Origin of the sequence: Streptomyces sp. NPDC019396 (assembly GCF_040632375.1) — a bacterium.
Classification (GTDB): Bacteria; Actinomycetota; Actinomycetes; order Streptomycetales; family Streptomycetaceae; genus Streptomyces.
Window position 1 is genome coordinate 1 of record NZ_JBEYBS010000005.1, and the last position, 57,671, is coordinate 57,671.

The 57,671-nt window shown below is 70.9% G+C and carries 50 protein-coding genes and 2 pseudogenes (1 of these 52 running past the window's edge); 39 read left to right on the plus strand and 13 right to left on the minus strand.

The window, feature by feature from the left end; translation table 11 throughout:
* The 3 genes and pseudogenes from ABZ532_RS07005 to truA form a co-directional block, all read left to right on the plus strand.
* Positions 1–134, plus strand: a pseudogene (locus ABZ532_RS07005) (DNA-directed RNA polymerase subunit alpha); the annotation flags it as partial.
* A gap of 121 nt (positions 135–255) precedes the next feature.
* Entirely contained in the window at positions 256–750 is a 495-nt protein-coding gene (gene rplQ / locus ABZ532_RS07010; protein ID WP_361280132.1) for a 50S ribosomal protein L17, read from the plus strand.
* A gap of 124 nt (positions 751–874) precedes the next feature.
* The gene (truA, locus tag ABZ532_RS07015; protein WP_361280134.1) at positions 875–1,750 is read left to right on the plus strand and encodes a tRNA pseudouridine(38-40) synthase TruA; all 876 of its coding nucleotides are present in this window, start codon (positions 875–877) and stop codon (positions 1,748–1,750) included.
* 69 nt (positions 1,751–1,819) lie between these two features.
* Here truA and ABZ532_RS07020 read toward each other — a convergent pair whose 3' ends face one another.
* Complete coding sequence (locus ABZ532_RS07020) at positions 1,820–2,743, minus strand: UTP--glucose-1-phosphate uridylyltransferase (protein ID WP_361280459.1); 924 nt, start codon at positions 2,741–2,743, stop codon at positions 1,820–1,822.
* A 233-nt stretch (positions 2,744–2,976) separates the two neighbouring features.
* A complete protein-coding gene (locus ABZ532_RS07025; protein WP_361280135.1) occupies positions 2,977–3,885 on the minus strand; it encodes a hypothetical protein in 909 nt (302 codons plus the stop codon).
* Between the two features lie 56 nt (positions 3,886–3,941).
* Here ABZ532_RS07025 and ABZ532_RS07030 point away from each other — a divergent pair, with 56 nt between their 5' ends.
* The 5 genes from ABZ532_RS07030 (at position 3,942) to ABZ532_RS07050 (ending at position 10,084) form a co-directional block, all read left to right on the plus strand.
* The gene (locus ABZ532_RS07030) at positions 3,942–5,561 is read left to right on the plus strand and encodes an ATP-binding cassette domain-containing protein (RefSeq protein WP_361280137.1); all 1,620 of its coding nucleotides are present in this window, start codon (positions 3,942–3,944) and stop codon (positions 5,559–5,561) included.
* A gap of 321 nt (positions 5,562–5,882) precedes the next feature.
* Positions 5,883–6,326: a 50S ribosomal protein L13 gene (gene rplM, locus ABZ532_RS07035; RefSeq protein WP_361280138.1), complete on the plus strand. Its 444-nt coding sequence runs from the start codon at positions 5,883–5,885 to the stop codon at positions 6,324–6,326.
* A 41-nt stretch (positions 6,327–6,367) separates the two neighbouring features.
* On the plus strand, positions 6,368–6,886 hold the full coding sequence (rpsI, locus tag ABZ532_RS07040) for a 30S ribosomal protein S9 (RefSeq protein ID WP_361280139.1): 519 nt from the start codon (positions 6,368–6,370) through the stop codon (positions 6,884–6,886).
* A gap of 199 nt (positions 6,887–7,085) precedes the next feature.
* On the plus strand, positions 7,086–8,444 hold the full coding sequence (gene glmM / locus ABZ532_RS07045; RefSeq protein WP_361280140.1) for a phosphoglucosamine mutase: 1,359 nt from the start codon (positions 7,086–7,088) through the stop codon (positions 8,442–8,444).
* Positions 8,445–8,671: 227 nt separating this feature from the next.
* A complete protein-coding gene (locus ABZ532_RS07050; RefSeq protein WP_361280141.1) occupies positions 8,672–10,084 on the plus strand; it encodes an alpha/beta hydrolase in 1,413 nt (470 codons plus the stop codon).
* On the opposite strand, the gene ABZ532_RS07055 is transcribed toward ABZ532_RS07050, so the two are convergent.
* Together ABZ532_RS07055 and coaA are read right to left on the minus strand one after the other, a co-directional pair.
* Positions 10,073–11,020, minus strand: coding sequence for a DUF389 domain-containing protein (locus tag ABZ532_RS07055; protein ID WP_361280142.1), 948 nt, complete (start codon positions 11,018–11,020; stop codon positions 10,073–10,075). The two genes, ABZ532_RS07050 and ABZ532_RS07055, sit on opposite strands and share 12 nt — an antisense overlap.
* A gap of 11 nt (positions 11,021–11,031) precedes the next feature.
* The gene (gene coaA, locus ABZ532_RS07060; RefSeq protein WP_361280460.1) at positions 11,032–12,024 is read right to left on the minus strand and encodes a type I pantothenate kinase; all 993 of its coding nucleotides are present in this window, start codon (positions 12,022–12,024) and stop codon (positions 11,032–11,034) included.
* Between the two features lie 67 nt (positions 12,025–12,091).
* On the opposite strand from coaA, the gene glmS reads away from it, so the two are divergent.
* From glmS to ABZ532_RS07095, 7 genes are all read left to right on the plus strand, one after another.
* On the plus strand, positions 12,092–13,939 hold the full coding sequence (gene glmS, locus ABZ532_RS07065) for a glutamine--fructose-6-phosphate transaminase (isomerizing) (RefSeq protein ID WP_361280143.1): 1,848 nt from the start codon (positions 12,092–12,094) through the stop codon (positions 13,937–13,939).
* Positions 13,936–14,304 (plus strand): holo-ACP synthase, encoded by a 369-nt coding sequence (locus tag ABZ532_RS07070; RefSeq protein WP_361280144.1) that lies wholly within the window; start codon positions 13,936–13,938, stop codon positions 14,302–14,304. The genes glmS and ABZ532_RS07070 overlap by 4 nt, the downstream gene beginning before the upstream one ends.
* 83 nt (positions 14,305–14,387) lie before the next feature.
* On the plus strand, positions 14,388–15,821 hold the full coding sequence (locus ABZ532_RS07075) for an NAD(P)H-hydrate dehydratase (protein WP_361280145.1): 1,434 nt from the start codon (positions 14,388–14,390) through the stop codon (positions 15,819–15,821).
* Positions 15,822–15,981: 160 nt separating this feature from the next.
* Positions 15,982–17,148 (plus strand): alanine racemase, encoded by a 1,167-nt coding sequence (gene alr / locus ABZ532_RS07080; RefSeq protein WP_361280146.1) that lies wholly within the window; start codon positions 15,982–15,984, stop codon positions 17,146–17,148.
* A 35-nt stretch (positions 17,149–17,183) separates the two neighbouring features.
* Entirely contained in the window at positions 17,184–18,410 is a 1,227-nt protein-coding gene (locus tag ABZ532_RS07085) for an alpha/beta hydrolase (RefSeq protein WP_361280147.1), read from the plus strand.
* Positions 18,385–18,897, plus strand: coding sequence for a tRNA (adenosine(37)-N6)-threonylcarbamoyltransferase complex ATPase subunit type 1 TsaE (tsaE, locus tag ABZ532_RS07090; protein WP_361280149.1), 513 nt, complete (start codon positions 18,385–18,387; stop codon positions 18,895–18,897). Before ABZ532_RS07085 ends, tsaE begins: the two co-directional genes overlap by 26 nt.
* 179 nt (positions 18,898–19,076) lie before the next feature.
* Positions 19,077–19,277, plus strand: a complete 201-nt coding sequence (locus ABZ532_RS07095; RefSeq protein WP_361280151.1) for a hypothetical protein — start codon at positions 19,077–19,079, stop codon at positions 19,275–19,277.
* A 96-nt stretch (positions 19,278–19,373) separates the two neighbouring features.
* On the opposite strand, the gene ABZ532_RS07100 is transcribed toward ABZ532_RS07095, so the two are convergent.
* On the minus strand, positions 19,374–19,937 hold the full coding sequence (locus ABZ532_RS07100; protein ID WP_361280152.1) for a L,D-transpeptidase: 564 nt from the start codon (positions 19,935–19,937) through the stop codon (positions 19,374–19,376).
* Positions 19,938–20,060: 123 nt separating this feature from the next.
* On the opposite strand from ABZ532_RS07100, the gene tsaB reads away from it, so the two are divergent.
* The 8 genes from tsaB to ABZ532_RS07140 all read left to right on the plus strand — a co-directional run bounded on the left by tsaB (position 20,061) and on the right by ABZ532_RS07140 (position 26,260).
* On the plus strand, positions 20,061–20,714 hold the full coding sequence (gene tsaB / locus ABZ532_RS07105; RefSeq protein ID WP_361280153.1) for a tRNA (adenosine(37)-N6)-threonylcarbamoyltransferase complex dimerization subunit type 1 TsaB: 654 nt from the start codon (positions 20,061–20,063) through the stop codon (positions 20,712–20,714).
* A 62-nt stretch (positions 20,715–20,776) separates the two neighbouring features.
* A complete protein-coding gene (gene rimI / locus ABZ532_RS07110; RefSeq protein ID WP_361280461.1) occupies positions 20,777–21,301 on the plus strand; it encodes a ribosomal protein S18-alanine N-acetyltransferase in 525 nt (174 codons plus the stop codon).
* Entirely contained in the window at positions 21,294–22,397 is a 1,104-nt protein-coding gene (gene tsaD, locus ABZ532_RS07115; protein ID WP_361280154.1) for a tRNA (adenosine(37)-N6)-threonylcarbamoyltransferase complex transferase subunit TsaD, read from the plus strand. Before rimI ends, tsaD begins: the two co-directional genes overlap by 8 nt.
* Positions 22,394–22,660 carry a hypothetical protein gene (locus tag ABZ532_RS07120; RefSeq protein ID WP_361280155.1) on the plus strand — a complete coding sequence of 89 codons (267 nt, stop codon included), beginning with the start codon at positions 22,394–22,396 and terminating at the stop codon, positions 22,658–22,660. Before tsaD ends, ABZ532_RS07120 begins: the two co-directional genes overlap by 4 nt.
* Positions 22,661–22,736: 76 nt before the next feature.
* Positions 22,737–23,618, plus strand: a complete 882-nt coding sequence (locus ABZ532_RS07125) for a polysaccharide deacetylase family protein (RefSeq protein WP_361280156.1) — start codon at positions 22,737–22,739, stop codon at positions 23,616–23,618.
* 210 nt (positions 23,619–23,828) lie between these two features.
* Positions 23,829–24,185 carry a YciI family protein gene (locus ABZ532_RS07130; protein WP_361280157.1) on the plus strand — a complete coding sequence of 119 codons (357 nt, stop codon included), beginning with the start codon at positions 23,829–23,831 and terminating at the stop codon, positions 24,183–24,185.
* Between the two features lie 37 nt (positions 24,186–24,222).
* Entirely contained in the window at positions 24,223–25,548 is a 1,326-nt protein-coding gene (locus ABZ532_RS07135; RefSeq protein WP_361280159.1) for a DUF6596 domain-containing protein, read from the plus strand.
* A 46-nt stretch (positions 25,549–25,594) separates the two neighbouring features.
* On the plus strand, positions 25,595–26,260 hold the full coding sequence (locus ABZ532_RS07140) for a hypothetical protein (RefSeq protein WP_361280160.1): 666 nt from the start codon (positions 25,595–25,597) through the stop codon (positions 26,258–26,260).
* Between the two features lie 5 nt (positions 26,261–26,265).
* Here the strand turns inward: ABZ532_RS07140 and ABZ532_RS07145 are convergent, their stop codons facing one another.
* Positions 26,266–27,465: a class I SAM-dependent methyltransferase gene (locus tag ABZ532_RS07145; protein WP_361280161.1), complete on the minus strand. Its 1,200-nt coding sequence runs from the start codon at positions 27,463–27,465 to the stop codon at positions 26,266–26,268.
* 118 nt (positions 27,466–27,583) lie between these two features.
* Between ABZ532_RS07145 and ABZ532_RS07150 the strand changes: the two genes are divergently transcribed.
* From ABZ532_RS07150 to groL, 3 genes are all read left to right on the plus strand, one after another.
* Positions 27,584–28,492, plus strand: a complete 909-nt coding sequence (locus tag ABZ532_RS07150; RefSeq protein WP_361280162.1) for a polysaccharide deacetylase family protein — start codon at positions 27,584–27,586, stop codon at positions 28,490–28,492.
* Between the two features lie 291 nt (positions 28,493–28,783).
* Positions 28,784–29,092: a co-chaperone GroES gene (gene groES, locus ABZ532_RS07155; RefSeq protein WP_015035628.1), complete on the plus strand. Its 309-nt coding sequence runs from the start codon at positions 28,784–28,786 to the stop codon at positions 29,090–29,092.
* 101 nt (positions 29,093–29,193) lie between these two features.
* Entirely contained in the window at positions 29,194–30,822 is a 1,629-nt protein-coding gene (groL, locus tag ABZ532_RS07160; RefSeq protein WP_361280163.1) for a chaperonin GroEL, read from the plus strand.
* Positions 30,823–30,921: 99 nt separating this feature from the next.
* Here the strand turns inward: groL and ABZ532_RS07165 are convergent, their stop codons facing one another.
* Entirely contained in the window at positions 30,922–31,614 is a 693-nt protein-coding gene (locus ABZ532_RS07165; RefSeq protein ID WP_361280164.1) for an ester cyclase, read from the minus strand.
* 86 nt (positions 31,615–31,700) lie between these two features.
* Complete coding sequence (locus ABZ532_RS07170; protein ID WP_361280165.1) at positions 31,701–32,483, minus strand: SDR family oxidoreductase; 783 nt, start codon at positions 32,481–32,483, stop codon at positions 31,701–31,703.
* Positions 32,484–32,688: 205 nt separating this feature from the next.
* Here ABZ532_RS07170 and ABZ532_RS07175 point away from each other — a divergent pair, with 205 nt between their 5' ends.
* Entirely contained in the window at positions 32,689–33,579 is an 891-nt protein-coding gene (locus ABZ532_RS07175; protein WP_361280166.1) for a LysR family transcriptional regulator, read from the plus strand.
* A 107-nt stretch (positions 33,580–33,686) separates the two neighbouring features.
* Here the strand turns inward: ABZ532_RS07175 and ABZ532_RS07180 are convergent, their stop codons facing one another.
* The gene (locus ABZ532_RS07180; RefSeq protein WP_361280167.1) at positions 33,687–34,016 is read right to left on the minus strand and encodes a WhiB family transcriptional regulator; all 330 of its coding nucleotides are present in this window, start codon (positions 34,014–34,016) and stop codon (positions 33,687–33,689) included.
* 382 nt (positions 34,017–34,398) lie between these two features.
* Here ABZ532_RS07180 and ABZ532_RS07185 point away from each other — a divergent pair, with 382 nt between their 5' ends.
* The 4 genes from ABZ532_RS07185 to ABZ532_RS07200 all read left to right on the plus strand — a co-directional run bounded on the left by ABZ532_RS07185 (position 34,399) and on the right by ABZ532_RS07200 (position 38,820).
* Positions 34,399–35,010, plus strand: coding sequence for a response regulator transcription factor (locus tag ABZ532_RS07185; protein ID WP_003948568.1), 612 nt, complete (start codon positions 34,399–34,401; stop codon positions 35,008–35,010).
* 358 nt (positions 35,011–35,368) lie between these two features.
* Complete coding sequence (locus ABZ532_RS07190) at positions 35,369–35,956, plus strand: sigma-70 family RNA polymerase sigma factor (RefSeq protein ID WP_361280168.1); 588 nt, start codon at positions 35,369–35,371, stop codon at positions 35,954–35,956.
* Between the two features lie 128 nt (positions 35,957–36,084).
* A complete protein-coding gene (gene guaB / locus ABZ532_RS07195; protein WP_361280169.1) occupies positions 36,085–37,587 on the plus strand; it encodes an IMP dehydrogenase in 1,503 nt (500 codons plus the stop codon).
* 108 nt (positions 37,588–37,695) lie between these two features.
* On the plus strand, positions 37,696–38,820 hold the full coding sequence (locus tag ABZ532_RS07200; RefSeq protein WP_361280170.1) for a GuaB3 family IMP dehydrogenase-related protein: 1,125 nt from the start codon (positions 37,696–37,698) through the stop codon (positions 38,818–38,820).
* A 116-nt stretch (positions 38,821–38,936) separates the two neighbouring features.
* Here ABZ532_RS07200 and ABZ532_RS07205 read toward each other — a convergent pair whose 3' ends face one another.
* Both ABZ532_RS07205 and ABZ532_RS07210 read right to left on the minus strand, forming a co-directional pair.
* Positions 38,937–39,407, minus strand: coding sequence for a hypothetical protein (locus ABZ532_RS07205; protein WP_361280171.1), 471 nt, complete (start codon positions 39,405–39,407; stop codon positions 38,937–38,939).
* Positions 39,408–39,502: 95 nt separating this feature from the next.
* Positions 39,503–40,744, minus strand: coding sequence for a nucleotide sugar dehydrogenase (locus ABZ532_RS07210; protein WP_361280172.1), 1,242 nt, complete (start codon positions 40,742–40,744; stop codon positions 39,503–39,505).
* A gap of 255 nt (positions 40,745–40,999) precedes the next feature.
* On the opposite strand from ABZ532_RS07210, the gene ABZ532_RS07215 reads away from it, so the two are divergent.
* Positions 41,000–42,706, plus strand: coding sequence for a glycerol-3-phosphate dehydrogenase/oxidase (locus ABZ532_RS07215; protein ID WP_361280173.1), 1,707 nt, complete (start codon positions 41,000–41,002; stop codon positions 42,704–42,706).
* A gap of 78 nt (positions 42,707–42,784) precedes the next feature.
* Here ABZ532_RS07215 and ABZ532_RS07220 read toward each other — a convergent pair.
* Positions 42,785–43,419: pseudogene (locus ABZ532_RS07220) on the minus strand (metallophosphoesterase); the annotation flags it as partial.
* Between ABZ532_RS07220 and ABZ532_RS07225 the strand changes: the two are divergent.
* The 7 genes from ABZ532_RS07225 (at position 43,346) to ABZ532_RS07255 (ending at position 57,063) form a co-directional block, all read left to right on the plus strand.
* Entirely contained in the window at positions 43,346–43,837 is a 492-nt protein-coding gene (locus ABZ532_RS07225; RefSeq protein ID WP_361280174.1) for a CGNR zinc finger domain-containing protein, read from the plus strand. The pseudogene ABZ532_RS07220 and the gene ABZ532_RS07225 sit on opposite strands and share 74 nt — an antisense overlap.
* A gap of 127 nt (positions 43,838–43,964) precedes the next feature.
* Positions 43,965–46,325, plus strand: a complete 2,361-nt coding sequence (locus tag ABZ532_RS07230; protein ID WP_361280175.1) for a protein kinase — start codon at positions 43,965–43,967, stop codon at positions 46,323–46,325.
* Positions 46,326–46,450: 125 nt separating this feature from the next.
* Positions 46,451–49,159 carry a serine/threonine protein kinase gene (locus ABZ532_RS07235; RefSeq protein WP_361280177.1) on the plus strand — a complete coding sequence of 903 codons (2,709 nt, stop codon included), beginning with the start codon at positions 46,451–46,453 and terminating at the stop codon, positions 49,157–49,159.
* 220 nt (positions 49,160–49,379) lie between these two features.
* The gene (locus ABZ532_RS07240; RefSeq protein ID WP_361280179.1) at positions 49,380–51,026 is read left to right on the plus strand and encodes a serine/threonine-protein kinase; all 1,647 of its coding nucleotides are present in this window, start codon (positions 49,380–49,382) and stop codon (positions 51,024–51,026) included.
* A gap of 338 nt (positions 51,027–51,364) precedes the next feature.
* The gene (locus ABZ532_RS07245) at positions 51,365–52,993 is read left to right on the plus strand and encodes a succinic semialdehyde dehydrogenase (protein WP_361280180.1); all 1,629 of its coding nucleotides are present in this window, start codon (positions 51,365–51,367) and stop codon (positions 52,991–52,993) included.
* An 80-nt stretch (positions 52,994–53,073) separates the two neighbouring features.
* On the plus strand, positions 53,074–54,924 hold the full coding sequence (locus tag ABZ532_RS07250; protein ID WP_361280182.1) for a GMC family oxidoreductase: 1,851 nt from the start codon (positions 53,074–53,076) through the stop codon (positions 54,922–54,924).
* Positions 54,925–55,308: 384 nt separating this feature from the next.
* The gene (locus tag ABZ532_RS07255; protein ID WP_361280183.1) at positions 55,309–57,063 is read left to right on the plus strand and encodes a peptidase; all 1,755 of its coding nucleotides are present in this window, start codon (positions 55,309–55,311) and stop codon (positions 57,061–57,063) included.
* Positions 57,064–57,364: 301 nt separating this feature from the next.
* On the opposite strand, the gene ABZ532_RS07260 is transcribed toward ABZ532_RS07255, so the two are convergent.
* On the minus strand, positions 57,365–57,671 hold the 3' portion of the coding sequence (locus ABZ532_RS07260; RefSeq protein WP_361280185.1) for a chorismate mutase. Its footprint extends 2 nt past the window's final position; 307 of the gene's 309 nt are visible here — the last part of the coding sequence; its start codon straddles the right edge of the window (only 1 of its three bases is visible, at position 57,671); its stop codon occupies positions 57,365–57,367.

Below are 57,671 nucleotides of genomic sequence, written 5' to 3' on the forward strand. Positions count from 1 at the left end.
TCAAGGCGAAGCTGGCCGGCATGGGCCTGGCCCTCAAGGACAGCCCGCCCGGATTCGACCCGACCGCCGCCGCGGACGCCTTCGGCGCCGACGACGACGCGGACGCGGGCTTCGTCGAGACCGAGCAGTACTGAGCCGCCGGGTCGGTCGTACCGACCCGGCTCTGAAGCACTGATAGCTGCCCGCAGGCGTCCGCCTGCGGGGTCCTGACACCGGTACCTGATACGGCCGGTGCAGATCTCAAGGAGAAACACGATGCCGAAGCCCACCAAGGGTGCCCGTCTGGGCGGCAGCGCCGCGCACGAGAAGCTGCTGCTCGCGAACCTCGCGAAGGCGCTGTTCGAGCACGGCCGCATCACCACGACCGAGGCGAAGGCACGCCGTCTGCGTCCGGTCGCCGAGCGTCTGGTCACGAAGGCGAAGAAGGGCGACATCCACAACCGTCGCCTGGTGCTCCAGACGATCACGGACAAGGGCGTCGTCCACACGCTCTTCACCGAGATCGCCCCGCGCTACGCCGAGCGTCCGGGTGGCTACACCCGGATCACGAAGATCGGCAACCGTCGTGGCGACAACGCCCCGATGGCCGTGATCGAGCTCGTCGAGGGCGAGATCGCCAAGAAGGCGACCGTCGCCGAGGCCGAGGCCGCCGCCAAGCGCGCGGTCAAGGAGGCCGAGGAGACCAAGGCCGAGGAGACCAAGGCCGAGGACGCCGCTGAGGCTCCGGCCGAGGAGTCCAAGGACGCCTGAGCGTTCTGACTGAGGCCGTAGAACGGGCCCGCTCCCCTCGTGGGGGCGGGCCCGTTCCACCCCCTGGACTTCTTCGCCCTGCTATCGCGGGGGGCCCAGGGGGACCTCCCAGAGGATGTGACACGTGAGTGACGACGTGAAGCCCGGGTTCGTACGGGTACGACTCGACCTGTCCTACGACGGCAGGGACTTCTCGGGCTGGGCCCGGCAGACCCGCGGCCAGCGGACCGTCCAGGGCGAGATCGAGGACGCGATCCGTACGGTGACCCGGTCGTCGCAGACATACGAACTGACGGTGGCCGGACGCACCGACGCCGGAGTTCACGCCCGGGGCCAGGTCGCCCATGTCGATCTCCCCGGGGAACTGTGGCAGGAGCACCGCGACAAGCTGCTGCGGCGGCTGGCGGGTCGGCTGTCCCACGACGTGCGGGTGTGGAAGGCGGAAGAGGCCCCGGCGGGCTTCAACGCCCGCTTCTCCGCGATCTGGCGGCGCTATGCCTACCGGGTGACCGACCAGCCCGGGGGCGTGGATCCGCTGCTGCGCGGCCATGTGCTGTGGCATGACTGGCCGCTGGACATGGACGCCATGAACGCGGCGGCCGAGCGGCTGCTCGGGGAGCACGACTTCGCGGCCTACTGCAAGAAGCGGGAGGGTGCCACGACCATCCGCACCCTCCAGGAGCTGCGCTGGGAGCGGGACCCGAGCGGGATCCTCACGGCCACCGTGAAAGCCGACGCCTTCTGCCACAACATGGTGCGTTCCCTGGTGGGCGCGATGCTGTTCGTCGGAGACGGGCACCGGCCGGTGGACTGGCCGGGGAAGGTGCTGGCGGCGGGCGTACGCGACTCGGCGGTGCACGTGGTGCGTCCGCACGGTCTGACGCTGGAGGAAGTGGGCTATCCGGCCGATGAGTTGCTGGCCGCGAGGAATCGTGAGGCCCGCAACAAGAGGACGCTGCCGCTCGCGGGCCCGTCCGCGGCTGCCGGCGGCTGCTGCTGAAGCCGCGCCACACGTACTGCGGCCCCTCACCCCGAGTCTCCCGGGGGAGGGGCCGCACCCGTATCCGGGTCAGAGCGCGGCGGCGTACTTGCGCAGCCAGTCGGTGAACGACGCCCCCAGCTCCGGGTGTTCGCAGGCCAGCTGCACCTGGGCCCGCAGATAGTCGCCCCGGTCGCCCGTGTCGTAGCGGCGGCCTTCGAAGACCACGCCGTGGACGGGTCCGTAGCGGTCGTCGGACGCCAGCGTGTGCAGGGCGTCGGTGAGCTGGATCTCGCCGCCCCGGCCGGGCGGGGTCTCGTGCAGCACCCCGAAGATCTCGGGATCGAGCACATAGCGGCCGATGACCGCGAGATTGCTCGGCGCGGTGCCCGGCGCGGGCTTCTCCACGAGACCGGAGAGCACGCGCACATCGCCGTCGGCGTCCCGGGTGGCGTCCCCGGGTGCCGGTGGCCGGACGATCGCGGAGCCGTAGAGGTGGATGCGGTCCTCGGGTACGGGCATCAGCGCCACGACGCTGCCGCCGAACTGCCGGCGTACCTCCACCATCCGGGCCAGCAGGGGGTCCCGCGGGTCGATCAGGTCGTCGCCCAGCAGCACGGCGAAGGGATTGCCGCCCACGTGCGCCTCGGCGCAGAGCACCGCGTGGCCGAGGCCCTTGGGGTCGCCCTGGCGTGCGTAGTGGACGGTGGCGAGCGAGCTGGACGCGCGGACCAGCGCGAGCCGGTCGGTGTCGCCCTTCGCCTGGAGGAGCGACTCCAGCTCATGGGCCCGGTCGAAGTGGTCTTCGAGGGCCCGCTTGTTACGCCCGGTGATCATCAGCACGTCGGTCAGACCGGCCGCGGCGGCCTCCTCGACCACGTACTGGATGGCGGGCTTGTCGACGACCGGGAGCATCTCCTTGGGAGTGGCCTTGGTCGCCGGAAGGAACCGGGTGCCGAGTCCGGCCGCCGGAATGACCGCCTTGATGACAGGTGCGTTGGCGGTGTGGTGCATGTGCATGTGCGTGTTCACGGCCGCGTGTGCGGGCCGTGGTCCCCCCATCTTTCTTGTGGTGCCCGCACATGATAGGGACCGAGAACCCCGGGATCAGGCGGTACGCCGACATCAGACGACATCGGATACGCATCAGATGGGTTTCTTATTCATGCCGATCGCTGACTGATGTTCAGTCAGTACTTCTTGATGGCTTGTGATCGAGGAGTTCGCTTCAGGGGGCGTGCCCCGCTTCACCGAGCCGCCGCGGCCTCCGCCTGCTGCTCGCCGCGCGCCACGATCTGCCGGAAGGTGAACTCCGCCAGATCGTCACCGGGCTGGAACGCCTTGCGGTCACCCTTGGTGACGGACTTTCCGTTGAGATAGCCCGTCGAGGTGAAGTAGGCGTACCTGCCGTAGGAATTGCCCACGAAGCGGCACACCGGGCCGCCCTTGCAGAAGCCGCCGACCCCCGAGCCCGACAGCGGGGCGATGTTCCTGGCCGATTTCTTGACCGCGGTCTGGGCCTTGGCCTCCGTGGGGAAGACGGCCACACCGATGGTGACGGCCACCCCGTCCCTCGTGTACGTGGCGCGGATCACCTGGTCGCAGCCATTGCCGGTGAGGGCGGCGCCCAGCGAACCCTGGGTGGCCGAGGCGCACGAGGTGGTGCGCGCGGTTGGGCCCTTGGTGTAGACGCGGTCGCCCATCGTCAGCTTCTTGCCCGGGAAGAGTGTGTCGGCGCTGAGCGGCGCCGTGTCCTTCCTCTCGTCCGAGATGAACTCCTTGGGGTTGGGCGGAGGCGGCGGCGCGACCGAGGAGAAGGACGGCTCCGCCCCTTTCTCTCCCGGCAGGTCAGGGGCGGTGGGAAGCTCACTCGCGGTCTTGCCGGAACCCTCGGTACCGCCCTCGCCGGACGAGACGACGGCCGTGGCCACCACCGTGGCTATCGCCGCGGTGGCGAGTGCGCCGCCGCCCATCAGCAGCCACTTCCTGCGGCGTGTTCGAGCAGCGGAGGCGTCGGCCAGCGCGGCCCAGTCCGGTGACTGCGACTGCTGGTCCCGCTGTCGGTACGACTCCAACGGTTCGAAGGCGTCAAACGACCCGGACTGATCGGACTGCCGGCGTGGCTCCTGCGGCCACTGCGGTCCCCCATAGCTCATGCCGCGCATCCTAAACCTGTTGGGCAAGTGCGTGTCCGGGAGTGACAATCCCCGCTATGGGACATCTTGAGGCCGGACATCTGGAGTACTACCTGCCGGACGGCCGACCGCTGCTGGGCGACATCTCCTTCCGGGTGGGGGAGGGAAGTGTGGCCGCGCTGGTCGGCCCCAACGGCGCGGGCAAGACCACCCTGCTGCGGCTGCTCTCCGGCGAGCTCAAGCCGCACGGCGGCACCGTGTCATCCAGCGGCGGCCTCGGAGTGATGCCGCAGTTCGTGGGCTCGGTACGGGACGAGCGCACCGTCCGCGACCTGCTGGTCTCCGTGGCCCAGCCGAGGATCAGGGAGGCCGCTCGGGCGGTCGACCAGGCCGAGCACCTGATCATGACCGTCGACGACGAGGCCGCGCAGATGCGGTACGCGCAGGCGCTCAGCGACTGGGCCGAGGCGCAGGGGTACGAGGCCGAGACGGTCTGGGACATGTGCACCATGGCCGCGCTCGGCGTCCCGTACGAGCAGGCCCAGTGGCGCCTGGTGCGCACGCTGTCGGGCGGTGAGCAGAAGCGGCTGGTGCTCGAGGCGCTGCTGCGCGGCCCCGACGAGGTGCTGCTGCTGGACGAGCCGGACAACTATCTGGACGTCCCGGGCAAGCGCTGGCTGGAGGAGCGGCTGGCGGAGACCCGCAAGACCGTGCTCTTCGTCTCCCACGACCGTGAGCTGCTGGCACGGGCCGCTCAGCGGATCGTCGCGGTGGAACCAGGGCCCGCGGGCAGCGACGTCTGGGTGCACGGTGAGGGGTTCGTCACTTTCCACCAGGCGCGGCGCGAGCGGTTCGCCCGCTTCGAGGAGCTGAAGCGGCGCTGGGACGAGGAGCACGCCCGCCTGAAGGCGCTGGTCCACAAGCTGCGCCAGCAGGCGGCCATCAGCCCCGACATGGCCTCGCGCTACCGGGCGATGCAGACCCGGCTGCGGAAGTTCGAGGAGGCCGGCCCGCCCCCGGAGCCGCCGCGCGAGCAGGACATCCGGATGCGGCTGCGCGGCGGCCGCACCGGGGTGCGTGCTGTGACCTGCGAGAACCTGGAGCTCAGCGGGCTGATGAAGCCCTTCTCGCTGGAAGTGTTCTACGGCGAGCGGGTCGCGGTGCTCGGCTCCAACGGCTCGGGGAAGTCCCACTTCCTTCGGCTGCTCGCGGGCGAGGCCGTGGCGCACACCGGGCTGTGGAAGATGGGCGCCCGGGTGGTCCCCGGCCACTTCGCCCAGACCCACGCCCACCCCGAGCTGATGGGACGGACCCTGGTCGACATCCTCTGGAAGGAGCACTCCAAGGACCGGGGCGGGGCGATGAGCGTCCTGCGCCGGTACGAGCTGGAGGGCCAGGGCGACCAGACCTTCGACCGGCTCTCGGGCGGTCAGCAGGCCAGGTTCCAGATCCTGCTCCTCGAGCTCCGTGGCACCACAGCGCTGCTGCTGGACGAGCCGACGGACAACCTGGACCTGGAGTCGGCCGAGGCGCTCCAGCAGGGCCTGGAGGCGTACGAGGGCACGGTGCTGGCCGTCACCCACGACCGCTGGTTCGCGAAGTCCTTCGACCGCTACCTCGTCTTCGGCTCCGACGGCCGGGTCCGTGAGACACCGGAGCCGGTGTGGGACGAGCGGCGGGTGGAGCGGGTGCGGTAGCGGGGCGGCCACGGGTGCGGTGGCCGGGTGGTGGCACGCTGTAGCCATCCCGGCTCCGTGCCCCCGGGGAGGACGTTTTGACCCGTGCGGGGGAGCGCGGGTATTCTGCTGGTTCGTTATGCGTATTGGCTTGCTCTATCTCACGTGAGGGGCCCTTACGCCGGTCCACCGGCCGATGACCAGCGGTATGCACTCGGGTTGCGTCGCCTGATGTGCTGCCATGGCTGTCGTGATCGTCCGGGTGGCCTTGTCAGGACCCCGTCCTCCGTGCCCTCGCGGGCCCGGCGGATCCCCATCACTGAAGAAGCGAAGGCTACGACCGTGCGTACGTACAGCCCCAAGCCCGGCGATGTGACGCGCCAGTGGCACGTCATCGACGCCCAGGACGTCGTTCTGGGTCGTCTGGCCACCACTGCTGCCACCCTCCTGCGGGGCAAGCACAAGCCGATCTACGCGCCCCACGTCGACGCTGGTGACTTCGTCATCATCATCAACGCGGACAAGGTGCACCTGTCCGGCAACAAGCGGACCCAGAAGCTGGCGTACCGCCACTCCGGCTACCCGGGTGGTCTGCGCTCCGTCCGCTACGACGAGCTGCTTGCGAAGAACCCCGAGAAGGCCGTCGAGAAGGCCGTCAAGGGCATGCTCCCGAAGAACACCCTGGGCCGTCAGATGCTCTCGAAGCTGAAGGTCTACTCGGGCGAGAACCACCCGCACGCTGCCCAGCAGCCGGTTCCGTTCGAGATCACCCAGGTCGCGCAGTAAGTCCGGCCACCCCCTAAGACGAAAAGAATCTGAGGAGCATCGTGGCCGAGACCACCGCTGAGTACCCCGTCGAGGGCGAAGAGACCTACGCCGAGGTCACCACCTTCGAGTCGGAGGTGCCCGTCGAGGGCGAGTACACCTCCGAGTCCCTCGCGTCCCGCTTCGGCGACCCGCAGCCGGCCGCCGGCCTGGGTCGTCGTAAGAACGCCATCGCCCGTGTCCGTATCGTTCCGGGCACCGGCAAGTGGAAGATCAACGGTCGCACCCTTGAGGACTACTTCCCCAACAAGGTGCACCAGCAGGAAGTCAACGAGCCCTTCAAGGTGCTCGAGCTCGACGACCGCTACGACGTCATCGCCCGTATCGCGGGTGGCGGCGTCTCCGGCCAGGCCGGCGCCCTGCGCCTCGGCGTGGCCCGCGCCCTGAACGAGGCGGACGTGGAGAACAACCGCGGCGCGCTCAAGAAGGCCGGCTTCCTGAGCCGCGACGACCGTGCGGTCGAGCGCAAGAAGGCCGGTCTCAAGAAGGCCCGTAAGGCCCCGCAGTACAGCAAGCGCTAATCCGCTGCTTGTACGGCATAGTTCGCCCCGGCGGCACTCGGTGCCGGCCGGGGCGTTCTGTTTCAACGGCTCTTGGCGGCAGATGCCGCTTTGCAGCCGCCTCGGGGGGACACAGCCCGGCGTTCCTGGGCGTATAAACGGCAAGACGGCACGGAGCTCCAAGCGGCTGGCATGGTCGGAGCGATTTCGGAGGAAACCAGTGGGACGACTCTTCGGCACGGACGGTGTGCGCGGTGTCGCCAACGCGGATCTGACGGCGGAGCTCGCGCTCGGTCTCTCGGTCGCGGCGGCGCACGTACTCGCCGAGGCGGGCACGTTCGAGGGCCATCGGCCGACGGCGGTGGTCGGACGTGACCCCCGCGCGTCCGGGGAGTTCCTGGAAGCCGCCGTCGTGGCGGGCCTCGCGAGTGCGGGCGTGGACGTCCTGAGGGTCGGCGTGCTGCCCACCCCGGCGGTGGCGTACCTCACCGGTGCGCTGGGCGCCGACCTCGGCGTGATGCTCTCCGCGAGCCACAACGCCATGCCCGACAACGGCATCAAGTTCTTCGCGCGCGGCGGCCACAAGCTCGCGGACGAGCTGGAGAACCGTATCGAGGCGGTCTACGAGGAGCACCGCACCGGCGCTCCCTGGGACCGGCCGACCGGCGCGGGCGTGGGCCGGGTACGCGACTACGACGAGGGCTTCGACAGGTACGTCGCCCACCTCATCGCGGTCCTGCCGAACCGTCTCGACGGGCTCAAGGTCGTCCTGGACGAGGCACACGGAGCGGCGGCCCGGGTGTCCCCCGAGGCCTTCGCCCGGGCGGGCGCCGAGGTCGTGACGATCGGCGCCGAGCCGGACGGCCTCAACATCAACGACAACTGCGGCTCGACCCATCTGGGTCCGCTCAAGGCCGCCGTGGTCGAGCACGGCGCCGCCTTCGGCATCGCGCACGACGGCGACGCCGACCGCTGCCTCGCCGTGGACGCCGAGGGCAACGAGATCGACGGCGACCAGATCCTCGCCGTGCTGGCCCTCGCGATGCGCGAGGCGGGCACCCTGCGCGGGGACACCGTGGTCGCGACCGTGATGTCGAACCTGGGCTTCAAGCTGGCGATGGAGGCCGAAGGCATCGCGCTGGTGCAGACCGCGGTCGGCGACCGCTACGTCCTGGAGTCCATGAAGGAGCACGGCTACGCACTCGGCGGCGAGCAGTCCGGCCATGTCATCGTGCTCGACCACGCCACCACGGGCGACGGCACCCTGACCGGTCTGATGCTGGCCGCCCGGGTCGTGGCGACCGGGCGTTCGCTGGCTGAGCTGGCCGCGGTGATGGACCGCCTTCCGCAGGTCCTGGTCAACGTCCCGGACGTGGACAGGTCCCGCGTCTCCACCTCCGCCGAGCTGGCGGCCGCGGTGTCCGACGCCGAACACGAGCTCGGCTCCACCGGGCGGGTGCTGCTGCGCCCCTCGGGTACGGAGCCGCTGGTCCGTGTGATGGTCGAGGCCGCGGATATCGAGCAGGCCCGGGCCGTCGCGGGGCGGCTTGCGGACGCGGTGAAGTCAGCACTGGGCTAGGCCGTGTCCGAGCAGTAGCGCCGTCCGCCCGGAAGGGGCTCGCGTCCGCGTGGCGGGGGGGGCCACGGTGCGCCGCCGCACCGTGGAAACCCACCCCCCCGCACCGCGAGGTCGGCGTCCACCCGGCCTGCAGGACGGGTAGGGCCCCGGGGTTTCCGGAGCCGTTCGGGCGAAGGGCGGGTGTCGCAGGGCAGCGGGCGGTCGCGGCGGTCGTACCTTCGTCCGGTATGACGTACGTGTCCGCAGACCGACCCAGCCGCCGTGCGGCCCTCGCCGGGCTCGTCGGTGGTGCGGGAGCCCTGATGACCTCCGGGTGCAGCTCGTCGGACGGGGCTTCGCCCGCGCAGGCGCCCACACCCAGCCGCAGTGGGCCGCAGCCCTCCGCAGCGGCGGGCGGTGGGCCCACCCCGGGGGCGATGACGCTGTTCAGGGACCCGGCGTACAACTTCAGCGGGTTGCTCGCACTCGGCGGAGCCGGCTCCGGGGCCGGCGAGGTGGGCGAGGTGCTCACCGCCGTGAACGCGATCAACAAGGCGGGGCTGTCCGCGCAGACGTATGTCGAGACCTTCAAGAAGCTCGGAGACCAGCTCGAGAAGGCCCCCCAGGGCAGCAAGGCCGACGCCCAGACCACGCGCTTCCGGGCGCTGAGGGCCGCGCAGTACTACGGCCAGGCGCTGTTCTTCGTGCTCGGTTCCGACGATCCGGGCAGCGAGGAACAGCTCTACCAGGCCGGACGCGACGCCTGGGACACGTTCTGCAAGGGCTGTGAACCGCCGCCGGTGACGGCGAACGTCCCGTACCAGAAGACCCCGCTGCCGGTGTGGTTCTTCCGGCCGGATACGGCCGACGAGCGCCGTCCGACGGTGATCCTGACCAACGGCAGCGACGGGCAGAATGTCGACATGTGGACGTACGGGGTCTCCGCGGCCCTGGACCGGGGCTGGAACGCGCTGGTGTACGACGGGCCGGGCCAGGGCCAGATGCTCTTCGTCGACCAGGTGGTGTTCAGCCCGACCTGGGAGAAGGTGGTCACCCCGCTCGTCGACTGGCTGGTCGCCCGCCCGGACGTGGACCCCGACAAGATCGCCCTCACCGGCCTGAGCATGGGCGGTGACCTCGCGCCCCGCGCCGCCGCGTTCGAGGAGCGGATCGCCGCACTGGTCGCGATGCCCGGCTGCCTGGAGCCCTGGCTCGGCTTTCCCCCGCAGCTCCGGGAGATCCTCACGCCGAGCAAGGAGGAGACCAACAACATCTGGAACAAGGAGGTCGTCCCCGAGCTGCCCCCGGACGCGGCGGCCACGATCAAGAAGCGCTTCGAGCCGTTCTCCATCCCGGCGATGCTCGCCGCCCGTCAGGGCAAGATGTTCACCGACTTCTACACACCCGCCACGCGTGTCGAGGCCCTGACGATCACCGGCATCGTCGGCCGTATCAAGGCGCCCACGCTGGTCCTGGACTACGACGACGAGCAGTTCTATCCCGGCCAGCCGCGCGAGATGTACGAGAAGCTCACCTCACCCAAGGACTACGTGAAGCTGACCAGGGCCCAGGGCGCCCAGCTGCACTGCTCCCCGATGGCCCCGCAGACGCACTGCGAGGTCGTCTTCGACTGGCTGGGGGAGACCCTCTCAGTGAGCTGACATCCGCGACATACGGCGCTTCTGGATGCTCCACAGCCACTTCTGCGTCAGCAGCGTGAGCGTCCCGGCCAGGATGATCCCGAGCAGGTTCAGCAGCAGCTGCTCGCTGGAGCCCCAGGCCTGGCGGTACTCGCTGTAGCTGAAGGCCACGGCGGCGTTCGCCGCAGCCGGGACCGTGGTCACCGAGATCGCCACACCCACCAGGGCGCCCGACTTCGCCGACGTCAGAGAGAGCGTGCCGGCGATACCGGCAAGCACCGCGACGACGAACGAGAACGCGTCGGGATGGTAGATGAAGGCGGTGTTGGGCCGCTCGGCCTTGAGCATCGAGGTCTCGAACAGTCCGATCCCGGTCATGAGGTAGCTGAAGGCGATCGTGACCAGCATGGCCGCCGCGAAGCCCGCGATCAACGCCACCAGAGAGCGCCAGGCGAGCCGCGGCAGCCGCTGCACGATCGCCGTGCTCAGGCCCGCCAGCGGGCCGAACTCGGGTCCGACGGCCATCGCGCCCACGATCAGGATCGCGTTGTCGAGCACCACGCCGCAGGCGGCGATCATCGTCGCCAGCGCGAGGAACACCAGGTAGGTGACGGTGAGCGTCGACTCCTCGCTGGTGGCGTCGGTGAGCTGTTCCCACAGCACCGCGTCGGCGCCTTCTCCCGGAGCCTCCTTCTCGGCCTTGTCGGCGCGCTTGGACAGCGACAGGTCGACGCTCTCGACGGAGATGGCGCCCTCCCGGTCCAGACCGAGCTCCCGCAGCCGCCCGATCAGGGCGTCCCCGGCCTCGCGCGCCACGTCGCACAGCACCAGATCTCCTGCCGGGTTGCGTGCGGCACCCGGGATGACGACGAGATGGGTCGTGCCGACCGTCTTCTCGACGGTGTGGACCACCGTGTCGGTCCGGTCGGGCGGGACGATCATGCGCAGGTGCAGCACAAGGGAGCTCCTCAGAGTTTGCGCAGGGACAGCCGCTGGACCTTGTGGTCCGGGCCCTTGCGTACGACGAGCGTCGCACGGCCCCGGGTGGGGGCCACGTTCTCCAGAAGGTTCACCTTGTTGATCGTGCGCCACATGGTGCGGGCGTACTCCAGCGCTTCCTCCTCCGAGACCTGGGTGTACTTCCTGAAGTACGAGAACGGGTTCTGGAACGCCGTCTCGCGCAGCTTCCGGAAACGGTTGAGGTACCAGCGCTCGATGTCCTCGGGGCGGGCGTCCACGTACACGGAGAAGTCGAAGTAGTCGGCGAGTCCCACCCGGGTGCGGCCGTCCTGGCCGGGCAGGGCCGGCTGGAGGACGTTGAGGCCTTCCACGATCAGGATGTCCGGACGGCGCACCGTGAGGCGCTGGCCCGGCACGATGTCGTAGATCAGATGAGAGTAGACGGGGGCGCTGACCTCGTCCTTGCCCGCCTTGATGTCGGCGACGAAGCGGGTCAGGGCCCGCCGGTCGTACGACTCGGGGAAGCCCTTGCGGGACATCAGCCCGCGGCTCTCAAGCTCCTTCATCGGGTAGAGGAAGCCGTCGGTGGTGACCAGCTCCACCCTCGGGTGCTCGGGCCAGCGGGCCAGCAGCGCCTGGAGCAGACGGGCGACCGTGGACTTGCCGACGGCGACCGAGCCCGCCACGCCTATGACGAACGGTGTCCCGCGCTGGGTGCCGTGGCCGTTGCCCGCCTCGCCGAGGAAGGTGTTCAGCGCCCCGCGGAGGTTGGCGGTGGCACCCACGTACAGATTGAGCAGCCGGGACAGCGGCAGATAGATGTCCCTGACCTCGTCCAGGTCGATGACATCACCGAGCCCGCGCAGCTTTTCGACCTCGGCCGCGCTCAGGGACAGCGGCGTCCTCTCGCGCAGCGCGCTCCACTCCGCGCGGGTGAGGTCGACGTAGGGGGACGACTCGGCCCGGTCGGGCTTGCGGCTTCGTGGCGGCGAAGTGATCACATGCTCATTGTCGGTGCAGCGGCGTCCGAACGCGGCGTGGCATCGCTCACGCCGTAGGCTGCGGGACATGTGCGGAATCGTGGGTTACGTGGGAGCGCAGTCCGCGCTCGATGTCGTCATCGCCGGCCTCAAACGGCTGGAGTACCGGGGCTATGACTCGGCGGGCGTCGCCGTGCTCGCCGACGGTGGGCTGGCCGCGGCCAAGAGGGCGGGCAAGCTGCTCAACCTGGAGAAGGAGCTGACCGACCGGCCGCTGCCCAGCGGGTCGACCGGCATCGGGCACACCCGGTGGGCCACCCACGGCGGCCCGACGGACACCAACGCCCACCCGCACATCGACAACGCGGGCCGGGTCGCCGTCGTCCACAACGGCATCATCGAGAACTTCGCCGCGCTGCGCGGCGAGCTGGCCGACCGCGGACACGACCTGGCGTCCGAGACCGACACCGAGGTCGTGGCCCATCTGCTCGCCGAGGAGTTCTCGTCCTGCGGTGAACTGGCCGAGGCGATGCGGCTGGTGTGCAAGCAGCTCGAAGGCGCCTTCACCCTTGTCGCCGTGCACGCCGACGAGCCGGACGTGGTGGTCGGCGCCCGCCGTAACTCGCCGCTGGTCGTGGGGGTCGGGGACGGCGAGGCCTTCCTGGCCTCCGACGTGGCCGCGTTCATCGCGTACACCCGTTCCGCGATCGAGCTGGGCCAGGACCAGGTCGTCGAACTGCGGCGCGACAGCGTGACGGTCACCGACTTCGAGGGCGCACCGGCCGAGGTGCGGTCGTACCACGTGGACTGGGACGCCTCCGCCGCCGAGAAGGGCGGCTACGACTACTTCATGCTCAAGGAGATCGCCGAGCAGCCGAAGGCGGTCGCCGACACTCTCCTCGGGCGGATCGACGCGGGTGGCTCGCTCACCCTGGACGAGGTGCGGATCCCCGCGTCCGTGCTCAGGGAGGCCCAGAAGGTCGTGATCGTGGCGTGCGGTACGGCCTTCCACGCCGGGCTCATCGCCAAGTACGCCATCGAGCACTGGACCCGCATCCCCTGCGAGGTGGAGCTGGCCAGCGAGTTCCGCTACCGGGACCCGATCCTGGACCACCGCACCCTGGTGATCGCCATCTCGCAGTCCGGCGAGACGATGGACACCCTGATGGCCCTGCGCCACGCGCGCGAACAGGGCGCGAAGGTGCTGGCCGTCTGCAACACCAACGGATCCACGATCCCCCGCGAGTCGGACGCGGTGCTCTACACACACGCGGGACCCGAGGTGGCCGTCGCCTCGACCAAGGCCTTCCTCACCCAGCTCGTGGCCTGCTACCTGGTGGCGCTCTACCTCGGTCAGGTGCGCGGCACCAAGTGGGGGGACGAGATCCGCGCGGTCATCCGCGACCTCGCCGAGATCGCCCGCGAGGTGGAGCAGGTCCTGGAGACCATGGAGCCGGTGCGCGCGCTGGCCCGCTCGCTCGCAGGCAAGAACACGGTGCTGTTCCTCGGGCGGCACGTGGGCTATCCCGTCGCCCTCGAAGGCGCGCTCAAGCTCAAGGAACTCGCCTACATGCACGCCGAGGGCTTCGCGGCCGGCGAGCTGAAGCACGGCCCGATCGCCCTCATCGAACAGGACCTGCCGGTCGTGGTGGTCGTGCCGTCGCCGCGCAGCCGCTCGGTGCTGCACGGGAAGATCGTGTCGAACATCCAGGAGATCCGGGCCCGTGGCGCGCGCACGATCGTGATCGCCGAGGAGGGTGACGAGGCGGTCGTGCCGTACGCGGACCACCTGATCCGCATCCCCGCGACCCCCGCGCTGCTCCAGCCGCTGGTGGCGACCGTGCCGCTCCAGGTGTTCGCCTGCGAGCTGGCCACGGCCCGGGGCAACGAGGTGGACCAGCCGCGCAACCTGGCGAAGTCGGTCACCGTCGAATGATCATCGGGGTGGGGATCGACGTCGCCGAGATCGACCGCTTCGGCGAGGCACTACGGCGCACACCGGCCCTCGCGGACCGTCTCTTCCTCGACAGCGAGCTGCTCCTTCCCAGCGGCGAACGCCGCGGCACCGCCTCCCTCGCGGCCCGGTTCGCCGCGAAGGAGGCCGTCGCGAAGGCACTGGGCGCCCCCGCTGGCCTGTTGTGGACCGACTGCGAGGTCTACGTCGAGGAGTCCGGCCAGCCCCGCCTGCGGGTCACCGGGACGGTGGCGGACGCGGCGGTGGTACGGGGGGTGCGGACCTGGCACGTCTCGCTGAGCCATGACGCGGGCGTGGCGTCGGCGATGGTGATCGCGGAGGGGTAGTGGGCCGGGCTCGCGCCGGGGGGCGGCACACCGTGCGACCCGAGTCCGCACCCCGCGGACGCGACACGCGGCAGACTCTGAGCATGCGTCATGCCTACCGCGTGGAAACCGTCCGCCAAGCCGAAGCCCGCCTCATGTCCCGCCTCCCCGAAGGCGCCCTCATGCAACGAGCCGCCGCAGGGCTCGCCGCCGCCGTGGCGGGGCTGCTGCCTCGTGTCTACGGGGCCCGGATCGTGCTGCTGGTGGGCAGTGGGGACAACGGGGGCGACGCCCTCTACGCGGGGGTGCGGCTCGCCCGCAGGGGGGCGCGCGTGGACGCGGTGCTCATCGCCCCGGGGAAGGCGCACAAGGGCGGGCTCGACGCGCTGGTCAAAGCGGGCGGCCACATCCCCGACGACCCGTACCAGGTGCTCGCCGCCGCCGACCTGGTGCTGGACGGGATCACCGGCATCGGCGGCCACGGCGGCCTCCGCCCCGAGGCCGTGCCCCTGGCCCGTGCCGCCCGCGGCTCCGGCGCGCTCGTGGTCGCCGTCGACCTGCCCAGCGGGATCGAGGCGGACACGGGCGAAGTCGAGGGGGAGGCGCTGCGGGCCGATGCGACGGTCACCTTCGGCACGTACAAGCCGGGACTGCTGATCGACCCGGCCCACGCCCGCACGGGGGCGGTACGGCTCATCGACATCGGCCTGGAGCCGTACCTGCCGTCCGTGCCCGATGCCGAGGCCCTGCAACACGCGGATGTGGCACAGCTCTTGCCGGTGCCCGGGACGGAGAGCGACAAGTACCGCCGCGGGGTCGTCGGTGTGGTCGCCGGTTCCGCCCGCTATCCGGGCGCCGCCGTCCTCGCGGTGGCCGGCGCACTGCGCGCCGGTGCCGGAGCGGTGCGGTACGTGGGTCCCGCGGCGGACGCCGTCATCGCCCGGTTCCCGGAGACCCTGGTGCACGGCTGGCCGCCTTCGAAGGCGGGGCGGGTCCAGGCCTGGGTCGTCGGGCCCGGCCTGGGTGACGGCCCCGGTGTGGAGGAGGTGCTCGACTCGGACGTACCGGTGCTGGTGGACGCCGACGGGCTGCGGGCCCTCGACCCGGCCGCGGTCAGGGCCCGTACGGCACCGACCCTGCTCACCCCCCATGCGGGCGAGGCCGCCGCCCTGCTCGGCGTGTCGCGCGAGCGGGTCGAGGGCGCGCGGCTCGCCGCCGTGCGGAAGCTGGCGGAGACGTACGGCGCGACGGTGCTGCTCAAGGGCTCGACGACCCTCGTCGCCGACCCGGACCCGCACCGGCAGGTCCGGGTGAACGCGACGGGCACGTCCTGGCTGGCGACCGCGGGGAGCGGGGACGTGCTCTCGGGGCTGACCGGATCCCTGCTCGCCGCCGGCCTCGAACCGTTCGACGCCGCGTCGGTGGGCGCGTATCTGCACGGGCTCGCGGGCCGGCTCGCGTCCCGTGACGCCCCCGTGTCGGCCCACGACGTGGCCACGGCGATCCCCCGGGCGTGGCGGGACACGACCGCGCCGTGAGAGTGGCTCGAGCGCGGCGCGACACACCGCACCCTGAGGCGCCGCACGACCACGCTTCGCCGCGCTCCATGACCACACCCTGATACGCGCGGGTGACCAGGACCACTCGCGGTCGTTGCCGTACGAACTATGCCGGGGGCCTCTGAGACACTGGGCCGCGATGAACCAGAACGCACCTTTCCGAGCCCGCGCCGAGATCGACCTCGCCGCCCTGCGCGACAACGTCCGCGCACTGCGCGCGATGGCGCCCCGCGCTGCCGTGATGGCCGTGGTGAAGGCCGACGCGTACGGACACGGAATGGTGCCCTGTGCGAAGGCCGCGCTCGCCGCGGGCGCGACCTGGATCGGTACCGCGACCCCCGAGGAGGCGCTCGCGCTGCGGGCCGCGGGGATCGAGGGCCGGGTGATGTGCTGGCTCTGGACCCCCGGTGGGCCCTGGCGGGAGGCCGTCGAGGCGGATCTGGACATGGGGGTGAGCGACCCCTGGGCGCTGGGCGAGGTGGTGCACGCCGCGCGTGAGGCGGGCCGTACGGCCAGGATCCAGCTCAAGGCCGACACAGGCCTCGGCCGGGGCGGCAGCCAGCCGGCCGACTGGGCCGCACTGGTCGCGGAGGCCCGCGCCGCCGAGGCGACGGGCAGTGTCAGGGTCACCGGCCTGTGGTCCCACTTCGCCTGCGCCGACGAGCCTGGCCACCCCTCCATCGCCGCTCAACTCTCCGTCTTCAAGGATCTGGTGGCCTACGCGGAGAAGGAGGGCATCAAGCCGGAGGTGCGGCACATCGCCAACTCCCCGGCCACACTGACGCTGCCCGAGACCCATCTCGACCTGGTGCGTACGGGGATCGCGATGTACGGCATCTCGCCGAGTCCGGAGCTCGGCACGCCCGCCGACTTCGGTCTGCGGCCGGTGATGACGCTCAAGGCGTCCGTGGCGCTGGTCAAGGGTGTGCCCGCGGGCCACGGGGTCAGCTACGGGCACCACTACATCACCGACACGGAGACCGCGCTCGGCCTGGTTCCCGTCGGTTACGCGGACGGCATCCCGCGCAACGCGTCGGGCCGTGGCCCGGTCCTGGTGGGCGGGGCCTGGCGGCGGGTGGCCGGGCGGGTCGCCATGGACCAGTTCGTGGTGGACCTCGGTCCGGACGGCGCGGACCGGGTCCGGGAGGGGGACGCCGCGGTGCTGTTCGGCCCCGGCGGCCGGGGCGAGCCGACCGCGGAGGACTGGGCGGAGGCGGCGGACACGATCGCCTACGAGATCGTGACCCGGATCGGGGCACGGGTGCCGCGCGTCCATCTCAACGAGCTCGACGAACTCAACGAGTAACGACCCCAACCGACCGACCTATAGGAGCAGGCACGGTGAGCGAGAGCAGCGCGGGGGACATGGCGGCGGCGGTGACCGACGCGGCCATGGGCAACTGGCGCCGGGCGGGCTTCGCCGGCGCCGCCATAGGGGTGATCGCCGCCGGTGCGGCGGCGGGCGTCGCCATAGAGCGGATGACCGTGGGCCGCGGGATGCGGCGCAAGGCACGGCTCGCGCTGGACGCGTCGGGCCCCTATGGATCGCTGCGCGGCACACCGGGCCGGGCGACCTCGGACGACGGCACGACCCTCTACTTCGAGACCGACGAGGTGGACCCGGACGCGGGGGGTGTCGGGCCGCGCAGGCGCCGGCTGTTCGGCCGCAAGTCGCCCGCGCCGGTCACCGTCGTCTTCAGCCATGGCTACTGCCTCAGCCAGGACTCCTGGCACTTCCAGCGGGCAGCCCTGCGCGGGCTGGTCCGCACCGTCCACTGGGACCAGCGCAGTCACGGCCGTTCGGGCCGTGGGACGGCGCAGTCGGGCCCCGACGGGTTGCCGGTATCGATCGATCAGCTGGGCCGGGACCTGAAGGCGGTCGTCGACGCGGCGGCCCCGGACGGCCCGCTGGTGCTGGTGGGCCACTCGATGGGCGGAATGACGCTGATGGCGCTGGCCGACGCGTATCCCGAGCTCATCCGGGAGCGCGTGGTCGGTGTCGCCTTCGTGGGGACGTCGGCGGGCGGGCTCGGCGAGGTGAACTACGGGCTGCCGGTCGCGGGTGTGAACGTGGTACGGCGGGTGCTGCCGGGCGTGCTGAAGGCGCTGGGCTCCCAGGCGGAGCTGGTCGAGCGGGGGCGGCGGGCCACGGCCGACCTCTTCGCGGGTCTGATCAAGCGCTACTCGTTCAGCTCGAAGGACGTGGACCCGGCGGTGGCCCGGTTCGCCGAACGCATGATCGAGGGAACCCCGATCGATGTGGTCGCCGAGTTCTATCCGGCCTTCGCCGAGCACGACAAGGCGGCGGCGCTGGACGTGTTCCAGGAGGTCCCGGTGCTGGTGCTGGCCGGCGACAGGGACCTGGTCACGCCCAGCGCGCACAGTGAGGCGATCGCGGACCTGCTGCCCGACTCGGAACTGGTGATCGTCCCGGACGCCGGGCACCTGGTGATGCTGGAGCACCCCGTGGTGGTCACGGACCGCCTCGCGGACCTGCTGGTGCGGGTCGGGGCGGTGCCGGCAGCGGCTAACGTTGGCACGTATGGAAGCACCCCAGAGCCCGGCTGACACGGCCGCCGCCCGTCTCACCCTCACCTCCCCGGATCAGATGCAGGAGCTGGGCCGCAGGCTCGCCAAGCTGCTGCGGCCCGGTGATCTCGTCATGCTCAGCGGTGAGCTCGGCGCGGGGAAGACGACCCTGACACGCGGGCTGGGCGAGGGCCTCGGGGTGCGCGGCGCGGTGACCTCGCCGACGTTCGTGATCGCCCGGGTGCACCCCTCGCTGGTCGGCGGCCCGGCCCTGGTCCATGTGGACGCCTACCGGCTGGGCGGGGGGCTGGACGAGATGGAGGACCTCGACCTCGATGTCTCGCTGCCGGATTCCGTGGTGGTGGTGGAGTGGGGCGACGGCAAGGTCGAGGATCTCTCCGACGACCGGCTGCACGTGGTGATCCACCGGGTCGTCGGCAGCACGGACGACGAGCGCCGCACGGTCACCCTCACGGGGATCGGACCGCGCTGGGCCGGTGCGGGTGTCGCCGGGCTCTCCGCCTGAGCGGCGCACGTCTCCTCGAGCGTCACTTCGGGCGTCTCCCCGAGCGGCATCCGATTGTGTACGTTCCGACAAGACGTCGGCAAAATGTTGCGCCCCTGGCTGCGGGCATGGTGACATGGATACGAGACCAGGTTAGGTGTACCTAACCATGCCTGCCCCCGGAGCACCAGGAGGCATCCATGTCCGCGCCCGACCACGAGGCGACCGGGCCGCGCGCGCGGCCCCTGCCCGCACCATCTCCGTCCGCCGTCTCGATGCGTGACCTGCTGGCGGCATGCGCGGCTGCCAATGCGGTCTCGACTCCGCCCCGCGAGCACAAGGGTGCGCCCGGGGACCCCTCGGGCATGGCGGGGTACGAGGAGCAGCGCGACGCCGCGTAGCCCGTTCAGGTGATTTGCGGGGCCGCCGCTCACCCCGGCCGGAACAGGCCGGGGTTCTGTCATGTGAGGATCCAAGCGGCTACGGCGGCGGCGTGGCTACGGGACGACGACGACCTTGGTCCCTTCCAGCGCGAAGTCCCACAACGCGTCGCCGTCCGTGCGCTGCATCCGTACCCCGCCCGTCCTGCGTTCCGGGTCCGGGGCCGACATCGACCCGTCCACCGCGGCGCTGAACCCGATGTTCACCCCCTCCACGGTCGCGAACCGCACGACGTGCTCGATCGGCACCCCGTCCGAGCCGCGGATGCTGCCGCTGCGCGAAGTCACCTCGTAGGTGCCGGCCGGCGGGCTCACCGTGCTCGGCACCACCGGGAACGTGTGCGTGGCCTTGCCGTTCCCGCCGATCAGCCAGACCCGCCGCTCGCCCAGCGCGTAGACGACCCGCATGCCCTTGCCGGACTTCGCGGGCACGGCGAGCGGGTCGGACCGCCGCTGGTCGGCGGTGCTGCCGGGGGGCTCGGCGCCGGGGGACTGCTTGGCCGTGGCCGGGGGCCTGAGGTCCTCGGGGACGTTCGCGGAGGCCTGGTAGGCGAGGAAGCCGACCGCGGCGAGTGCCACCGCGGTGAGCCCGGCCACCATTCCCGAGCTGCTCCTGGCCACCCTGCTCCCCTTCGGTTCTGCTTCTGTGCGCACGCGCACGCGCGCGTACGTCGCTGACGGTAGCAGCAGGGGCCACCAGGTACGGGACGCCGTGCCCCGCCGCCGTGGCCGTAGGCTGTTCGCGTGCTCTTGCTCGCCGTTGATACCGCCACCCCAGCCGTCACCGCCGCCCTCCACGACGGCACATCCGTCGTCGCCGAGGCCACCTCGACCGATGCCCGCCGGCACGGGGAGCTGCTGCTGCCCGCGGTCGACCGGGTCCTCGCGGACGCCGGGCTGGCTCTGGGCGCCGTCACGGACCTCGTGGTCGGCGTCGGCCCCGGCCCGTACACCGGGCTGCGCGTCGGACTGGTGACGGCCGCGACCTTCGGCTCGGCGCTCGATCTCCCGGTGCACGGGCTGTGCACCCTGGACGGTCTCGCGTACGCCTCCGGGATCGAGGGGCCGTTCGCAGTGGCGACGGACGCACGCCGCAAGGAGGTCTACTGGGCACGCTACGACGGCTTCCGCACGCGGGTGAGCGACCCGGCCGTCGACCGGCCCGCGGAGATCGCCGACCGGCTCGCCGGGCTGCCGGTGGTCGGCGCGGGCGGGCAGCTCTACCCCGAGTCGTTCCCCGACGCCCGTGGCCCGGAGCACCAGTCGGCCGCCGCGCTTGCGTCGCTCGCCGCCGAGAAGCTCGCGGCCGGCGAGGAGCTGCTGCCGCCCCGGCCGCTCTATCTGCGCCGCCCGGACGCCCAGGTGCCCAAGAACTACAAGGTGGTCACACCGTCGTGAGCGGCGGGCACCACACGACCGCCGCGCCGCAGGCCGCTACCGCGGCGGTGACACTGCGCCAGATGCGCTGGTGGGACATCGAGCCGGTGCTGCGGCTCGAACACGGCCTCTTCCCCGAGGACGCCTGGTCACCCGGGATGTTCTGGTCGGAGCTCGCCCATGCGCGCGGGCCCGGGGCCACCCGCCACTACATCGTCGCCGAGACCGGTGCGCCCGGGAGCAGCCGGATCGTCGGCTACGCGGGCCTGGCCGCCGCCGGTGGGCTCGGCGACGTCCAGACCATCGCCGTCGCCCGCGAGCAGTGGGGCACCGGACTCGGCGCCCGGCTGCTCACCGACCTGCTCCAGCACGCCACCGCGAGTGAGTGCGAAGAGGTCCTCCTCGAGGTGCGCGTCGACAACACCCGGGCGCAGAAGCTGTACGAGCGCTTCGGCTTCGAACCGATCGGGTTCCGCCGCGGCTACTACCAGCCCGGCAACATCGACGCCCTCGTGATGCGCCTGTGCGTACGCGACGCAGGCACCCCCGACGCTCCCTCAGGCGCTCCCGCAGACGGACACGTACAAGGAACCGGTAACCATGGCTGACGAACCGCTCGTGCTCGGCATCGAGACGTCCTGCGACGAGACGGGCGTCGGTATCGTCCGCGGCACCACCCTGCTCGCCGACGCCATCGCCTCCAGCGTCGACGAGCACGCCCGCTTCGGCGGAGTCGTACCCGAGGTCGCCTCGCGTGCCCACCTCGAGGCGATGGTCCCGACGATCGAACGCGCCCTGAAGGACGCCGGGGTCACCGCGAAGGACCTGGACGGGATCGCCGTGACGGCGGGACCCGGGCTCGCGGGTGCGCTGCTGGTGGGGGTGTCGGCGGCGAAGGCGTATGCGTACGCCCTGGGCAAGCCGCTCTACGGAGTGAACCACCTCGCCTCGCACATCTGTGTGGATCAGCTCGAGCACGGGCCGCTGCCCGAGCCCACCATGGCGCTGCTGGTCTCGGGCGGCCACTCCTCGCTCCTGCTCGCCCCCGACATCACCAGCGATGTGCGGCCGATGGGCGCCACGATCGACGACGCGGCCGGCGAGGCCTTCGACAAGATCGCACGCGTGCTCGACCTGGGCTTCCCCGGTGGTCCCGTCATCGACCGGCTGGCGAAGGAGGGCGACCCGCAGGCGATCGCGTTCCCGCGCGGCCTGAGCGGTTCACGTGACCCCGCGTACGACTTCTCCTTCTCCGGGCTGAAGACGGCCGTGGCCCGCTGGATCGAGGCCAAGCGCAACGCGGGCGAGGAGGTGCCCGTACGGGACGTGGCGGCCTCCTTCCAGGAGGCGGTTGTGGACGTGCTGACCCGCAAGGCCGTCAGGGCCTGCAAGGACGAGGGCGTCGACCATCTCATGATCGGCGGAGGGGTGGCGGCCAACTCCCGGTTGCGCGCCCTGGCTGAGGAGCGGTGCGAGGCGGCGGGTATCCGGCTGCGGGTGCCGCGGCCCAAGCTGTGCACGGACAACGGCGCGATGGTGGCGGCGCTGGGCGCGGAGATGGTGGCCAGGAACCGCCCCCCGTCGGACTGGGAACTGTCGGCGGACTCGTCGCTGCCGGTGACCGATCCGCATGTCCCGGGCGCGCATCACGACCATGATCACGATCATCTGCATGAGCTCAGCAAGGACAACCTGTACTCATGACGGTCGTCACGCTGATGTGGGAGGCGCGCGCGGCCGAGGGGCGTGGCGCGGAGCTGCTCGAATGGGCCCGCGCACGCGAACTGCCGGCTGCGCCGCTGCGCCGTGAGACCTTCCGCGCGCCTGGGGACCGCGTGCTCGTGCTGACCTGGTGGGAGGCTCGGCCGGAGCCCGCGGAGCCACCCGAACTGCCCGACCCCGCCCCGGAACTGATCAGCCGACCGGTGCACCGCTGGCGTTTCGAATCCGTCGACTTCCCCATGTGACAAGCAACCCCGTACGCCTGTTCGCCATCCATCAGTACGGAGTGGGTCGAACGGCGTACGGACATGGGGTGCTGGGGTGGGCGCGAACAGCGCGGGATGGCGGCGGATCGCGGGGGCACTGCTCGCGGCGGGACTGATACCAGGGCTCATATCGGGGTGCTCGACCACCTCCGAGGCAACCCCGGCGGTGCCACGCCAGAGCCATGCGGCCAAGGGCTCCGCGAAGGCCACCGACGGCCCGGACGGAAAAGGCTCCCGGGACGGGGCCGCCGGCACAGCCGCGGCCTACCGCAGGTGGGGTATCACGCCACTGGCCGCCCCGCCCGCACCGCCGAAGACCAAACCGGTGACCCTGCGCGCGGACGGCGACATCCCCGTGATCAGCGACATACCGGTGAAGGACAGGGTCGTCTTCATCACCGTCGACGACGGGGCCGAGAAGGACCCGAAGTTCCTGACGATGATGCAGGAGCTCAGGATCCCCTTCTCGATGTTCCTCACGGACTCGGCCATCAGCAGCGACTACGGCTACTTCGAGCGGCTGCGGAAGCTGGGCAACGGCATCCACAACCACACCCTCACCCACCCCAACCTCCGCACCCTGGGCGCGGCGGCCCAGAAGCGCGAGATCTGCGGCCAGCAGGACAAGCTCACGGCCCGCTACGGAACCGGGCCGCGCCTCCTCCGCCCGCCCTACGGCAACTGGAACGAGGACACCCGTGCCGCCGCGAGGGCCTGCGGCGCCCAGGCGATCGTGCTGTGGCGCGAGTCGATGCAGATCAGGAACATGCAGTACCAGCGCGGCGACAAGAAGCTGCACCCCGGCGACATCATCCTGGCTCACTTCCGCGGCCCTTCCGACCTCAAGGGGACGACGATGACCGAGATGACGGCGCACCTGCTGCGCCGCATCCAGGAGCAGGGCTTCACGGTCGCGCGCCTGGAGGACTACCTCTAGGGCGTGTCCGGGTGGCCCGGCAGGACCCGGGCAGCAGCGCCGCGAGCCCGGCCCCTCCGGGCCGGCGGCGCTGTTTCCCCCACGCGGCCCGGCACCTTTGGAATCGGGTTCCGGAAAAGTCCGGCGGCCGTGTCGATCGGCCCGCGTCCCGTTCGACGTACAGGGTGAGAGGCGGGGAACAGTCCCGCCCAGCGACGTACGGAGAACACCATGCCCCGCTACCTGTCGATGATCCGCGTCAACGAGTCCGAGGCCCCCGCCGAAGGGCCCAGCCCGGAGCTCATGCAGCGGATGGGGGTGCTGATCGAGGAGATGACCAAGGCCGGTGTGCTGCTCGACACGGCCGGGCTCACCCCGACCGCCCAGGGCAAGCGCGTCACCTGGTCCGGTGGGGAGGTCACCGTCACCGACGGGCCGTTCACCGAGTCCAAGGAGGTCATCGGGGGCTACGCGCTCATCCAGGCCAAGGACGAGGCCGAGGCGCTGGAGTGGACCAAGCGGTTCCTCCAGACCCATGAGTCCTTCTGGACCATCACCTGCGAGGTCCGGGAGATCGCCGAGGGCTGATTGCCGCCGCGCCACTCGGGTGCTCTGATGGGTACCCGTGAGCGCACCACAGGCGGACGGCACCACCGCGACCGTCGAGACGGTCTTCCGGATCGAGTCCGCGCGGATCATCGCGGCCGTGACCCGGATCGCCCGTGACATCGGCATCGCCGAGGAACTCGCGCAGGACGCTCTGGTCGCCGCGCTGGAACAGTGGCCGGAGTCGGGCGTCCCGGACAACCCGGGCGCCTGGCTCATGGCCACCGCCAGACACCGCGCGATCGACCTGGTCCGCCGCAGGGAGACCTACGCGCGCAAGCTCGCCGAGGTGGGCCGGGGCCTGGAGACGGCGGGAGCGGCGTACGAACCCGACCCGGCCGATCTGGCCTCGGGACCCGGCGACATCGACGACGACCTGCTGAGGCTCGTTTTCACCGCCTGCCACCCCGTGCTCTCCGCCGAGGCGCGCATCGCGCTCACGCTGCGGCTGCTGGGCGGGCTCACCACCACCGAGATCGCCCGGGCCTTCCTCGTGCCGGAACCGACCGTCGCCCAGCGCATCGTGCGCGCCAAGCGGACCCTGGCCAAGGCGGCGGTGCCCTTCGAGGTCCCGTACGGCGATGACCGCGCCGCCCGGCTCTCGTCCGTGCTGGAGGTCATCTATCTCGTCTTCGACGAGGGCTACGCGGCCACCGAAGGCGACGACTGGCTGCGCCCCGCCCTGTGCGAGGACGCCCTGCGGCTCGCCCGGGTACTGGCCGCCCTGATGCCCGATGAGCCCGAGGTCCACGGTCTGGCCGCCCTGCTGGAGCTCCAGGCCTCCCGTACGGGCGCGCGCACCGGCCCGGACGGCACACCCGTCCTGCTCGCCGACCAGAACCGCCGCCGCTGGGACCAGCTGCTGATCCGCCGCGGTTTCGCCGCCCTCGGCCGTGCGGGCGCGGCGGGCGCCCCGCCGGGCCCGTACGCACTCCAGGCCGCCATCGCCGCCTGCCACGCCCGCGCGGTGACCTACGAGGACACCGACTGGCCCACCATCGCGGCGCTGTACGCCCGCCTCACGGCCGTCGCGCCCTCTCCGGTCGTCGAGCTGAACCGAGCCGTCGCCGTCTCGATGGCCGAAGGACCCCGGGCCGGTCTCGCCCTCGTGGACGCCCTCGCCGCCGAACCGGCCCTGCGGGAATACCACTTGCTGCCGAGCGTGCGAGGCGACCTGCTGGCCCGGCTGGGCCGTACGGACCAGGCGCGGGCGGAGTTCGAGCGGGCGGCGTCCCTGACCCGCAACGCGCGGGAACGTGCGCTGCTGCGCGCGAAGGCGGACCGGACGCCGGGCGCGACGGCAGACGGGACCGGCCGCGGAGCCAGAGGCGTGAGCGGCCCCTGACGCCCCACCAGCGGAGGCCCAGCGGGACGCCGGTAACCTCACGGACATGCTCCGCCGTCGCCCTCTGCCCCCGCCTCCGCCGCCCGAGGCCCTGCGCACCTGGCCCGACCGAGAGGCACTCCTCGCCGACCGGGCGGCAGTGCTCGGGGACCTCACCGCACGGCTGATCGGGATGCCCAGGCTGCTGCTGTTCCTGCTCCAGGTGGCGCTGCTGCAACTGGGCTGGGGCATCGCGGGCAGCGGTCTCGCCTCGCTGGGCCCCGGCCTCGATGTCCCGGACCCGCTGAGCATGCTTTTCATCGCGGTCATCTTCGGTATCGCCACCGGCGTCCTGGTTCCGGCCGGGCTCATCGTCGGCTCGGGCGTCAGACGCAGCCGCCGTATCCGCGAACTGCTCGACCAGTGGGCCGTCCTGGACCGCGAGCCCGCCACCGACGCCCGTGTCCGGGCGCCCGGGCCCAGCCTGTGCTGGCTGCTGGCCTGTCTGTTCCTCGCCGCCTTCGGCCTCTGGCTCTGCTTCGCCATCCCGGCGTCCGCGCGCCCTGGCGCCACGACCTACGGCGAGGTCGCCTACTTCATGGGCGTGGGCGTCATCTGCTGGGTGATGGGCCTCATCGGCATCGTCAAGGCCGTGACCCACTACCGATGGGCGCTCCGCCTCACGGCGCCCGCCCGGCCGGTGCACACCCCTGCGGGCAGTGCGGGCGGCTGATCCGGCTACACGGGTCCGCCGATCAGCATCGTCGGCGCCCCCGCCACCCTCGTCAGGAACACCGTCGCCGCGTTCGGCCCGCTCGGCTTGACCTTGCGGCGCACCTCCTCGGGCTCCACGGCTGAGCCGCGCTTCTTCACCGTCAGGGTGCCGACGGCACGTTCGCGCAGCAGGGCCTTCAGCTTCTTGAGGTTGAAGGGCAGCTCGTCGGTGATCTCGTAGGCGGTGGCGTAAGGGGTCGGGCGCAGCTCGTCGGCCGTGATGTAGGCGATCGTCGGGTCGATCAGCCCGCCGCCGAGTTCGTCGGCGGCCTCGGCGACCAGATGTGCGCGGATCACGGCGCCGTCGGGCTCGTACAGATAGCGGCCGGTCGGGCGGACCGCGGGGTCCGGCAGACCGCGGCCGGTGAGCGTCACACCGGAGGGGAGGAGGGTGGCGCGGCGGTTCCCGGGGGTGATGACCTCGGTGCGGCCCGCGTCGTGCCAGAGCACGGCCTCCTTCACATCGCCGCCGTCCGAGATCCACTCGGCCTCGAAGTCCTCGGGGATCAGCTCATGCGGAATACCAGGGGCGATCTTGATGGCCCCGGTGCCGGTCCGCCGTACCGCGTCGATCGCCCAGGACAGCGGTGGCGAGTACGCCTCGGGGTCGAAGATCCGCCCGCCGCGCCCGCCGCCCCGTCTGGCCGGGTCGATGAACAGCGACTCCGAGCGGTCGAGGTCGTACTCCATGACGTCCGCGCAGGTGACCGTGATCAGCGGCGTCTCCACCACCGTGCGCACGTTGAGCAGGGCGGCCTCGGCGGTCAGCGGGTCCCGGTCGACCGCTTCCACGGCGAAGCCCTCGCGGGCCAGCGCGATGGCGTCTCCGCCGATACCGCAGCACAGGTCGGTGACCTGGGCGGGGCCGATGTCCCGGAACCGTGCGGCCCGGTAGGCGGCCACCGAGCGGCGGGTGGACTGCTCGACCCCGTTCGGCGTGAAGTACATCCGGTACGCGTCGTCGGCGCCGAACTTGGCCACCGCCCGCTGCCGCAGCCGCGCCTGGGTGAGCGCCGCCGAGACCAGCTCGGCCGGGTGCTCGCGGCGCAGCCGGGTCGCGACGGCGAGCTCCTGGGCGGGGTCGTGGTCCCGCAGGGCGGCCAGGAGGGTCTGCCCTTCGGCGCTGAGCAGCGGTCCGAGATGGGGGAAGGAGACGTCGTTCACCTGGTCATTGTCGGCCAGCCGGGGGATGGTGCGGCGTCGGGTGGCGGTGTCGGAGCGGTGTGGGCGCCCGGCGCTGACAGGATGCGCCGGTATGGGACTAGTACGACAAAACGCAAAAATGACGAAAGGCTGGCATCGTGGTTCACTCGTGCTGGCCGCGCTGATCGTCGCCGCGATCGGCGGCAACTGCGCCGTCGGCGGGAGCTGCGCGGGTATCGGCGCGCAGGGTCCCGGGTCCCACGGCCGGTACGGGGCCGCAGGCCCGGCGGGGGCGTACGGGGCGCCCGCGGGGCGCCTGGGGAAGCCGGCGACCGGTGCCCGGGCCGCGGCAGCCAGGCACTGGGGGCTCGACGAGCCACCGCTGGTCGCGCCGCGGCCGCCGGAGGAGAAGCCGGAGATCACCACACGCGAGGGCTTCGAGGTCCGCGACCCCGACGGCCTGCCGCCCGTGTTCACCACCGTGCCGACCACGGACCGGGTCGTCTTCCTCACGATCGACGACGGGGCCGAGAAGGACCCCGCGCTGCTGCGGATGATGAACGACCTGGAGATCCCGTACAGCGCCTTCCTCACCGACTACCTGGTCCGCGGCGACTACTCGTACTTCGGCCGGATGCGGGAACGCGGGGTGACGCTGAACAACCACACCCTCACCCACCCCTATCTGCGCGGTCGCCCCTACCGCTTCCAGCGCAGGGAGATCTGCGGTCAGCAGGCCCGGATCGAGGAGGAGTTCGGCGAGCGCCCCCGGCTCTTCCGGCCGCCTTACGGCGCCTACGACCGCAACACGCTGCGGGCCGCGAAGTCATGCGGAATCGAGGCCGTGCCGCTCTGGGCGGCTGAGGCCTTCCCGGACCACATGGAGTGGCGCGAGGCGGACCGGGATCTGCACCCCGGCGACATCATCCTCACGCACTTCCGGGGTGAGGCGGAGTGGGAGGCCCGGATGCCCGATCTGATCCGGAGGGTCATGAAGGTCATCACCGAGAGGGGGTACGCGGTGGCGCGGCTGGAGGATTACGTATAGCCGCGGACCGGACGAGGGCGGCGGCACACGCGGTGCGGAACACGGCCGGGAGTCCGGCCGTTGTCCTGACCGGGAGAGGCCCGGGGAGTGAACGGGAGCGACCGCCACACGGGGTTGATTGGCACTCCGCTTGACCGAGTGCTAATCGCAGTCATAGTCTCGGCTCTGGCACTCCCCACAGGAGAGTGCCAACACAGCGACGGGCAGGTCCGGCACCCGCGACGACGGATCCACCTGGTCGCCACCTCAGACAGTAAACCCCGTGAGATCTCCGAAGGGGGAGGTCGGATCGTGACGACCACCAGCTCCAAGGTTGCCATCAAGCCGCTCGAGGACCGCATTGTGGTCCAGCCGCTCGACGCCGAGCAGACCACGGCCTCTGGCCTGGTCATCCCGGACACTGCCAAGGAGAAGCCCCAGGAGGGCGTCGTCCTGGCCGTCGGCCCGGGCCGTTTCGAGAACGGCGAGCGCCTGCCGCTCGACGTCAAGACCGGCGACGTCGTGCTCTACAGCAAGTACGGCGGCACCGAGGTGAAGTACAACGGCGAGGAGTACCTCGTCCTCTCGGCCCGCGACGTGCTCGCGATCGTCGAGAAGTAATTCACCGGCAGTTTTGCATTGAGCCGCGCCCCTGGCCCCCGTGTCCTCAGTAGCCGGGTGGCCCGGGGCGCGGTTCGTTTTGAGAGGACTTGAGAAGCTCCATGGCGAAGATCCTGAAGTTCGACGAGGACGCCCGTCGCGCCCTTGAGCGCGGCGTCAACAAGCTTGCTGACACGGTCAAGGTGACGATCGGTCCCAAGGGCCGCAACGTCGTGATCGACAAGAAGTTCGGTGCCCCCACCATCACCAACGACGGCGTCACCATCGCCCGTGAGGTGGAGATCGAGGACCCGTACGAGAACCTCGGCGCCCAGCTGGTGAAGGAGGTGGCGACCAAGACCAACGACATCGCGGGTGACGGCACCACCACCGCCACCGTGCTCGCCCAGGCCCTGGTCCGCGAGGGTCTGCGCAACGTCGCCGCCGGTGCCTCCCCGGCCGCCCTGAAGAAGGGCATCGACGCCGCGGTCAAGGCCGTCTCCGACGAGCTGATCGCCACCGCGCGTCCGATCGAGGAGAAGTCCGACATCGCCGCCGTCGCCGCGCTGTCCGCCCAGGACCAGCAGGTCGGCGAGCTCATCGCCGAGGCGATGGACAAGGTCGGCAAGGACGGTGTCATCACCGTCGAGGAGTCCAACACCTTCGGTCTGGAGCTGGACTTCACCGAGGGCATGGCCTTCGACAAGGGCTACCTGTCGCCGTACATGGTGACCGACCCGGAGCGTATGGAGGCCGTCCTCGACGACCCGTACATCCTGATCCACCAGGGCAAGATCTCCGCGATCACGGACCTGCTGCCGCTGCTGGAGAAGATCATCCAGTCCGGTGGCTCCAAGCCGCTCCTGATCATCGCCGAGGACGTCGAGGGCGAGGCCCTGTCCACGCTCGTCGTCAACAAGATCCGCGGCACCTTCAACGCGGTCGCGGTCAAGGCCCCCGGCTTCGGTGACCGCCGCAAGGCGATGCTCCAGGACATGGCCACCCTCACCGGTGCCACCGTCATCGCCGAGGAGGTCGGCCTCAAGCTCGACCAGGCGGGTCTGGACGTGCTGGGCACCGCCCGCCGGGTCACCATCACCAAGGACGACACCACGGTCGTCGACGGCGGCGGCAAGAGCGGGGACGTGGCCGGCCGCGTCGCGCAGATCAAGGCCGAGATCGAGAGCACGGACTCCGACTGGGACCGCGAGAAGCTCCAGGAGCGCCTCGCGAAGCTGGCCGGCGGCGTGTGCGTGATCAAGGTCGGCGCCGCCACCGAGGTGGAGCTGAAGGAGAAGAAGCACCGTCTGGAGGACGCCATCTCCGCGACCCGCGCCGCGGTCGAGGAGGGCATCGTCTCCGGTGGTGGCTCCGCGCTGGTCCACGCCGTCAAGGTGCTCGAGGGCAACCTCGGCAAGGACGGCGACGAGGCCACCGGTGTCGCGGTCGTCCGCCGCGCCGCCGTGGAGCCGCTGCGCTGGATCGCCGAGAACGCCGGCCTCGAGGGCTACGTCATCACCGCGAAGGTGGCGGAGCTGGAGAAGGGCCAGGGCTTCAACGCCGCGACCGGCGAGTACGGCGACCTTGTGAAGGCCGGCGTCATCGACCCGGTCAAGGTCACCCGCTCCGCGCTGGAGAACGCCGCGTCGATCGCCTCCCTGCTGCTCACCACCGAGACCCTCGTGGTGGAGAAGAAGGAAGAGGAGCCGGCCGACGCGGGCCACGGCCACGGCCACGGCCACTCCCACTGAGCTGAACCGCTGAGCGGCCCCGCTGCTCAGTAGCGCATGAGCCCTCGCTCCCGCACGGGAGCGAGGGCTCATGCCGTAGGTACGTGCCCGTCTGTACGACTACATCTCCAGCACGCCGAGCTGCCCCATCAAGCCCAGCCGGTCGTACTGCCACCAGGCCTCGCAGATCATGCCCTCCCGGAACCGGTGGGTGGTCGTGCCGGTCATGGTGCACTGCCTGCTGGTCGGCTCGACGCCCATGAACTGCCCGTTGTGCAGGCCGTTCCAGGTCCAGCGGGTGGCGACGCGGTCGCCTTCGGCGATCTGGTCCTCGAGCTCGAAGGTGAAATCGAACCCGGCGCTCCACTGGGCGACCTCGCGCAGGAAGGCGTCAATGCCCACGAGGTCGGCCGGGTTGGACGGATCGTGGTCCCGGTAGTCGTACGTCAGCAGCTCACGCAGCAGCTCCGGGTTCTCCGAGATGCAGTCGAGGAAGAACCTGCGGCTGGCCCCCTTGTTGAGCTGCTCGTCCCGGACCACGTCCAGATCGGTGAAGGTGGGCATGCCGTCGCACAGCGCCACCATCCTCTCGAAGCTCCGGTCGGTCTCGGGCAGGTTCGAGTTCCTCATCGCGTCTTCGTACGAGGGGAATTCGACGAACTCGATGACGTGGTTCGAATCCGAGCGGTCCCTGGTGACCAGGCTGTGGGTCGCGGTGCGCTTGCCTCCGGTCTGCTCGACCCAGATGTCCAGGAGTTGGTTGAGCTCGTCCAGGCGGTCCGTCTTGCAGTCGATCATTTGTACGAACGTCATGGCGTCTCCCTAGGGGAGTCACTGGGATACGCCCATTTTAGTGATATTCGTACCGATTGGAGCCGATCAGTGCTGCTGGGCTCTGGTCAGTGGTTTCCGCTCGGCCCGTACCTGCGGCCCGCCCGCGAACTGAACCCGCCCAGGAGTCCCCGGGGCGTCAGTTTCACCACGCCCATCAGCGCCTTGTAGCGAGGGTCGGGAACGGAAAGCGACTTGCCGCGCGCCAGATCGGAAAGCGCCGTGGACACCAGCTTGTCGGCGTCCAGCCACATCCATCCGGGGATGTTGCCGGTTCCCATCCCGGCTCGCTCGTGGAACTCGGTGCGAACGAAACCGGGGCACAGCGCCATCAGCCGCACCCCCGTGCCCGCGAGATCGCGGGCCGCGCCCTGGGTGAACTGCACGACCCACGCCTTGGATGCCCCGTACGTACCCCGGGGCACGAACGCCGCCACCGATGCCACATTGACCACTCCGCCACGGCCGCGCTCGCGCATCGGTCCGGCAGCCGCCGACGTCAGCCGCAGCACCGCCTCGCAGTGCACCTTCAGCATCCGCAGCTCATCAGGCATGGACACTTCGAGATAGCGCCCCTTGTTGCCGAACCCGGCGTTGTTCACCAGCAGGTCCACCGGACGCCTGTGGTCTCCGAGCCGTGCCTCGACCGACTCGATGCCCGCGTCCTCCGCCAGGTCCGCGGTCAGCACTTCGGCCTCGATGCCGTGCCGGTCGTGCAGTTCGGTCGCCTGCTCCTGGAGCCGCTTGGTGTCGCGGGCCACCAGGACCAGATCGTGTCCGTCCGCCGCCAGGCGCCGCGCGAACGCGGCGCCGATGCCAGCGGTCGCGCCGGTGATGAGTGCTGTCGTCATGTACGGCACGTTAGTGCCCCTCGCGTATGTGGGGCATACGGGCGATCCGGCCCACGGCGCCGGTCACGGACGTCGCCCACGGGAGGTGATGCCGCCATTCGGGTGAATTGCGGGAACGGCGGCCACCGCCGGACCCTGAAAGCAACCTCAAAGCATCCATTGAGCAGAGCAACCGGAATTGCAAGTGAAGCTTATGCTTGCCGGTGTGTTCGAAGCCCGTCATCTGCGCATCCTGCGCACCGTCGCCGCCACCGGCTCCTTCTCGGCCGCGGCCCGCGAGCTGGGCTGCACCCAGCCCGCCGTCAGTCAGCAGATGAAGGCGCTCGAAACCGCGGCCGGCACACCCCTGCTGGTCCGGACCGGTCGCGAGATGCGCCTCACCCAGGCCGGTGAGGCGCTGGTGCGCCACGCCGCGGGCATTCTCGCCGGGCTCACCGCTGCGGAGGAGGAGGTCGCGGCGATCGCGGGGCTGCGTGCGGGGCGGGTCCGGCTGGTGTCGTTCCCGAGCGGCAACTCGACTCTGGTGCCGACCGCGCTCGCCGCCCTGCGTGCGGCGCATCCCGGCACCCGGGTATCGCTCGTCGAGGCGGAGCCGCCGCGCTCGGAGGCGATGCTGCGCGAGGGCGACGCCGATGTGGCGCTGGCCTTCCGCTACGGCGACGCGGGCACGGAGTGGGATGACCTGGTGGTCCGACCGCTGCTGGGCGACCGGCTGGTAGGGCTGGTCCCCGAGGGGCACCGGCTGGCCGGAGTCGATGCGGTGGCGATCGCGGATCTGGCGGACGAGTCCTGGATCGCGGGCTGCCCGCGCTGCCGCCGCCAGCTTGTCGCCGTCTGCGAGGAGTCCGGGTTCACCCCCCGGATCGATTTCGCCACGGACGACTACCCGGCCGTGGTCGGACTCGTCGGCGCGGGTCTCGGCGTGGCCGTACTGCCCGAGCTCGCCCTGGAGGCCGTGCTCCCCAAGCGGGTCCGCACGGTCACCGTGGAGCCCGCCGTGCACCGCGAGATCGTCGCACTGACCCTTCCCGACCTGGCTCAGGTGCCCGCGGTGGCCGCCACGCTGGAGCAGCTGGCCGTCGCCGCGGCACGCTGAGGCGGCGCCGCACCGGCCGGACGGTGCGCGCGCATGGCAGACGGATGCCCAGGCGCAGTCGGACGCCCGTGCAGGAACGTTTCTTCGTATGTTCTCGACTCAGCGGGTCAGGTATGGCCGCCGGTGGCACCGCCTGCGCTCGATGCCGGGATCAGCCGGTTCCGTGCCCGCCCCATGAGCTCCTCGCGTTCGTCCTCCGTCAGTCCGCCCCACACCCCGTAGGGCTCCCGCACCGCCAGCGCGTGCGCCGCGCACTCCGCACGCACCGGACACCTCATGCAGACCTCTTTCGCCGAGTTCTCGCGTGCGCTTCTCGCTGCGCCGCGTTCCCCTTCGGGATGGAAGAAGAGTGAGCTGTCTACCCCACGGCACGCTGCGAGCAGCTGCCAGTCCCACAGATCGGCGTTCGGTCCGGGAAGGCGGGAGAAATCTGCCATAGCGCATGTCCCCTTGTAACCGTGCTGAGTGGATGCCTGAAGCTCTGACCGTACATCTACGGTGTTAGTAGATGTAAATATGACTCATTGCGAATCTAGCCACAGACACCAGCAAAAGGGAAGAAAAGCCGCTAAATGGGGCATAGAGGCCGTCAGAGTTGCTGGTGAGCCGTGTTGCTCTCCTCCGTGCGCGGCTCCTCACGTAGAGTGCCGAAGGCGCCCATCGCACCCGTAACTCTTTCGAGTGACCGTCGTTGAGAGTGCGGAGGCGGTTGAGAGAACAAGCACTCGGGCAGAAATCCGGGTGCGTCAACCGCACAGGTGACGATACGTAACCAGCCTGGAGGCTCAAGGTGACGCGCATCAGCTGCGGAGGGCGGCCATGACATCCGTCCTCGTCTGCGACGACTCCCCGCTCGCCCGAGAGGCGCTCCGCCGCGCGGTCGCAACCGTGCCCGGCGTAGAGCGTGTGACGACCGCGGCCAACGGCGAGGAAGTCCTCCGCCGATGGGGCGCCGACCGCTCGGACCTGATTCTTATGGACGTACGCATGCCCGGACTGGGCGGCGTCGAGACGGTCCGTCGGCTGCTCTCCGCCGACCCCGGTGCCCGGATCATCATGCTCACGGTCGCCGAGGACCTGGACGGCGTCGCGCTCGCCGTGGCCGCCGGCGCCCGCGGCTATCTGCACAAGGACGCCTCGCGCGCCGAACTGCGGGCCACGGTGACCCAGGCGTTGGCCGACCCGACCTGGCGGCTCGCCCCGCGCAGACTGCGCTCGGCGGAGATGGGCGCTGCGCCCACGCTCACCGCGCGTGAGATCCAGGTGCTCGAAGGCATGAGCCACGGCCGGTCGAACGCCGAGATCGGGCGGGAGCTGTTCCTCTCCGAGGACACGGTGAAGACCCACGCCAGGCGACTGTTCAAGAAGCTGGGCGCCTCGGACCGGGCGCACGCGGTGGCGCTCGGCTTCCGCTGGGGCCTGGTTCGCTGAGCCGTGCCTGGCGAGGCCGGGCCTGTGCCCGGTGAGCAGGCTCACGGTGCGCGCCCCTCGCGGTGGGGGCGTGGCCGGCGAGGGGGGCCGGACGTGGCGCACAGCGTGGTTCCGTGGGCGGCGCCAGGAGTGGCACCGCCCACACCCGCCCGTCGGTTGGCGTGGCTATCCCGGCCCGCGGGCACACGTTTCCCGCGGGATGCCGCATGCTTGAGGTGTGGAGGTTCTCGGGGACAGGTCGGTCGAGCGCAAGGGGAGGGCGCAGGAGATGACATCCGGCGCACCTGCTCATAACGCTTCGGTGCACAACTACGGACGCGGTGCCACAGATCAATGGCAGTCAAGGCACCATGGATCGATGCGCAACGACGAGGCGGTGAATGCCCGCGGGGTGATCGGTCCACTCGTACTGCGCGCTGTGGACGGCGATGAGCAGGCGACACACGATCTGCTCGCGCATGTGCATCCGCTCGCCCTGCGCTACTGCCGTACGCGGCTGAGCCGGCTGCCCGGTGATGCCCGTCATTTCGTGGAGGACCTCGCGCAGGAGGTCTGTGTCGCCGTCCTGATGGCGCTGCCGCGCTACCGCGACACGGGCAGGCCGTTCGAAGCGTTCGTCTTCGCGATCGCCGCGCACAAGGTGGCCGATCTCCAGAGGGCCGCCATGCGGCATCCGGGCTCCACGGCCGTGCCGTCCGACGAGATGCCCGAACGCCCGGACGACTCACTGGGCCCCGAGGAGCGGGCGCTGCTGAGCGACGACGCGGAGTGGGCCAAGCGACTGCTCGCCAATCTGCCGGAGAACCAGCGGGAGCTGCTGGTGCTCCGGGTCGCCGTCGGGCTGACCGCCGAGGAGACCGGGCAGATGCTGGGGATGTCCCCGGGGGCCGTGCGGGTGGCGCAGCACCGGGCGCTCAGCAGGCTGCGGGCACTCGCGGAGCAGTGAGTGCGACAGCCCCTCATGAACGTATGAACACACAAAGCTGCTCTGTGATCTTGATCGTGGAATGAGACACGGGCGGATCCCGTTAGCATGGACATCCGCACCGAGCAAGGCCATCTGGGGAAGGTGTCATGACTGCCAACGTCGACGGAGTGCCCGAGAAATTCGCGACACTCGGGCTGACCTACGACGATGTGCTCCTGCTGCCGGGCGCGTCCGACATGGCGCCCGACGAGATCGACACCTCCTCGTTCGTCTCGAGGAATGTCCGGGTCAACATCCCGCTGCTGTCGGCCGCCATGGACAAGGTCACCGAGGCCCGGATGGCCATCGCCATGGCCCGCCAGGGCGGCGTGGGCGTGCTGCACCGCAATCTCTCCATCGCCGATCAGGCCAACCAGGTCGACCTGGTCAAGCGCTCCGAGTCCGGCATGGTCACCGACCCGGTCACGGTGAACCCGGACGCCACGCTGGCCGAGGCCGACGCCATCTGCGGCAAGTTCCGCATCAGCGGTGTCCCGGTCACCGACCGGGCGGGCAAGCTGCTGGGCATCGTCACCAACCGCGACATGGCCTTCGAGACCGACCGCTCGCAGCAGGTGCGGGACGTCATGACCCCGATGCCGCTGGTCACCGGCAAGGTCGGCATCTCCGGCGTGGACGCCATGGAGCTGCTGCGCCGCCACAAGATCGAGAAGCTGCCGCTCGTCGACGACCACGGCATCCTCAAGGGCCTGATCACGGTCAAGGACTTCGTCAAGGCGGAGAAGTACCCGCAGGCGGCGAAGGACAAGAACGGCCGGCTCATCGTGGGCGCGGCCGTCGGTGTCGCGGGTGACGCGTTCGAGCGTGCCCAGGCCCTGATCGAGGCCGGTGTCGACTTCATCGTCGTGGACACGGCCCATGGCCACTCCAAGCTCGTCGGCGACATGGTCGCCAAGATCAAGTCCAATGGCTCGATCGATGTGATCGGGGGCAATGTCGCGACCCGCGACGGCGCCCAGGCGCTCATCGACGCCGGTGTCGACGGCATCAAGGTCGGTGTCGGCCCGGGCTCGATCTGCACCACCCGGGTCGTCGCCGGTATCGGCGTCCCGCAGGTCACCGCGATCTACGAGGCGTCCCTCGCGGCCAAGGCGGCGGGCGTCCCGGTGATCGGCGACGGTGGCCTCCAGTACAGCGGCGACATCGCCAAGGCCCTGGTCGCCGGGGCCGACACGGTGATGCTCGGCTCACTGCTCGCCGGCTGCGAGGAGTCGCCCGGCGAGCTGCTGTTCATCAACGGCAAGCAGTTCAAGTCGTACCGCGGCATGGGCTCGCTCGGAGCCATGCAGTCCCGTGGTGAGCAGCGCTCCTTCTCCAAGGACCGCTACTTCCAGGAGGGCGTCGCGTCCGACGAGAAGCTGGTGCCCGAGGGCATCGAGGGGCAGGTGCCCTACCGTGGCCCGCTCTCCGCGGTCGTCCACCAGCTGGTGGGTGGTCTGCGCCAGTCGATGTTCTACGTCGGCGGCCAGACGGTGCCGGAGCTCCAGGAGCACGGCCGGTTCGTACGGATCACGTCCGCGGGGCTCAAGGAGAGCCACCCGCACGACATCCAGATGACGGTCGAGGCGCCGAACTACAGCAGGAAGTAGCGGCGGGTTCGTTTCGTCAGGGGCGGTTCCGGGGATTCCCGGGACCGCCCCTGGCGTATGCGTCGGGGATACTGGTAGACGCAGACGTAGAGGGAAAGGCCACACATCGTGACTGAGATCGAGATCGGGCGCGGCAAGCGCGGCCGCAGGGCGTATGCGTTCGACGACATCGCCGTCGTACCGAGCCGGCGTACCCGGGACCCGAAGGAGGTCTCGATCGCGTGGCAGATCGATGCCTACCGATTCGAACTGCCCTTCCTCGCCGCCCCGATGGACTCGGTTGTCTCGCCGCAGACCGCGATCCGCATCGGCGAGCTGGGCGGCCTGGGAGTGCTGAACCTCGAGGGTCTGTGGACCCGCTACGAGGACCCGCAGCCACTGCTGGACGAGATCGCGGAGCTGCCCACCGAGAGCGCGACCCGTCGTCTCCAGGAGATCTACGCAGCGTCGATCAAGGAAGAGCTGATCGGGCAGCGCCTCAAGGAGGTCCGTGATTCCGGGGTCGTCACGGCCGCGGCGCTGTCGCCGCAGCGGACCGCCCAGTTCTCCAAGGCCGTCGTCGACGCGGGGGTGGACATCTTCGTCATCCGCGGGACGACCGTCTCCGCCGAGCATGTCTCGGGAGCTGCCGAGCCGCTCAACCTCAAGCAGTTCATCTACGAACTGGACGTCCCCGTCATCGTCGGCGGCTGCGCCACCTACACCGCCGCGCTGCACCTGATGCGCACGGGTGCGGCGGGCGTCCTGGTCGGCTTCGGCGGTGGCGCCGCGCACACCACGCGGAACGTGCTGGGCATCCGGGTCCCGATGGCCACCGCGGTCGCGGACGTCGCCGCGGCGCGCCGCGACTACATGGACGAGTCCGGTGGCCGTTACGTCCACGTCATCGCGGACGGTGGTGTCGGCTGGTCCGGCGACCTCCCCAAGGCCGTGGCCTGTGGCGCGGACGCCGTGATGATGGGCTCCCCCCTCGCCCGCGCCACCGACGCCCCCGGCCGGGGCCACCACTGGGGCATGGAGGCCGTCCACGAGGACGTCCCGCGCGGAAAGCTCGTCGACCTGGGCATTGTCGGCACGACGGAGGAGATCCTCGCGGGTCCCTCGCACAGCCCGGACGGCTCGATGAACTTCTTCGGTGCGTTGAGGCGCGCGATGGCGACGACGGGCTACAGCGAGCTGAAGGAGTTCCAGCGGGTCGAGGTGACCGTCGCGGACTCCCAGCACCAGCGCTGATGCCGCGCGGTGCGGGGTGGGCTCTGACGCCTGCCCCGCACCGACGGGCCTCGTGGCCCGTGTGACGGCGGCCTACGGGGTGCGTTGCGCCCCGCGGCCCCGCCGTCAACCGAAGGTCACGCCTTCTTCGCGCCGCCGAACGCCGCGAGCGCGGCCATCGCGAAGAAGACGTAGGTCATGAAGTCCTGGCTCTCGCCCCAGATCCCCGTCAACAGGCTGAAGCTGTCGAGGAACGTGTCCAGCAGGGAGACGCCCGACGCCTTGGACAGGATGATCGCGATCGCGAGAAGCTGCCCCAGGTAGACCGCGCCAAGCGAGAGCGCGGCACTCACGACGGGCAGCACCGGGTTGCGCCCGCCCACCTTCGCCGCGGCGAAGCCCACGAGGAAGCCGACGCCGATGGCCGCGTAGCCGATCTCCCGCTCGATGCCCCCGGCGATGCCGCCGTAGGCCGCGGCCGCGACGAGTGCGGCGACGAGTGCGGCCAGCAGCCCGAGGGCGACGTTGTTACGGGCCGGTGCCGGTGCCGGCGCCGGGGCGGTGGCGGTGGCGAACGGGTTGCCGGACGGCGGCATGGATGCGGACATGCTGAAGTTCCCCCATGAGTTGAGATAAGAGCGCACGGATGTGCGACAAGCGGCGTTGGAGGCTAGCACCTTCGTGCGACAACGCTCATCGGGATTCAGAGGCGGTGCGCGGCGCCTGCCGGGGTCACCCCCCGGGTGTCCAGCAGCAACTGGGCCTTCACCGACAGACCCTGGAGGTCATAGGTGCGGTGGTGCTGGAGAAGGATCGTCAGATCGGCGTCCGCCGCGGCTTCGTAGAGGAAGTCCGCGCGGGGGACAGGGCTGTCCTGGACGCGCCAGTCGGAGATGTACGGGTCGTGGTAGGTGACGGACGCGCCCAGCTCCCGGAGCCGCCCGGCGAGCTCGGGTGCGGGTGAGCCCGCGGGGTCGGCGAGATCCGCCTTGTAGGTGACCCCGAGAAGGAGTACGCGTGCGCCGCGTACGGACTTCCCGTGTTCGTTGAGCAGCGCGGCGCAGCGCTGGATGACGTACCCCGGCATGCTGTCGTTGATCCGGCCGGCCAGCTCGACCAGGCGCAGGGGCCGGTGCGTGCCGATGGTGTCGAGAGGGATGCCGTGCCCGCCGACGCCGGGTCCCGGCCGGAATGCCTGGAAGCCGAACGGCTTGGTCTCGGCGCAGCGGATGACGTCCCACAGATCGACGCCGAGTTCATGGCAGAGGACCGCCATCTCGTTGACGAGGGCGATGTTGACATGCCGGAAGTTGGTTTCGAGCACCCGGACGGTCTCCGCCTCGCGTGGTCCGCGCGCCCTGACCACCTTGTCGGTGAGGCGCCCGTAGAACGCGGCGGCGGCTTCGGTGCAGGCCGGTGTGAGCCCGCCGATCACTCTGGGCGTCGCGGCGCAGCCGGGGGACCGGTCGCCGGGATCGAGTCGGCTCGGGGAGTGGGCGAGTGCGAAGTCATGGCCCGCCCGGAGTCCTGATCCGGCTTCGAGAACGGTCCGCAGACGGCTCTCCGTGGTGCCTGGCGGGACCGCGGATTCCAGCACCACGGTGGTGTGCGGGCGCAGTCGCACGGCCAGGGCACGGGCGGCCTCGTCGACGGCCGTCAGGTCGGGGGCCCGGTCGGCGCCGAGGGGAGTGGGGGCGCAGATGACGGCGGTGCGGACGCGGCCGAGCTGTCCGGGGTCGGTCGTGGGCCGGAAGCCGCCTGCGAGCATGCGGCGGAGGTCGGCGGCACTGAGTGAGCCGTCCACCGGCGGGCGTCCCGCGGCCAGTTCGGCGACGGTGCGCGGATCGGTGTCGTAACCGATGGTCTGGATGCCGGCGGTCACGGCCGCGTGGGCGAGCGGCAGTCCGATGTGGCCTAGTCCGATGACGGCGAGATCTGCGGGCATGGCGGTGAGCCGTCCTTCCCGGTAGCCGAAGCTCCTGTAGCCGAAGGGGACGCTGCTCGCAAGTTCTGTGGACGGACGAGCCAGGGCGAGCCAGAACAAGCCAGCGCAATGTCAGACTAGGAGTAAATATGACCGAAATATGGCATTGCGCGACGCAGGCCCTCCGAGTGTTGTCCACAGGCGGTGGCTGAAGCAGGGGAGTGCGGACAGAATCGAGGTGTGAGTCCCACCCAATGAGGGCGACGGGAGGCAGCCGTGAGGACAGCGACACTGGGGCCCGCCCAGCGTGCCGAGGCACTGGCCACGATGGCGGAGCGCGAGCTGGACGTGCTGGTGGTCGGCGCGGGAGTGGTCGGCGCCGGCACCGCGCTGGACGCCGCGACACGCGGACTCTCCACCGGGCTGGTGGAGGCCCGCGACTGGGCGTCGGGCACCTCCAGCAGATCCAGCAAGCTCATCCACGGCGGGCTGCGCTACCTGGAGATGCTGGACTTCGCGCTGGTCCGGGAGGCACTCAAGGAGCGCGGGCTGCTGCTGGAGCGGCTCGCACCGCACCTGGTGCGGCCCGTTCCCTTCCTGTATCCGCTCCAGCACAGGGGCTGGGAGCGGCTCTACGCCGGATCGGGTGTCGCGCTGTACGACGCGATGTCGGTGTCGTCGGGCCATGGCCGCGGTCTGCCGGTCCACCGCCACCTCAGCCGCACGCACGCGCTGCGCGTCGCGCCCTGTCTGCGCAAGGACGCCCTGGTGGGGGCCTTGCAGTACTACGACGCCCAGATGGATGACGCCCGCTTCGTGGCCACCCTGGTGCGCACGGCGGCGAGCTACGGTGCCCAGGTCGCCAGCCGGGCACGGGTGGTCGGCTTCCTGCGGGAGGGCGAGCGGGTCGTCGGCGCCCGGGTGCAGGACGTGGAGGCGGGCGGGGAGTACGAGGTCAGGGCGAAGCAGATCGTCAATGCCACCGGGGTGTGGACGGACGACACCCAGGCCCTGATCGGCGAGCGCGGCCAGTTCCACGTCAGGGCTTCCAAGGGCATCCACCTGGTGGTGCCCAAGGACCGGATCCACTCCACCACCGGGCTGATCCTGCGGACCGAGAAGTCCGTGCTCTTCGTCATTCCCTGGGGCCGGCACTGGATCGTCGGGACCACGGACACCGACTGGGACCTGGACAAGGCGCACCCCGCGGCCTCCAGCGCCGATATCGACTATCTGCTGGAGCACGTCAACTCCGTCCTGGCCGTGCCGCTGAGCCGCGATGACGTCCAGGGGGTATACGCGGGACTGCGCCCGCTACTCGCGGGAGAGTCGGAAGCCACGAGCAAGCTCAGCCGCGAGCACACGGTGACCCATACGGCCCCCGGCCTGGTCGTCGTCGCCGGCGGCAAGTACACGACGTACCGGGTGATGGCGAAGGACGCCGTGGACGAGGCGGTGCACGGCCTCGACCAGCGGGTGGCGCCCTGCGTCACGGAGGATGTGCCGCTGATGGGCGCCGAGGGCTACCGGGCTCTGTGGAACGCGCGGGTGAGGATCGCCGAGAGCACCGGCATCCATGTCGCCCGGGTGGAGCACCTGCTGAACCGCTTCGGCTCCATGACCGAGGAGGTGCTGGACCTCATAGCGAAGGACCCCGGGCTCGGTGAGCCGCTCGCCGCCGCCGACGACTATCTGCGGGCCGAGGTCGTGTATGCCGCGTCCCACGAGGGCGCCCGCCATCTGGATGACGTCCTCACCCGGCGTACGAGGATCTCCATCGAGACCTTCGACCGGGGCGCCCGCAGTGCCCGGGAGTGCGCGGAGCTGATGGCGCCGGTGCTCGGCTGGGACAAGGAGCAGATCCAGAAGGAAGTCGAGCACTACGAGAAGCGGGTGGAGGCCGAGCGGGAGTCCCAGCGTCAGCCGGACGACCTGACGGCCGACGCGGCACGGCTCGGTGCGCCCGACATCGTCCCGATCTGACGTGCGCCCGCTGGGGGTTGCGGGACAGGCCTCAGGCCCCGACCCGGCCTTGTGCGGGTGCCGCGTCGGGGGCGTTCGTCAGAGCATGACGCGGTAGTGCGTGGTCAGGCGCCGGTCCTCGCCCAGGATGTGGAAGGCGAGGCCGGGCGGCTGGTCGCGGTCTGCGGGGCGGTCGCCTTCCCAGGGCATGCGCAGGGTCCAGGTGACGGCCGGTCCGACGATCAGGGGGCGGGCCGCGAAGGTCGAGGCGGCGGCGGTGTGGGCGTGCCCGGTCAGCACGGCGGCCACCTGCGGGTGCGCGTTCAGCAAGGCGGCCAGCTGTCCGGGTTGTTCGAGCATCCCGGAGTCGGGCAGCGGGTGGTGGAGTGCGACAGGCGGCTGGTGGAAGGCGATCAGCGCCGGGGTGCCCGCGGCAGTCCGGTGAGCCGGGTGTCGATCCAGTCGAGGGTCTGGGCGTCGAGGCGGCCCTCGTCGCGGCCGGGGATCGTCGAGTCGCACATCAGGATGGCGACCCCGTTGATGTGATGGATCCGGTTGATGGGGTCGTGGCCGGGAGCCTCACCGAGCAGGGCCTTGCGGTAGGCAGGACGCGCGTCGTGGTTGCCGGGGCAGGTGAGCACCGGGAAAGGGGCCGTCAGGATGCGGGCCGCCTCCTCGTATTCGGCTTCAGCGCCGTGGTCGGCGATGTCCCCGGTGACCAGGAGGGCGTCGACGGTCCGGGCCTTGTTCGCCAAGGCGGTCAGTCCCGCTCCGGCGAGCGCAGCGGATGCACGTCAACTGCCACCGGCCGAGCGGGCACTGGCCCGTCTCAACGAGGTCGCCGCCCGTGAAGCGGTCGTCCCGCGGCTGGACTGGCCGCCGGAAGGGTCCCCAGTGGCCCGCCTGCTGCCGACGGAGCGTGATCCGGGGATCCGGCTCGTGGCGGCCTTGGCCCGTGCTGCCGTCGACTTCCTGAGCGGCCCGCAGCGGGCGCAGTTGCATGCCTGCTCCGCGCCCCGCTGTGTGCGCTACTTCCTCAAGAGCCACGGGCGGCAGGAATGGTGCAAGCCGTCCTGCGGAAACCGCGCCCGGGCAGCCCGCTACTACCGACGTCAGCGCATGGCAGCCGACGGGCCTTCCTCCTCGTCCTGACGCACGGAGGACCCGGGAGTATCGGCGGTCCTGGAATAAGGGAGAATGGGAACTCTTCCAGGGCGCGTTACCGCATCGCGTGGAAGCGGCATACGCGGGCGGGGATCAGGGATCGCAGAGGGGACGCATGTCGGAGGCGGAGCAGTCGCAGGACACGGCACCGGAGCCCTCGCGGGACACTGACCAGGACGCCGAGGGCGCCGTGGCGAAGAGCTCTGACGGGGGCTCGGGGACGGACGCCGGCAAGAAGACGGTCAGGAAGACGGCGGAGGCGAAGCCCCCGGAGAGCGCCAAGCCGGACAAGGGCGCCGAGCCCGTTGGCGCGGAACACGCCGACGGCGCCGAGGAAGCCTCTGCCGGCGATGACACGGGCGCGGGTCCGGACACCGGGAGCGGCGACGCCGGGGCCGAACCGGACCGGGCCGCGGACTCCGGCGCGGACGGCGCCGAGGTCTCGCGCGAAGGCAAGGACGAGGCGTCAGCCGCCAAGCGCGGTACAGCGAAGGGCGCGGACACCCACACGCGCAGTGCCGGCAGTGGTGCCGCCGCCATGAAGCCCTCGGCGGAGGGGCGCCTGCTGGGCGGACGCTACCGGCTCGGCGGGGTGCTCGGGCGCGGCGGCATGGGCACCGTGTGGCGTGCCGTCGACGAAATGCTCGGACGCACCGTCGCGGTGAAGGAGCTCCGTTTCACCAGCAGCATCGACGAGGACGAGAAGCGCCGCCTCATCACCCGCACCCTGCGCGAGGCCAAGGCGATCGCCCGGATCCGCAACGCCAACGCGGTGACGGTCTACGACGTGGTCGACGAGGACGACCGTCCCTGGATCGTGATGGAGCTGGTCGAGGGCAAGTCGCTGGCCGAAGTGGTGCGTGAGGACGGACTCCTGACGCCCCGCCGGGCGGCCGAGGTCGGCCTCGCGATCCTCGACGTGCTGCGTTCCGCGCACCGCGAGGGGATCCTGCACCGCGATGTGAAGCCGTCCAACGTGCTCATCGAGACCGACGGACGGGTCGTCCTGACCGACTTCGGGATCGCGCAGGTGGAGGGCGACCCGTCCATCACGTCCACCGGCATGCTCGTCGGCGCACCCTCCTACATCTCGCCGGAGCGCGCCCGGGGCCACAAGCCGGGACCGGCCGCCGACCTCTGGTCGCTCGGCGGTCTGCTGTACGCGAGCGTCGAGGGCTGCCCGCCTTACGACAAGGGCTCGGCGATCGCCACGCTCACCGCGGTCATGACCGAGCCGCTCGACCCGCCGAAGAACGCGGGCCCGCTGGAGGAGGTCATCTACGGTCTCCTGGCCAAGGATCCGGCGCAGCGGCTGGACGACGCGGGTGCCCGTGCCCTGCTGCTCGACGTCATCCGGATGCCCGAGGCCCCGCCTGCCCGGGTGCCCGAGCCGTCCCCCGAGGCGACGCGAGTGGTGCCCCTGCCCCCGCTGCCGCCCGAGCCCGGCGCGCCGGTGCAGGACCGCGCCAAGGAGCGTCCCAGGAACCTCACCAAGGAGCGCACCAAAGAAGCCGCCGACGCGGCTGCCGACCGGGTGCGCAGCGCCCTGCGCTCCGTGCGGAACGCGGCGGCGAAGAACGCGGCGGTGCAGCCCGGGTCCGGCCCCACGGGGGCACCGGGCGCGACCAGCACGCGGACCGCACCCGTGCGGGCGCCGCTCACCGATGTGGTGCCCCGACGCACTCTGGTGATCATCGCGGTGGTCGCCGCGCTGGCCGTGCTCGCGACCGTGCTCGCCTTCGCGTTCAACGGCGACGACGACAAGGCCGGCGGCCAGGGCAAGCCGGGCAACGGCGCGGCGGCCAGCGGCGGTGCCACCTCCGGCGGCGACGGCAAGAACCAGGGCCAGGACAGCACCAACGGCACCAAGGGGGACCCTGACCAGGGAGTCGACGGCGGCAAGGACACCGAGGGCGGCACGGGCACGAGTCCGGGCACGGCAGGCAGCTCGGCCGGGACGCAGCCGTCGGGCGGCCCGAAGCCGGGCGGCCCCGCTGGTGGTGCGGCGGGGGGAATCCCGGCCGGATACACGATGGTGACGAACAGCCAGTTCCACTTCAGCATGGCGTTGCCGGCGAGCTTCCGGATGACCGATATCGCGGGTCAGAACTCGGGCGGCATCTTCAACGCCTCCAAGGGCGCCTTCCCCCGGGTCCAGGTCGACTTCACCGGCAGCCCGGGCGGGGACGCGAAGCTGGCGTGGACGCAGGCGGTCGCGGCCGTGGCGGCCAGCAGCGACGGCTACGACACCCTCAGCATCAAGTCCGTTGAGTACAAGGGCTACCCGACCGCCGCCGACTGGAGCTTCGAGCGCAACCAGGGCGGACAGCGCGTGCGGGTGCTCAATCGCGGCTTCAAGGTCGACGCGGGCCACGGCTACTCGATCATGGTCAGCTGCAAGGCGAGCGAGTGGGGCGGAAAGGAGTGCACGACCCTGCGCGAGACGGCGTTCGCCACGTTCGCCCCCAAGTCCTGAACAAGCCACGTATCGTGAGAGACCGAAGACCGTACGAAGTCGCAAGCAGCCGTTCGGGTGAACGGATTTGACGGTTTCGTAGCGTCTTCGGGACCGGGGGACCGTGCGCTGGTGGGGAGGCGTTCGTGGACGACTACGCGGGACGGGTGCTCGCCGAGCGCTACCGCCTGCCGCTTCCGCCGTCCGACGAGTACGAACTCGTCGAGACCCGCGCCTTCGACACCTACAGCGGTCAGGAGGTCGTCGTCCGGCAGGTGCCGCTGCCGGAGGTCGTGGACGCGGAAGTGCTCGACGCGGCGGCTGCGTCCGGTGCCGCGGGTCCGGCCGGACACGGGTACGGACGGCAGTCGCGCCGTCCCTCCGCTGGTACGAGCCGACGCCCGGCTGATCCAGCGGTGCGTCGGGCCGTCGAGGCGGCCCAGGCCGCGGCGCAGATCCCCGACCATCCACGGCTCGACCAGGTCTTCGACGTGTTCGCGGAGGACGGTTCGCTCTGGATAGTGAGCGAACTGATCGCGGCCCGCCCGCTCGCGGCGCTGCTCGCCGAGAAGCCGCTGAGCCCCTATCGGGCGGCGGAGATCGGCTCGGATGTCCTCACCGCGCTGCGTGCCCTCCATGTGCATGGCTGGACCCACCGCAACATCACCGTCCGCACGGTCCTGGTCTGCGACGACGGCAGGGTCGTCCTGACGGGCCTTGCCGCAGGCGCGGCGGAAGAGGCCCTGTGCGGCTATGCGCCGGTCCCGGACCCGGCCGACCAGGTGATCGAAGCGGACATGGACGAGCCGTCGGATCCGTCGGAACGGGCGGCCGGGCCGGATCCGGCTGACGCGCACGCGCCGTCCCGTGCGGTTCCGGTCCTGCCCTGGCAGCCCGGCGCAGGGACCCCGTACACACCCCCGGCCTACGGCTACGGCTTCGGCGAGGAGTCCGCTGACACATCCGCCACGCCCGCCACGCCCGCCGAGCGTTCCGGCGCCATCGCCGCCTACCGCGCCGGTGCGCGTGCGGCGGGGCGTCCCGGCGAGGGGGCACAGCACGACGAGTCCGGCGACGAGGCGGGCGGCCACGGCGAGAGTGGCCATGGCATCGGGCGGCTGCACCACCCGGGCGTACCCGATGGGCCCGTGCCCGCACCCGTACCCGCTCCCAACTGGTGGTCGCGTCCGGCGGACACGGGCGGTTTCCACGACCTGGTCGATGACGCCGACTATGACGACACCGACGACGACGACTTCGACGGCTACCCGGGCGACCCGCACCGTGCCCGGCTTGCCGGCACCTGGCGCGACGGCCCACGCGGCGGCGCGGACGCCTCCGCACCCATCGCCGCGGGCGGGGGGTCGTCTCCGTACGGCCGCGGACCCTCCGGCACCGACGCGCTGCGCGCCGACGCCCAGCGCCTGCCCGTCCAGGCCCACAGGCCGGGGACCGGCGCCGGCAAGGGCGCGAACACCGGCACCGCGGGCTGGGACGAGGTAGTCGCCGAAGGTCCCGGTGCCCCCGAGTACCGGGGCCCCGCCACCCCACTCGCCGCCGAGCGGGCCCGCCAGGCGCGGATCGCCGTGGTCGGGGCGGTCACCGAACGCTGGGCGCCCGAGCAGGCGGGCCCCGTGCACGGGACCTGGCAACTCGCCCCACCGGTCGGACCCGCCACCGACTTCTGGGCACTCGGGGCACTGCTGTTCCGTGCCGTGCAGGGCCATGCCCCCTACCCAGAGGAGAGCGCGGCTGAGCTGGTGCAGATGGTCTGCGCCGAGCCTCCCGCGTTCGCTGAGGAGTGCGGCCCCCTGCGCCCGGTCGTCGAGTCGCTGCTGCGTCAGGACCCCACCGAGCGCCCTGATGTCGAGGAACTCCGCGGCTGGCTGCGGTCGCTGATCAGGTCCGCGCCCGAGCCCGACGTGGGCACCGCGGTGATACCGCTCCCGTCCGTGGACGGTACGCGGCTGCCCGTCGTACGCCGCCGTGGCGAGCTGGTCCGCCGGCGCCGTGCCGGGCTGCCCGACTCCACTCATGGCAGGCATCGTCACAGGAAGCCCCGTCAGTCCCGTCAGTCCCGTCAGACCCGTCAGTCGCGGGAACCGCGGGCGTCCCGGAACTCGCGTACACCGCACACGGGAAGCCGCAGCCCGCGTTCACTCGGCCGTCTGCTGCTGGTACTGATCCTGCTGGCGCTCGCCGCTGCTGTCGTGTACGCCGTGCTGTTCATGCCCAAGTCAGAGGATCGGACGCCGTCGTCCTCGCCCGCGGGAGCGGTGTCCGACCAGTCAGCGGCCGGTAGCGCGCTCCCCGGTCCCAGCAGCCGCCCGTCCGGGGCCCAGCAGCCTTCAGATGCCCCGGACGACCAGCAGCCCCCGACCTCCACCTCGGCCGTGGATCTCGCCGACGGCTATGTCCTGCGTACCGACCCGGAGGGATTCCGGATCGCGGTCGACAAGACCTGGCAGCGGCGGCCCATCAACGACAGCGGTCAGGTCCGCTACTCCGGCGGCGACTTCACGCTCATCGTCGTGCCGGGCCGGGACTCGGTGCAGGCGGGCGGCTCGGACCCGATGGCCTACCAGCGGGGCACGGAGCGCGAATTGCAGCCGTTCCGGGAATCCACCTGGTCATCGGCATCCGGGCTGCGTCGTATCGACATCGGCAAACAGGCGATGGCCGAGGGACAGTTCACCTGGCAGGACAGCAGCGGACGCGAGGTCTACGTCCGCAACCTCGCGATGATCGTGGGCGATCGCTATCACGTGATCCAGGTCATCGGCCCCGAGGGGCAACGCGACAAGGTCACCGAGATCTACCAGCAGGCGACGAAGGCGTACCGGCCGAGCAGCTGACGCTTTGGTCACGGTAAGTGATCGACGGTCGGGTCGGTGCGGGCCGCCTGACCGGAATGGGGGCCATCGTCCGTCCTGTGCACGGATGGAGGTGACCGCGCGTCGCAACCATCGAGTAACGGTGTGAGTTAGTGAGCCGACCTCTGTTCCCTGTACGTACCTCCCCTTCGTAACCTGTCATTTCAAGGAACGGGGCGGGGGCACGGGTCGCGTGGAGAGCATGAGTACAGGAGCGGGACTGCTGCTGGCCGGGAGGTACCGGCTCACGGAGAGCATCGGTCGCGGCGGCATGGGCAAGGTGTGGCGCGCCCAGGACGAACTCCTGCACAGAACCGTCGCCGTGAAGGAGCTCACCGCCGGGCTCTATGTGTCCGAGGCCGACCGTGCCGTGCTGCACGCCCGCACCCAGAAGGAGGCCCGGGCGGCCGCCCGCATCTCCCACCCGGGTGTGGTCACCGTGCACGACGTCCTCGAGTACGACGGGCGTCCATGGATCGTCATGCAGTATGTCGACGGGCCGTCACTCGCCGACGCCGCCAAGGAGTCGGGCCCGATGGCCGTGGCCGAGGCGGCCAGGATAGGTCTGCACGTGCTGGGCGCGCTGCGGGCCGCGCATGCGGCCGGGGTGCTGCACCGAGACGTCAAGCCCGGGAACGTACTGCTCGCTTCGGACGGCCGGGCCCTGCTCACGGACTTCGGTATCGCCGCCATCGAGGGCGACTCCACCATCACCAGGATCGGTGAGATCGTCGGCTCCATCGACTATCTGGCCCCCGAGCGGGTGCGGGGCGCCGATCCGGGGCCCGCGTCCGATCTCTGGTCCCTCGGCGCCACGCTCTACACCGCCGTCGAGGGCACCTCGCCGTTCCGCCGCACTTCTCCGCTGTCGACGATGCAGGCCGTGGTGACCGAGGAACCGGAGCCGTCCGGGAAGGCGGGCGCGCTGGGCCCGGTCATCACGGCGCTGCTGCGCAAGGAGCCCGAGGAGCGACCGTCGGCCGCCGAGCTGGAACGGATGCTGCTGGAGGCGATGGAGGGGCGTAGACCCCAGGTGGCGCAGGCGTATGTGCCGACGCAGTCGGTGCGCCGGGAGGAGGGCACCAGGGCGGCGACCGCGCATCTGACAGTCCCCGGCGGCCGGCCCCCGGTCCCGCCGCAGCCGCCGGGCTCCGGACCCGGTTACCGGCCAGCGCGCCCCGCGAAGCGGCCCGGTCGCTGGCGCAGGGCGCTGCTCGCCGTGGCCGTGGTGGCGGCCGTCGCCGGTGGCGCGGCATACGCGGCCGTCGAGTACGCGGACGGCGGCACAGGCACCAAGGCCAAAGGGTCCGACTCGTCCACCACGTCCGACGCCGCGAGCGGCGGCGGTGACAACGCCGGGAACACCGGAGGCACTTCGTCCGGGAAGACCCCGAAGGGCTTCACCCGGGTCACCGACCCGGAGGGCTTCAGTCTGCTCGTACCGGACGGCTGGACGCGGCAGCTGGACGGCAACCAGATCGACTACACGCCCGACAACGGGCGCCATCGCATCCGCATCAGCATCGATCCGGAGCCCGACTTCGAGAATCCGTACATGCACATGCTCGACGTGGAGAAGATCGTCGAGAAGCGGCTGCCCAAGTACGACCGGCTGACCCTGCACGCCAACACCTTCCGCGACCATACGGACTCCGCGCTCTGGGAGTTCACCTGGAACGAGACCAAGGACCACCCCGGCGTGCGCCGTGCGATCGACCAGGTCTACTACGCGGATGACGGCACCGAGTACGCCGTCTACATGTCGGGTCCGGCCGGGAGCTGGGTCAAGATCAGGCAGCAGTTCGACACCGTGCTCCAGAGCTGGCAGCCCCCGCCCTCCGACGGCTGACCCAGGTGTACCGGGAAGGCGGAATCCTCACGGGCCATGTCCGTGCCGGCGGAGTGCGGGCGCGTGGCGTGCGCCGACGGCACTGCACGTTCCGTAGCGGGCTCTGAGTCGTAGCGAGACGGCAGCGGGACCGCAGCGAGACGGGAGCGGGACCGCAGCGAGACCGGAGTGAGACCCGGAGAAGAGCCGGGGAAATTGCCGCAGGGGGACCCCGTGGCGGTCGTAAGCCCCTGATCAGGGCTTATCTGCCAGCGATCACTGGCGCGATTGTGTGGAGCTCCCGAAAAGCTGTTACCGACGGGTACCCAAAGGCGTGATTGCGTCATACTCTCGCCCCCATGACGGACTCGCAGGCCCCCGCTCCCCGCTCCCGCGCCCCCCTCGGCACCAACCCGGTCGCCCCCGCCCCTGCCGGGGTGCGCAGCGCCGCCGATGTGGTCACGCCCGAGGTGGTCGCCCAGCTCACCCGTGGTGTCGTCGGCTCCGGCCGCACCGCCAACCACACCCCCTTCACCGGGGAGAAGCTCGCCGATCTGCCCGAGTCCACACCCGATGACGTGGCGGAGGCCTTCGCCCGTGCCCGCGAGGCCCAGCCCGCCTGGGCCGCGACCTCCACGCGGGCCCGTGCCGCTGTGCTGCTCCGCTTCCACGACCTGGTGCTGGAGCGCCAGGCCGAGGTGCTCGACCTGATCCAGCTGGAGACCGGCAAGACCAGGCTGCACGCCCATGAAGAGGTGCTGGGTGTCGCCATCGCGGCCCGGCACTACGGCCGCATGGCGCCGTCGTATCTGAAGCCGAAGCGGCACACCGGCGCCGTGCCGCTGCTCACCAGGACCACCGAGCTGCGTCAGCCGCGCGGAGTGATCGGCCAGATCGCCCCCTGGAACTACCCGCTCGAACTCTCCGTGGGCGACGCGCTGCCCGCGTTCGTCTCGGGCAACGCCGTCGTGATGAAGCCCGACACCGAGACCGCGCTCACCGCGCTGTGGGCCCGTGACCTGCTGATCGAGGCGGGGCTCCCGGCCGGGGTCTTCCAGGTGGTCATCGGGGAGGGTCCGGTCGTCGGCCCCGAGGTCGTCAAGCACGCCGACTACGTCTCCTTCACCGGTTCCACCCGCACCGGACGGGAGGTCGCCCAGGGCGCCGCCGCCCGCCTCGTCGGCGTGTCCCTCGAGCTCGGCGGCAAGAACGCGATGCTGGTGCTGCACGACGCCGATGTCGACAAGGCTGCGGCCGGCGCCATCCGCGCCTGCTTCTCCTCCGCCGGGCAGCTCTGCATCTCCATCGAGCGGCTGTACGTGCACGAGTCGATCGCCGATGCCTTCCTGGAGCGGTTCGCGGCCCGTACCAAGGCGATGCGCCTCGGCCACTCCCTCGCCTACGGGGCCGAGATGGGCTCCCTCGTAGGGGAGCGCCAGCTCGAGAACGTCAAGCGCCATGTCGAGGAGGCCGTGTCCAAGGGCGCGACCCTGGTCGCGGGCGGCGTCCACCGCACCGACATCGGGCCCTACTTCTACGAGCCGACCATCCTCGACGGGGTCGAGGCGCCGATGGCCGTGTGCGCGGAGGAGACCTTCGGGCCGGTCGTCTCGGTCTACCGCTTCACGGACGAAGACCAGGTCATCGAGCAGGCCAACGCCACCGCGTACGGGCTGAACGCCAGCGTCTGGACCAAGGACGGCAGGCGCGGTCACGCGGTCGCCGCCCGGCTGCGCACCGGCACCGTCAACATCAACGAGGGCTACGCACCCGCGTACGGCAGTGTGCGGGCCCCGATGGGCGGCATGAAGGACTCCGGCCTCGGCCGCAGGCACGGCTCCGAGGGCATCCTCAAGTACACGGAGGCCCAGACCGTCGCCCACCAGCGGCTGATGCCCCTCGCCCCGTCCTTCGGCCTGGACGACGAGAAGTACGCGGCTCTGATGAGCACGTCGCTGAAGGCGATGAAGGCCCTGCGTCTTCGCTGACGCCACCGCCACCGCCACCGCCTCCGTCGCCTACGCCAGCCGCCCCATCCGTACCACCCGCACCCGCACCGAGGAGAGCCATGTCCGATCTTCCTGCGTCCTCAGATGCCCGGAACCAGGACGAGAACGACGAGAGCGGCACCGACTCCGCATACGACTACGACGTCATCGTCATCGGCTCCGGATTCGGGGGCTCGGTTTCGGCCCTGCGCCTCAGCGAGAAGGGCTACCGCGTCGGCGTCCTGGAGGCGGGCCGCCGCTTCACCCGCGAGACCCTGCCCAGGAACTCCTGGGACGTGCGCAACTACCTGTGGGCTCCGGCCCTCGGCCTCTTCGGCATCCAGCGCGTCCATCTGCTGGGCAACGTGATGGTGCTGGCGGGCGCGGGGGTCGGCGGCGGCTCCCTCAACTACGCCAACACGTTGTACGTACCGCCGGCGCCCTTCTTCAACGACCCGCAGTGGAAGGGCATCACGGACTGGCAGGAGGAGCTGAAGCCATACTACGACCAGGCCAAGCGGATGCTGGGCGTGCGGCTCAACCCCACCACGACCCCGTCCGACGTGCATCTGAAGGCCGCCGCCGAGGCCATGGGCGTCGGCGACACCTTCCACATGGCACCGGTGGGCGTGTTCTTCGGCGACGGCAAGGACGCCTCCGCCGAGGACGGGACCGGCGGCACGGCGAAGGTCCAGCCGGGCGCGGAGGCGCCCGACCCGTACTTCGGCGGCGCGGGCCCCACGCGCCGCGCCTGCACCGAGTGCGGCGAGTGCATGACCGGCTGCCGGCACGGCGCCAAGAACACCCTCAACGAGAACTACCTCTACCTCGCCGAGAAGGCGGGCGCGGTCATCCACCCGATGACCTCGGTCGTCGCGGTCACCGAGGACGCGCGCGGCGGCGTGGCTGTCAGGACGCTGCCCACGGACAGGAAGCGCAAGGGCGAGGGGCGTACGTTCACGGCACAGCGGGTCGTTCTCGCAGCGGGGACCTACGGCACCCAGACGCTGCTGCACCGCATGAGGGACAACGGGCTGCTGCCTCGTATCTCGGCGCGGCTCGGCGAGATGACCCGTACCAACTCGGAGGCGATCGTCGGGGCCCAGACCGACAACCGCCGCTACCGCAAGGCTCACGGGACCAAGAAGGTCGACTTCACCCGGGGTGTCGCGATCACCTCGTCGATCCACCCGGACGCCGACACCCACATCGAGCCGGTCCGCTACGGCAAGGGCTCCAATGCGATGGGCTTCGTCACCGTCCTGCAGGTGCCCTTCAGTGCCAAGCACCGGGTCGCACGCTGGGCCGCGCACATCACCAGGCACCCCCTGCTGGCGATGCGCGCCCTCTCCAACCGCCGCTGGTCCGAGCGCACCATCATCGGGCTGGTCATGCAGTCCCTGGACAACTCGCTGACCACCTACCGCAAACCGAAGGGCCTCGGCAAGGGCCTGCTCACCGCCCGCCAGGGGCACGGAGCACCCAACCCCACGCAGATCGCCGCGGCCACCGAGGCCGCCACGTTGATCGCCAAGGAGATCAACGGCTTCGCCGGCTCCAACGTCGGTGAGCTTGTGGGCGCCCCGATCACCGCCCACTTCCTGGGCGGCTGCCCGATCGGCGCCTCCGCCGAGTCCGGGGTGATCGACCCGTACCACCGCCTCTTCGGCCACCCGGGGATCTCTGTCGTCGACGGCTCGGCCGTCTCCGCGAACCTCGGTGTGAACCCGTCGCTGACGATCACGGCCCAGGCCGAGCGGGCGATGTCGTTCTGGCCCAACAAGGGCGAGGAGGACACCCGCCCGGAGCAGGGCGCGGCGTACGAGCGTCTGGCACCGGTCGCGCCGAAGTCCCCGGCCGTCCCGGCGGATGCCTTCGGCGCGCTGAACCTGCCGTTCCTGGGGATCCCCGCGGTCCCGCCGAAGAAGTGACCCACCGGGCGACGCCCGGACATCGAGACAGGAGAGAGGCGCTGCACCCCCCTCCGAGTGCAGCGCCTCTCTTGCTCTGTGGCCCGCCCGGCCGTCCACGGACCGGTGACACGTGTCGTGTACACCGCGAAGTCCGAAGTTCCCGGGCGAGGCGTAATCGTTGGTTCCGCATGCATGACGTGTGACCGGCGTGAAGGGTTGTCTCCGCACTCACAGAAAATTTATGTGATGGGCATCACATCCCTAGAGCGGCGGCGGTTGTACTCGTTCCGTGATCTATACACGGACAACCATGCGCACCTCATGCGGGTCGAACACGGTGCTGACACAGCTGACACATGAGTAACGGCTGACGCACCCCACACACCGAGCATGAGGTCGTAGATGAGACGCCTTTCCGCCCCGGCCGCACTGCGCCGCGGCGCAGCCGGTCTGGCCGCCGCCGGACTGCTGACCGTGACCGGTCTTGCCGCCGTGCCCGCGCACGCGGCCGACCCGGACCCGGTCTTCACCCTCAGCGGTCCCTCCGACGTGGGCCTGCACGCGTACCCCGCGTCAGGCAAGCCGAAGAAGGCGGTCGCCGACTTCGAGGTGACCAACCCCTCCAAGGACGAGGAGAAGGGCTCCTACGACGGCGAGTACACCCTCACCTTCGACCTGAGCGGCCTCGCCGGTGTCGCGGACGTCCGCTTCGACCCCGAGGGTGGCGGCAGCTCCGAGTGCAAGATCACCGGAACGCTAGGCGTCTGCCACGACTACGGCATCTGGCCGGGGATCAACGATGTCGCCCGGCTGGAGATCACCCCGGCGAAGGGCAGCAAGGTCGGCGCGTCCGGGACCATCAAGGTCACCGGCAGGGCCGAGGGCGCGACCTTCACCTCCCACTCGACCAAGGTCGAGGTCGGCGGTGTGGACCTGGTCATGAAGCCGCTCAACCTCAAGCAGGAGATCAAGCCGGGCGAGGCACAGCCCGCCAGGCTCACCTTCGCCAACACCGGCACCTCCGCCGCCCCGGCCGTCCTGGTCACCCTCATCCACTCGCACGGCATCGAGATCCCCGAGCGCTACTCCAACTGCGAGTACACCCGGCATGACGACGGCTTCTTCGGGGCGGCCTACTCGAAGACGGTCTGCGTGCTGGACGGCCCGTTCGAGCCCGGCGCGGTCTACGAACTGACCGAGCCCTTCACGCTCAAGGCGGCCAAGCACGCCTTCTACGAGGACTTCGTCTACCGCGTCACCGAGAACAGCCCGAGCGCGCTCAGGGCCGAGCGCGGGGGCGCCGCGTTCACCAGGGGCACCGGCGCACCGCTCACGCTGAAGAAGCAGTCGGCGGCGCCGCGCGGGGCCGACCTGAACCCCTGGGACAACCAGCAGGAGCAGGGGTTCCGCGCCAAGAACACCGCGGACTTCGCCGCCTACGGCACCAGCGTCGCGAAGGCCGCGGCCGGTGAGACGGTCAAGGCGACCATCGGCTTCCGCAACAACGGTCCCGCCTGGGTCGCCTACCTGCGCTCCGGGGAGGACATCGGCACCGTCGATGTGAAGGTGCCGCAGGGCGCCACGGTCACCAGGAAGCCGAAGAGCTGCCACGCCGTCACCACCTCCGGTGACTGGCGTGAGAAGCAGCTCGGCGCACCCCGCTACTTCTGCAACGTCCCGGCGATGGTGCTGGAGAACGAGGACTTCGCCCTGCCCTTCGAGATGAAGATCGAGAAGGTCGTCAAGCAGGCCACCGGCTCCGTCACCGTGCGCAACTGGTTCGAAGGGGAGCCCGCGCTGCACTTCGACCCCAGCATGCGCAACAACACCGCCAAGATCGTCCTGAACGGCAAGGACGACACGGGCTCCACGTCCGGCTCGGGTTCCACGACCAGCTCCGGCGGTTCCACCTCCGGCTCCGGCGGTTCCACCGGTGGCTCGACGGGCGGATCCTCCAGCGGTTCCGCTTCCGGTACCGGGGGCGGTGCGAGCGGCGGCTCAGCGGATTCGGGTTCCACGTCCGGCTCGGGCTCCGGCAGCGGCGGGCTCGCCTCGACCGGCACCACCGCCATGATGGCCGGCGGTGTCGCCGCCGCCGCGCTGGCCATCGGCACGGCGCTGTACGTCAAGACCCGCAGGCGCCCCGCTCAGCGATAGGCACGAGCGGCGGTAAGCCGTCACCCGACTGCGGTCGGCCCCGGGCGTCCCCGGAGCCGACCGCTCTTGGGGTGACCGGGCTGCTGTCCCCTGCCGACCGGTCACGCACGCCGGGGTGAGGTCCCACGGCACACCTGAGGTGCGCCACCCGCCCCGGCGGAGCCACGCGTGGTGCTTTCCTTCGGGGCCCGCCCCTGGCTGGCACGGACACCCGGACCAACGAAGCCCGTGGGGCCCCGGTCACGCGCCGTACGGGTGAGAGAGCGGGGCCCGGCGCCGTTACGTCCCCGTTCGCGCCTCGTCAGACGCGCCCCCGGCACAGCTCCAGCAGCGTCATCGCCAGCGAGGTACCCGGCTTGCCCAGGGCGTCCCGGTACCGGCTCAGCACCTCCATCTCGCGGGAGAGGTTCACGCGGCGGCCGCCCGAGGTGATCCGCGCTTCCTGGATGACGGCCGAGACGGCCATCCGTTCCTGGACCAGGCCGATGATCCGGTCGTCGAGGACGTCGATGCGCTCGCGCGCGTCCCCGATGAGCGCGGCGGCCTCGGGGGTGCCGGCTCCCGTCTCGCGGACGGTGCCGGTGGCTGCGGCGGTGGTGGTGAGGGCC

Bases quoted from the DNA above. Each gene is read 5' to 3' on its own strand.
- ABZ532_RS07075 (WP_361280145.1), top strand. From the start codon at position 14,388: ATGCGTCATGCCTACCGCGTGGAAACCGTCCGCCAAGCCGAAGCCCGC.
- ABZ532_RS07150 (WP_361280162.1), top strand. From the start codon at position 27,584: ATGACGAAAGGCTGGCATCGTGGTTCACTCGTGCTGGCCGCGCTGATC.
- alr (WP_361280146.1), top strand. From the start codon at position 15,982: ATGAACCAGAACGCACCTTTCCGAGCCCGCGCCGAGATCGACCTCGCC.
- ABZ532_RS07185 (WP_003948568.1), top strand. From the start codon at position 34,399: ATGACATCCGTCCTCGTCTGCGACGACTCCCCGCTCGCCCGAGAGGCG.
- tsaE (WP_361280149.1), top strand. From the start codon at position 18,385: ATGGAAGCACCCCAGAGCCCGGCTGACACGGCCGCCGCCCGTCTCACC.
- ABZ532_RS07190 (WP_361280168.1), top strand. From the start codon at position 35,369: ATGCGCAACGACGAGGCGGTGAATGCCCGCGGGGTGATCGGTCCACTC.
- groL (WP_361280163.1), top strand. From the start codon at position 29,194: ATGGCGAAGATCCTGAAGTTCGACGAGGACGCCCGTCGCGCCCTTGAG.
- ABZ532_RS07170 (WP_361280165.1), bottom strand. From the start codon at position 32,483: ATGACGACAGCACTCATCACCGGCGCGACCGCTGGCATCGGCGCCGCG.
- ABZ532_RS07050 (WP_361280141.1), top strand. From the start codon at position 8,672: ATGACGTACGTGTCCGCAGACCGACCCAGCCGCCGTGCGGCCCTCGCC.
- ABZ532_RS07230 (WP_361280175.1), top strand. From the start codon at position 43,965: ATGTCGGAGGCGGAGCAGTCGCAGGACACGGCACCGGAGCCCTCGCGG.
- ABZ532_RS07030 (WP_361280137.1), top strand. From the start codon at position 3,942: ATGGGACATCTTGAGGCCGGACATCTGGAGTACTACCTGCCGGACGGC.
- ABZ532_RS07210 (WP_361280172.1), bottom strand. From the start codon at position 40,744: ATGCCCGCAGATCTCGCCGTCATCGGACTAGGCCACATCGGACTGCCG.
- ABZ532_RS07020 (WP_361280459.1), bottom strand. From the start codon at position 2,743: ATGCACCACACCGCCAACGCACCTGTCATCAAGGCGGTCATTCCGGCG.
- ABZ532_RS07240 (WP_361280179.1), top strand. From the start codon at position 49,380: ATGAGTACAGGAGCGGGACTGCTGCTGGCCGGGAGGTACCGGCTCACG.
- ABZ532_RS07205 (WP_361280171.1), bottom strand. From the start codon at position 39,407: ATGTCCGCATCCATGCCGCCGTCCGGCAACCCGTTCGCCACCGCCACC.
- ABZ532_RS07130 (WP_361280157.1), top strand. From the start codon at position 23,829: ATGCCCCGCTACCTGTCGATGATCCGCGTCAACGAGTCCGAGGCCCCC.
- ABZ532_RS07255 (WP_361280183.1), top strand. From the start codon at position 55,309: ATGAGACGCCTTTCCGCCCCGGCCGCACTGCGCCGCGGCGCAGCCGGT.
- guaB (WP_361280169.1), top strand. From the start codon at position 36,085: ATGACTGCCAACGTCGACGGAGTGCCCGAGAAATTCGCGACACTCGGG.
- ABZ532_RS07025 (WP_361280135.1), bottom strand. From the start codon at position 3,885: ATGAGCTATGGGGGACCGCAGTGGCCGCAGGAGCCACGCCGGCAGTCC.
- ABZ532_RS07165 (WP_361280164.1), bottom strand. From the start codon at position 31,614: ATGACGTTCGTACAAATGATCGACTGCAAGACGGACCGCCTGGACGAG.
- ABZ532_RS07120 (WP_361280155.1), top strand. From the start codon at position 22,394: ATGACGGTCGTCACGCTGATGTGGGAGGCGCGCGCGGCCGAGGGGCGT.
- tsaD (WP_361280154.1), top strand. From the start codon at position 21,294: ATGGCTGACGAACCGCTCGTGCTCGGCATCGAGACGTCCTGCGACGAG.
- ABZ532_RS07070 (WP_361280144.1), top strand. From the start codon at position 13,936: ATGATCATCGGGGTGGGGATCGACGTCGCCGAGATCGACCGCTTCGGC.
- ABZ532_RS07250 (WP_361280182.1), top strand. From the start codon at position 53,074: ATGTCCGATCTTCCTGCGTCCTCAGATGCCCGGAACCAGGACGAGAAC.
- ABZ532_RS07140 (WP_361280160.1), top strand. From the start codon at position 25,595: ATGCTCCGCCGTCGCCCTCTGCCCCCGCCTCCGCCGCCCGAGGCCCTG.
- ABZ532_RS07095 (WP_361280151.1), top strand. From the start codon at position 19,077: ATGTCCGCGCCCGACCACGAGGCGACCGGGCCGCGCGCGCGGCCCCTG.
- ABZ532_RS07245 (WP_361280180.1), top strand. From the start codon at position 51,365: ATGACGGACTCGCAGGCCCCCGCTCCCCGCTCCCGCGCCCCCCTCGGC.
- rimI (WP_361280461.1), top strand. From the start codon at position 20,777: ATGCGCTGGTGGGACATCGAGCCGGTGCTGCGGCTCGAACACGGCCTC.
- ABZ532_RS07225 (WP_361280174.1), top strand. From the start codon at position 43,346: ATGCGGGCCGCCTCCTCGTATTCGGCTTCAGCGCCGTGGTCGGCGATG.
- rplQ (WP_361280132.1), top strand. From the start codon at position 256: ATGCCGAAGCCCACCAAGGGTGCCCGTCTGGGCGGCAGCGCCGCGCAC.
- glmS (WP_361280143.1), top strand. From the start codon at position 12,092: ATGTGCGGAATCGTGGGTTACGTGGGAGCGCAGTCCGCGCTCGATGTC.
- ABZ532_RS07180 (WP_361280167.1), bottom strand. From the start codon at position 34,016: ATGGCAGATTTCTCCCGCCTTCCCGGACCGAACGCCGATCTGTGGGAC.